This is a genomic window from Jannaschia formosa, assembly GCF_003340555.1.
GTDB classification, from domain to species: Bacteria; Pseudomonadota; Alphaproteobacteria; order Rhodobacterales; family Rhodobacteraceae; genus Jannaschia; species Jannaschia formosa.
This window is the reverse complement of the sequence record NZ_QPLJ01000016.1, coordinates 1-55,604: the sequence shown is the minus strand read 5'-3', so window position 1 is coordinate 55,604 and position 55,604 is coordinate 1. Positions and strand designations below refer to the sequence as shown.

54 protein-coding genes and 9 pseudogenes (1 of these 63 running past the window's edge) are annotated in these 55,604 nt (G+C 67.4%); 34 read left to right on the top strand and 29 right to left on the bottom strand.

Translation table 11 applies throughout. The annotated features are described in order from the left end of the window. Nucleotides 1–166, bottom strand: partial view of a hypothetical protein gene (locus tag DR046_RS24300; protein ID WP_245190970.1) — the 5' portion only. It extends 53 nt beyond the left edge of the window; only the first 166 of its 219 coding nucleotides appear in the window; the start codon lies at nt 164–166; the stop codon falls past the left edge of the window. Nucleotides 167–297: 131 nt separating this feature from the next. On the opposite strand from DR046_RS24300, the gene DR046_RS24295 reads away from it, so the two are divergent. Then, nucleotides 298–477, top strand: coding sequence for a hypothetical protein (locus tag DR046_RS24295; protein WP_245190969.1), 180 nt, complete (start codon nt 298–300; stop codon nt 475–477). 41 nt (nt 478–518) lie between these two features. Here the strand turns inward: DR046_RS24295 and DR046_RS24900 are convergent. Further along, nucleotides 519–896: pseudogene (locus DR046_RS24900) on the bottom strand (IS110 family transposase); the annotation flags it as partial. A 212-nt stretch (nt 897–1,108) separates the two neighbouring features. Continuing rightward, nucleotides 1,109–1,465: pseudogene (locus tag DR046_RS15735) on the bottom strand (helix-turn-helix domain-containing protein); the annotation flags it as partial. Nucleotides 1,466–1,836: 371 nt separating this feature from the next. Here DR046_RS15735 and DR046_RS24290 point away from each other — a divergent pair. Then, on the top strand, nt 1,837–2,091 hold the full coding sequence (locus DR046_RS24290; RefSeq protein WP_245190968.1) for a recombinase family protein: 255 nt from the start codon (nt 1,837–1,839) through the stop codon (nt 2,089–2,091). Between the two features lie 159 nt (nt 2,092–2,250). Here the strand turns inward: DR046_RS24290 and DR046_RS15725 are convergent, their stop codons facing one another. The 5 genes from DR046_RS15725 to DR046_RS15700 form a co-directional block, all read right to left on the bottom strand. Further along, complete coding sequence (locus DR046_RS15725) at nt 2,251–2,637, bottom strand: response regulator (RefSeq protein ID WP_115383348.1); 387 nt, start codon at nt 2,635–2,637, stop codon at nt 2,251–2,253. Beyond that, complete coding sequence (locus tag DR046_RS15720) at nt 2,634–3,818, bottom strand: sensor histidine kinase (protein WP_115383347.1); 1,185 nt, start codon at nt 3,816–3,818, stop codon at nt 2,634–2,636. Before DR046_RS15720 ends, DR046_RS15725 begins: the two co-directional genes overlap by 4 nt. A gap of 685 nt (nt 3,819–4,503) precedes the next feature. Beyond that, nucleotides 4,504–4,977 (bottom strand): DUF305 domain-containing protein, encoded by a 474-nt coding sequence (locus DR046_RS15710; protein ID WP_115383346.1) that lies wholly within the window; start codon nt 4,975–4,977, stop codon nt 4,504–4,506. Nucleotides 4,978–5,145: 168 nt separating this feature from the next. Continuing rightward, nucleotides 5,146–6,327, bottom strand: coding sequence for a copper-containing nitrite reductase (nirK, locus tag DR046_RS15705; protein ID WP_209313600.1), 1,182 nt, complete (start codon nt 6,325–6,327; stop codon nt 5,146–5,148). Between the two features lie 59 nt (nt 6,328–6,386). Then, nucleotides 6,387–6,860, bottom strand: a complete 474-nt coding sequence (locus DR046_RS15700) for a pseudoazurin (protein WP_115383344.1) — start codon at nt 6,858–6,860, stop codon at nt 6,387–6,389. Nucleotides 6,861–7,053: 193 nt separating this feature from the next. Here DR046_RS15700 and DR046_RS15695 point away from each other — a divergent pair, with 193 nt between their 5' ends. Beyond that, the gene (locus DR046_RS15695) at nt 7,054–7,743 is read left to right on the top strand and encodes a Crp/Fnr family transcriptional regulator (protein ID WP_167767142.1); all 690 of its coding nucleotides are present in this window, start codon (nt 7,054–7,056) and stop codon (nt 7,741–7,743) included. 10 nt (nt 7,744–7,753) lie between these two features. On the opposite strand, the gene DR046_RS15690 is transcribed toward DR046_RS15695, so the two are convergent. Then, nucleotides 7,754–7,969: a DUF1858 domain-containing protein gene (locus tag DR046_RS15690; protein ID WP_115383342.1), complete on the bottom strand. Its 216-nt coding sequence runs from the start codon at nt 7,967–7,969 to the stop codon at nt 7,754–7,756. 120 nt (nt 7,970–8,089) lie between these two features. Here DR046_RS15690 and DR046_RS15685 point away from each other — a divergent pair, with 120 nt between their 5' ends. From DR046_RS15685 to DR046_RS15650, 8 genes are read left to right on the top strand one after another with little or no spacing between them, the layout of a single operon-like run. Continuing rightward, on the top strand, nt 8,090–8,542 hold the full coding sequence (locus DR046_RS15685; protein WP_115383341.1) for a c-type cytochrome: 453 nt from the start codon (nt 8,090–8,092) through the stop codon (nt 8,540–8,542). Nucleotides 8,543–8,554: 12 nt separating this feature from the next. Then, nucleotides 8,555–9,925, top strand: coding sequence for a cbb3-type cytochrome c oxidase subunit I (locus tag DR046_RS15680; RefSeq protein WP_115383340.1), 1,371 nt, complete (start codon nt 8,555–8,557; stop codon nt 9,923–9,925). Between the two features lie 3 nt (nt 9,926–9,928). Then, complete coding sequence (locus DR046_RS15675) at nt 9,929–10,723, top strand: CbbQ/NirQ/NorQ/GpvN family protein (protein WP_115383339.1); 795 nt, start codon at nt 9,929–9,931, stop codon at nt 10,721–10,723. Between the two features lie 5 nt (nt 10,724–10,728). Next, a complete protein-coding gene (locus DR046_RS15670; RefSeq protein ID WP_115383338.1) occupies nt 10,729–12,615 on the top strand; it encodes a nitric oxide reductase activation protein NorD in 1,887 nt (628 codons plus the stop codon). Nucleotides 12,616–12,618: 3 nt separating this feature from the next. Continuing rightward, nucleotides 12,619–12,795: a protein NnrT gene (locus DR046_RS15665; protein WP_115383337.1), complete on the top strand. Its 177-nt coding sequence runs from the start codon at nt 12,619–12,621 to the stop codon at nt 12,793–12,795. After that, a complete protein-coding gene (locus DR046_RS15660; protein WP_115383336.1) occupies nt 12,792–13,025 on the top strand; it encodes an NnrT protein in 234 nt (77 codons plus the stop codon). The genes DR046_RS15665 and DR046_RS15660 overlap by 4 nt, the downstream gene beginning before the upstream one ends. A gap of 11 nt (nt 13,026–13,036) precedes the next feature. Further along, nucleotides 13,037–14,236: an NnrS family protein gene (locus tag DR046_RS15655; protein ID WP_115383363.1), complete on the top strand. Its 1,200-nt coding sequence runs from the start codon at nt 13,037–13,039 to the stop codon at nt 14,234–14,236. Further along, nucleotides 14,233–14,901, top strand: a complete 669-nt coding sequence (locus tag DR046_RS15650) for an NnrU family protein (protein ID WP_115383335.1) — start codon at nt 14,233–14,235, stop codon at nt 14,899–14,901. The genes DR046_RS15655 and DR046_RS15650 overlap by 4 nt, the downstream gene beginning before the upstream one ends. 7 nt (nt 14,902–14,908) lie before the next feature. Here the strand turns inward: DR046_RS15650 and hemN are convergent, their stop codons facing one another. Next, on the bottom strand, nt 14,909–16,282 hold the full coding sequence (gene hemN / locus DR046_RS15645; RefSeq protein WP_245190967.1) for an oxygen-independent coproporphyrinogen III oxidase: 1,374 nt from the start codon (nt 16,280–16,282) through the stop codon (nt 14,909–14,911). 14 nt (nt 16,283–16,296) lie between these two features. After that, nucleotides 16,297–16,758, bottom strand: coding sequence for a group III truncated hemoglobin (locus DR046_RS15640; RefSeq protein ID WP_115383333.1), 462 nt, complete (start codon nt 16,756–16,758; stop codon nt 16,297–16,299). A gap of 80 nt (nt 16,759–16,838) precedes the next feature. On the opposite strand from DR046_RS15640, the gene DR046_RS15635 reads away from it, so the two are divergent. The 6 genes and pseudogenes from DR046_RS15635 to DR046_RS15610 all read left to right on the top strand — a co-directional run bounded on the left by DR046_RS15635 (nt 16,839) and on the right by DR046_RS15610 (nt 19,291). Further along, nucleotides 16,839–17,258, top strand: coding sequence for an Rrf2 family transcriptional regulator (locus DR046_RS15635; RefSeq protein ID WP_115383332.1), 420 nt, complete (start codon nt 16,839–16,841; stop codon nt 17,256–17,258). Nucleotides 17,259–17,305: 47 nt separating this feature from the next. Then, nucleotides 17,306–17,581 (top strand): DUF6522 family protein, encoded by a 276-nt coding sequence (locus tag DR046_RS15630; protein WP_115383331.1) that lies wholly within the window; start codon nt 17,306–17,308, stop codon nt 17,579–17,581. A gap of 84 nt (nt 17,582–17,665) precedes the next feature. Next, complete coding sequence (locus DR046_RS15625; RefSeq protein WP_245190966.1) at nt 17,666–18,079, top strand: YbaN family protein; 414 nt, start codon at nt 17,666–17,668, stop codon at nt 18,077–18,079. Nucleotides 18,080–18,367: 288 nt separating this feature from the next. Continuing rightward, nucleotides 18,368–18,601, top strand: a pseudogene (locus DR046_RS24285) (transposase); the annotation flags it as partial. Between the two features lie 64 nt (nt 18,602–18,665). Then, nucleotides 18,666–18,956, top strand: a pseudogene (locus DR046_RS23715) (transposase); the annotation flags it as partial. A gap of 71 nt (nt 18,957–19,027) precedes the next feature. Next, nucleotides 19,028–19,291 (top strand): hypothetical protein, encoded by a 264-nt coding sequence (locus tag DR046_RS15610; protein ID WP_115383328.1) that lies wholly within the window; start codon nt 19,028–19,030, stop codon nt 19,289–19,291. Between the two features lie 150 nt (nt 19,292–19,441). Here the strand turns inward: DR046_RS15610 and DR046_RS23710 are convergent, their stop codons facing one another. Next, a complete protein-coding gene (locus DR046_RS23710; protein WP_167767139.1) occupies nt 19,442–19,588 on the bottom strand; it encodes a hypothetical protein in 147 nt (48 codons plus the stop codon). Between the two features lie 10 nt (nt 19,589–19,598). Between DR046_RS23710 and DR046_RS15605 the strand changes: the two genes are divergently transcribed. Continuing rightward, the gene (locus tag DR046_RS15605) at nt 19,599–20,378 is read left to right on the top strand and encodes a DUF3800 domain-containing protein (protein ID WP_115383327.1); all 780 of its coding nucleotides are present in this window, start codon (nt 19,599–19,601) and stop codon (nt 20,376–20,378) included. Nucleotides 20,379–20,490: 112 nt separating this feature from the next. Here the strand turns inward: DR046_RS15605 and DR046_RS15600 are convergent, their stop codons facing one another. After that, nucleotides 20,491–21,471: an IS1595 family transposase gene (locus tag DR046_RS15600; RefSeq protein WP_115383326.1), complete on the bottom strand. Its 981-nt coding sequence runs from the start codon at nt 21,469–21,471 to the stop codon at nt 20,491–20,493. A 70-nt stretch (nt 21,472–21,541) separates the two neighbouring features. Between DR046_RS15600 and DR046_RS15595 the strand changes: the two are divergent. Continuing rightward, a pseudogene (locus DR046_RS15595) lies at nt 21,542–22,438 on the top strand (IS3 family transposase); the annotation flags it as partial. Between the two features lie 28 nt (nt 22,439–22,466). On the opposite strand, the pseudogene DR046_RS24280 reads toward DR046_RS15595, so the two are convergent. From DR046_RS24280 to DR046_RS15575, 4 genes and pseudogenes are all read right to left on the bottom strand, one after another. Next, nucleotides 22,467–22,595 (bottom strand): annotated as a pseudogene (locus tag DR046_RS24280) (IS5/IS1182 family transposase); the annotation flags it as partial. Nucleotides 22,596–23,105: 510 nt separating this feature from the next. Further along, entirely contained in the window at nt 23,106–23,579 is a 474-nt protein-coding gene (locus DR046_RS15585) for a response regulator (RefSeq protein ID WP_115383362.1), read from the bottom strand. A gap of 67 nt (nt 23,580–23,646) precedes the next feature. Next, complete coding sequence (locus DR046_RS15580) at nt 23,647–24,714, bottom strand: sensor histidine kinase (RefSeq protein WP_115383324.1); 1,068 nt, start codon at nt 24,712–24,714, stop codon at nt 23,647–23,649. Further along, the gene (locus tag DR046_RS15575; RefSeq protein ID WP_115383323.1) at nt 24,711–25,253 is read right to left on the bottom strand and encodes a methanogen output domain 1-containing protein; all 543 of its coding nucleotides are present in this window, start codon (nt 25,251–25,253) and stop codon (nt 24,711–24,713) included. The genes DR046_RS15580 and DR046_RS15575 overlap by 4 nt, the downstream gene beginning before the upstream one ends. A gap of 581 nt (nt 25,254–25,834) precedes the next feature. Here DR046_RS15575 and DR046_RS15570 point away from each other — a divergent pair. From DR046_RS15570 to tnpB, 3 genes are all read left to right on the top strand, one after another. Continuing rightward, nucleotides 25,835–28,906 carry a PAS domain S-box protein gene (locus DR046_RS15570; RefSeq protein ID WP_167767138.1) on the top strand — a complete coding sequence of 1,024 codons (3,072 nt, stop codon included), beginning with the start codon at nt 25,835–25,837 and terminating at the stop codon, nt 28,904–28,906. Continuing rightward, on the top strand, nt 28,903–29,274 hold the full coding sequence (locus tag DR046_RS15565; protein WP_115383321.1) for a response regulator: 372 nt from the start codon (nt 28,903–28,905) through the stop codon (nt 29,272–29,274). Before DR046_RS15570 ends, DR046_RS15565 begins: the two co-directional genes overlap by 4 nt. Before the next feature lie 98 nt (nt 29,275–29,372). Then, nucleotides 29,373–29,693, top strand: a complete 321-nt coding sequence (gene tnpB / locus DR046_RS24895; protein ID WP_115383320.1) for an IS66 family insertion sequence element accessory protein TnpB — start codon at nt 29,373–29,375, stop codon at nt 29,691–29,693. On the opposite strand, the gene istB is transcribed toward tnpB, so the two are convergent. The 11 genes and pseudogenes from istB to DR046_RS15510 form a co-directional block, all read right to left on the bottom strand. Further along, nucleotides 29,677–30,324 (bottom strand): IS21-like element helper ATPase IstB, encoded by a 648-nt coding sequence (gene istB, locus DR046_RS15555; protein ID WP_370816281.1) that lies wholly within the window; start codon nt 30,322–30,324, stop codon nt 29,677–29,679. The genes tnpB and istB overlap by 17 nt on opposite strands. Nucleotides 30,325–30,411: 87 nt before the next feature. Next, nucleotides 30,412–32,094 (bottom strand): annotated as a pseudogene (istA, locus tag DR046_RS15550) (IS21 family transposase). A gap of 108 nt (nt 32,095–32,202) precedes the next feature. Continuing rightward, nucleotides 32,203–32,721: pseudogene (locus tag DR046_RS15545) on the bottom strand (potassium transporter TrkG); the annotation flags it as partial. Nucleotides 32,722–32,784: 63 nt separating this feature from the next. Further along, nucleotides 32,785–33,396 (bottom strand): exopolysaccharide biosynthesis protein, encoded by a 612-nt coding sequence (locus tag DR046_RS15540; protein WP_115383318.1) that lies wholly within the window; start codon nt 33,394–33,396, stop codon nt 32,785–32,787. Between the two features lie 81 nt (nt 33,397–33,477). After that, nucleotides 33,478–34,023 (bottom strand): EF-hand domain-containing protein, encoded by a 546-nt coding sequence (locus DR046_RS15535; RefSeq protein WP_115383317.1) that lies wholly within the window; start codon nt 34,021–34,023, stop codon nt 33,478–33,480. Nucleotides 34,024–34,096: 73 nt separating this feature from the next. Then, nucleotides 34,097–34,879 (bottom strand): hypothetical protein, encoded by a 783-nt coding sequence (locus DR046_RS15530; RefSeq protein ID WP_115383316.1) that lies wholly within the window; start codon nt 34,877–34,879, stop codon nt 34,097–34,099. A 101-nt stretch (nt 34,880–34,980) separates the two neighbouring features. Further along, a complete protein-coding gene (locus tag DR046_RS23705) occupies nt 34,981–35,157 on the bottom strand; it encodes a hypothetical protein (RefSeq protein ID WP_167767137.1) in 177 nt (58 codons plus the stop codon). A gap of 41 nt (nt 35,158–35,198) precedes the next feature. Further along, nucleotides 35,199–36,131, bottom strand: a complete 933-nt coding sequence (locus DR046_RS15525) for an IS5 family transposase (RefSeq protein WP_115383315.1) — start codon at nt 36,129–36,131, stop codon at nt 35,199–35,201. A gap of 186 nt (nt 36,132–36,317) precedes the next feature. Further along, on the bottom strand, nt 36,318–36,890 hold the full coding sequence (locus tag DR046_RS15520) for a PIN domain-containing protein (protein ID WP_115383314.1): 573 nt from the start codon (nt 36,888–36,890) through the stop codon (nt 36,318–36,320). Continuing rightward, the gene (locus DR046_RS15515; RefSeq protein WP_115383313.1) at nt 36,890–37,348 is read right to left on the bottom strand and encodes a helix-turn-helix domain-containing protein; all 459 of its coding nucleotides are present in this window, start codon (nt 37,346–37,348) and stop codon (nt 36,890–36,892) included. Before DR046_RS15515 ends, DR046_RS15520 begins: the two co-directional genes overlap by 1 nt. A 150-nt stretch (nt 37,349–37,498) precedes the next feature. Further along, entirely contained in the window at nt 37,499–42,385 is a 4,887-nt protein-coding gene (locus tag DR046_RS15510) for a DEAD/DEAH box helicase (RefSeq protein WP_245190965.1), read from the bottom strand. A gap of 349 nt (nt 42,386–42,734) precedes the next feature. Here DR046_RS15510 and DR046_RS24890 point away from each other — a divergent pair. From DR046_RS24890 to DR046_RS15455, 12 genes and pseudogenes are all read left to right on the top strand, one after another. Further along, a pseudogene (locus tag DR046_RS24890) lies at nt 42,735–43,105 on the top strand (ArdC-like ssDNA-binding domain-containing protein); the annotation flags it as partial. 54 nt (nt 43,106–43,159) lie between these two features. After that, a complete protein-coding gene (locus DR046_RS15505) occupies nt 43,160–43,753 on the top strand; it encodes an ArdC family protein (RefSeq protein WP_370816286.1) in 594 nt (197 codons plus the stop codon). 301 nt (nt 43,754–44,054) lie between these two features. Continuing rightward, complete coding sequence (locus tag DR046_RS23700) at nt 44,055–44,240, top strand: DUF3768 domain-containing protein (protein WP_167767136.1); 186 nt, start codon at nt 44,055–44,057, stop codon at nt 44,238–44,240. A 138-nt stretch (nt 44,241–44,378) separates the two neighbouring features. Beyond that, the gene (locus DR046_RS15495) at nt 44,379–45,236 is read left to right on the top strand and encodes a ParB/RepB/Spo0J family partition protein (RefSeq protein WP_115383310.1); all 858 of its coding nucleotides are present in this window, start codon (nt 44,379–44,381) and stop codon (nt 45,234–45,236) included. A gap of 135 nt (nt 45,237–45,371) precedes the next feature. Continuing rightward, entirely contained in the window at nt 45,372–46,478 is a 1,107-nt protein-coding gene (locus DR046_RS23695) for a hypothetical protein (protein WP_167767135.1), read from the top strand. A gap of 94 nt (nt 46,479–46,572) precedes the next feature. Further along, nucleotides 46,573–50,847: a strawberry notch-like NTP hydrolase domain-containing protein gene (locus DR046_RS15485; protein ID WP_115383309.1), complete on the top strand. Its 4,275-nt coding sequence runs from the start codon at nt 46,573–46,575 to the stop codon at nt 50,845–50,847. Nucleotides 50,848–51,287: 440 nt separating this feature from the next. Continuing rightward, nucleotides 51,288–51,545, top strand: a complete 258-nt coding sequence (locus DR046_RS15480) for a YjhX family toxin (protein ID WP_115383308.1) — start codon at nt 51,288–51,290, stop codon at nt 51,543–51,545. Further along, complete coding sequence (locus DR046_RS15475) at nt 51,545–52,060, top strand: GNAT family N-acetyltransferase (protein WP_245190962.1); 516 nt, start codon at nt 51,545–51,547, stop codon at nt 52,058–52,060. Before DR046_RS15480 ends, DR046_RS15475 begins: the two co-directional genes overlap by 1 nt. Before the next feature lie 158 nt (nt 52,061–52,218). Beyond that, nucleotides 52,219–52,926, top strand: coding sequence for a DUF736 family protein (locus DR046_RS15470; RefSeq protein WP_115383306.1), 708 nt, complete (start codon nt 52,219–52,221; stop codon nt 52,924–52,926). A gap of 93 nt (nt 52,927–53,019) precedes the next feature. After that, nucleotides 53,020–53,550: a hypothetical protein gene (locus DR046_RS15465; RefSeq protein WP_135227311.1), complete on the top strand. Its 531-nt coding sequence runs from the start codon at nt 53,020–53,022 to the stop codon at nt 53,548–53,550. Between the two features lie 207 nt (nt 53,551–53,757). Then, nucleotides 53,758–54,891, top strand: a complete 1,134-nt coding sequence (locus DR046_RS15460) for an IS256 family transposase (protein WP_167767134.1) — start codon at nt 53,758–53,760, stop codon at nt 54,889–54,891. Nucleotides 54,892–54,931: 40 nt separating this feature from the next. After that, nucleotides 54,932–55,138 carry a hypothetical protein gene (locus DR046_RS15455; RefSeq protein WP_115383304.1) on the top strand — a complete coding sequence of 69 codons (207 nt, stop codon included), beginning with the start codon at nt 54,932–54,934 and terminating at the stop codon, nt 55,136–55,138. An 11-nt stretch (nt 55,139–55,149) separates the two neighbouring features. Here the strand turns inward: DR046_RS15455 and DR046_RS15450 are convergent. Continuing rightward, nucleotides 55,150–55,604, bottom strand: a 455-nt coding sequence (locus DR046_RS15450) for a transposase (RefSeq protein ID WP_209313598.1), incomplete at its 5' end; no start/stop codon positions are given.

The following is a 55,604-nucleotide window of genomic DNA, read 5'->3' as shown; positions in this document are numbered from 1 at the left end:
AGCGATCCCGGTCGATCTGGCCGTCGGTCGCATGCTCGAGCAGCCTCCGGACCGCCCTGCCTTTCTTCTCGAGCGTCTTGGCCGTCCAGCGGCGCTTGGTCCCCTCCCGGGCGGTGAGGTAGCCATCGGACCAGACCCCCAGGAGCGGCGAGTCGGAGGGCAGCATCGCCCCGCCGCCCTCTGCGCGCAGGGCGCAGGGCGCCCAAAAGCAGGCCGCGGCACAAGCATATGACGAGGTGAACCGCGCCGAGTTTACGGCGAACGGCATGACGAGCCAAGTCCACCGCAAGAAGCCCCGTGGATGCCCGGGATGCTGACCAGGATCTCTCTGCGAGCGCAGAGGTCCGGGTCCGTGTCGATGATGGTCTGCATGGCGCGGTCGACCGACGCGACCCGCCGCTCGATCTGCGCGAGACGCTGCACGAGGAGGCGGCGCAGAAGCAGCGGAGCGGCTTGGCCGTCTTGAGCCGCGTCTGAGCCGCAGCTCGATCCCGGATGAGCCCGCGCCGGGACACCAGAAGATCCTGGAGTTCGCTCATGTATGCAGGCAGGACCGCGCTCGGCGCGAGGTCCAGCGCCCTCCCCATCCGGGCCAGGATCGCGGCGTCGATCCTGTCGGTCTTGGCCACCTGGCCGACCGCCTCCGTGAACCTGCGGGCTTGCCTCGGGTTGACCTTGGCGAAAGGCAGTTCCTGGCGCGACAGCATGCGCTCGAGGTCGCGGTGGCAGGCGCCGGACGCTTCGAACACGACGACCACGTCGCCCCGCTTGCGAGCCCGTCGGCACAGAGCCGTCAGCCCGGCCGCGTCGTTGGAGAACCGTCGATGATCCTTCGAGGCCGCATCGCAGGCGTCCAGGTGATCCTTCGAGACGTCTACGCCGATCGTGTCCTGCATGGTCATGGTCCCCCACCTCGTCTTGTCCTGCGGGCCTCACGCCCAGGTATCCGTTCAGGCCAGAAGAAAACGCGGGGGCGACCTCACTGGGGACCGGTCCATTGCGACCAAGAGGGGTGCGATCCGTCCCCCGCCACCCCGTGGAACTGCGCAGTCCATGGGGCGACCCCCATCACGCAGCAGGAGGTGACGAAACGAAAAGACAAGAGGGGCCCCTCCATGTCGGGCAGGCGGCTGATGTCGTGGCGCTGGAACAGCCGGTGCAGGGCGGACCGGTTGAGATGCGGGATGAAGGCCTGGAGGGCATAGAGGCAGTCGTCGAGCGGCAGGCGCGTGTGCCGGCGGAAGGCGACGCACATCGCTTCCTCCTCGGAGGAGAGGACGGAGGAGAGGACCTCCTTCGGCCCCATCCGCGCGTCCTCGAGGGTCGTGCGCTTGCGCCACTTCCGGACGGTCTTCTCATTGAGACCATAGCGCTCGGCTAACTCCGAGACCGAAGCCTGCGATCGCTGTATCGCAGTTCGGACAGCGTGCGTTGTCGTGGCGCTCCCATGCAGAACTGGGCCCATAGCGCGTCCCTCTCCTCTGGTGACGGCAACCTGCCACCACACTCGGGACTGAACAACTACAACATGGGCCGACTGCGATGGCTTCAGACCCAGACTCTGCCCACCTGACGGCGAAAAACGGGAAACCGGCTCCGTCAGAATGCTGAACGCCCCATAAAGCCAGCCAAAAGGCCGTCAGAGCGCGATGCGACAAGTCTGGTCGCCACCATCTCGGCAAAACAGCGCGTCCTCGGAGGTGTCCACTTTACCCGGGTGTCCACCGGACCAGGGGAAGATCACCGTCGGCATCATGGCGCTGGTGGCACAGCAGGAGCGCGAGGCGATCTCCCGACGCACCAAGGGAGGCGCTGGCGGCCGCGAAGGCCCGCGGAGTGAAGCTGGGCAATCCGAACGGCACGGCCGCGCTACGGCGCGCCGTAACGGGCGGTGCGCTGCTCCGCGCCGCCGTCACGGCCGACGCCTTCGCTTGCGGCCTGGCGCCGACCGTCCGGGCTCTGCAGGACGCTGGGCACAGGACGCTTCGGGCGCTCGCGGCGGAGCTGAACGCCCGCGGCATCCGCACTCGCCGCGGCGGCCGGTGGCAGGTCTCGAACGTCCGGAACCTATTGCAGTGGCTTGCAGACTGAGCCGCTAAGGCCCAACCGCCGCCACTCGTGCGTATCAAGGTCAGATCAGCCTTCGACTTCAGCCGCACGGCCCGATGAACGTGGCGCTCCCGGACCGGGATTTCGGAACGGCACCGCGACCGGTCCCGCGTTCTGGTGGAGCGAAGCCGTTCGCGGTACTCACGCGGCGAGCAGACGCACGAGCGTCGTCAGGAGCAGTCGGTGATCGACGGGCTTGGGGACGAGCGGGACCCGGGTGAGCTCGGGCTCGTCGATCTGAGCGCGCGCATAGCCCGAGGTCAGCACGAAGGGCACGCCGGCCTCGTGCAGCGCGGCGGCCACGGGCGTGCCGCACTCGCCGCGCAGGTTGAGGTCGAGCACCGCCAGATCAAGCGGCCCGTCGGCGAGCGCGGCGAGCGCGGCCCGCACCGTCGGGGTGGGCCCGACGGGCTCGGCGCCCTGCGCGGCAAGGAGGTCGGCGATCTCCATCGCGATCAGCGGGTCGTCCTCGACCACCAGGATGCGCCGGTCTCGCAGCGCGCTCATATCGGCACGGGTCACGTTCACGTCGTCCCCTCCCTTGGGGCCTCGAAGGTCAGGTCGTAGCAGAGCCCCTCAGGGCGGTAGTCGAGCGATGCGGTGCCCTCGAGTTCATAGCACGCAAGCCTCTCGAGAAGCCGTGTGCCGAATCCTCGGCGGCTGGGGGACGTCACGGCTGGGCCGCCCTCCTCGCTCCACCGGAGCCGCACATGCCTGTCCCCCTGGCTGGCCTCCTCGCTCTGCCACGCGAGTCGGACCCGACCCTCGGGAGACGACAGGGCGCCATGCTTGGTCGCGTTGGTGGCCAACTCGTGCAGGACGAGGCCGAGGATGCGCCCGATCCGTGCCGGCAGCCACAGCGTCGGGCCATCGACCACGATGGCTCGGGGGCCGTCGGCCGTGAAGGGCGCGAGGGCCCGCGGCGCGAGTTGGGACAGGTCGAGGCTCTGCGCGTGATCCTCGAAGACGAGCCCCTCGGCACGGGCAAGGGCGCCCAGGCGGCCGAGGAAGGCGTCACGATAGGCGATCGCGCCCGCATCCTCGGCCACGGTCTGGGAGGCGAGCGCCTGCACGAGGCCCAGCATGTTGCGCACGCGGTGCGCGAGCTCGCCCACCAGGACCTTCTGCTCGGACAGCGCCTGGCCGAGCTCGGCATGCCCGCGCAGCCGCTCGATCGCCGCCGCGAGCAGGTTGGCGTAATTCTCGAGGAAGGCCGCGTCCTCCTCGTCGAAGTCGTGTTGCCGCGGCGCGTCCACCTCCAGCACGCCGTAGGGGCCGTCTTCGCCTGCGATCACGACGTTGACCATGCTCTGGACGCCGTGGTCATGAAGCACCTCGGGGATGGCGAAGCGCCCCTCGTCCGCGAGGTCGGGTGAGATGACCGGCTCCCCCCGCTTCAGAGCGTAGCCCGCCGGCGAGGCGCTTTCGCCTCCGGCGAAGGCCTCGTGCCCCACCACGCCGGGCTTCCAGCCGACCCCCGCGCGCACCAGGAAATCCCCCTGCTCGGGGCGGTACTCCAGCACCTTGGCCAATTCGGCATCCAGGCCCTCGGCCACGAGTTCGCAGGCGCGGTTCAGCACCGCGTCGAGGTCGCCGGAGCGAAACGCGGCAAGTCCGAACTCCGCCAGCGCCCTCCGCTGCATGCGCAGGCGGTCGGCTTGGGCCTCGAGGGCGTCTGGCGGCGGGGAGGAATCAAGGTGGTCTGGCATGCAGCCTCCGTGGGTGGGCTACCAGACAACGCCATCAGACACTTGGCGTTCCCCCTCCCTTCGCAGACTGCACACAGGCGCAACGTCGTCGGGCTCGCATCCGCCAGACCCGTCATGCAGTCAAATTGAAGTCTGACCACCTGAGGAGGGCAGCCTAAGACTGATCCTGACCCGAAAAACCGGATACGGTCGGGCCGTCATGCGATCGGTTCCTGTTGGTGATCGATAGCCTACCTGGGCCGCAGACGGCCCTGTCCTACGGCGCCATCGGCAAGCTCAACCGGCTCTTACGCAGCGCCGCCTTCCTGCTGACCCTGCGCGACGATGGCGTGCGCTTCCTCGCCTGCGACATAGCCCATGCTAGCGCCCCTACCGTCAGATCATGGCGCTGGTCGCCCAGCAGGAGCGCGAGGCGATCTCCCGGCGCACGAAGGAGGCGCTGGCGGCTGCAAAGGTGCGCGGGGTCCGCCTCGGAAATCCGAACGGTGCCGCCGCTCTGCGCCGGGCCGGCCACGATGGCGCGCCGCCTGAGAGGCCGAGATCGCGGCGTTGCAGGTCGATCTCGCTGAAGCCCAGGAAGCCGGGGCGGAATGCGCCACGCCGGCCCCGATCCGGCCGAGGTCTATGCTCGATCGGTCGCCGAGCTAGGCGCATCTCGACAACCCCGGCCTAGGCCATCGACGGATCAGTCGGCGTTTTCCGCAAGCCAGACCTTCATCCGCTCGATCTCGGCCACCTGTGCGGCAATGATCTCGCCTGCAAGTTCGATCATCTGCTCGTCGTCGCCATGTTCGAGCAGAACCTGCGCCATGTCGACGGCCCCCTGATGGTGCGCGATCATCCCGCAGGCGAAAGCCACGTCGGCGTCTTCCATGATCATGCCCTGGTGCATGGCCGTCATGCTGATCATCATGCGACGCATGTTTTCCCGGGCGTGCTCGGGCATGGCTTCGAGATCCGCGCCCCTCATGTCCATCATGCCACCGGGTTGATTGCCGTGCATGTCACCATGGGCCATGGAGGAATGATCCAGCTCGCCGGTTGTGGATTTGGCGGGGCATTGTTCGGGCAGCTGGAAATCCGCATCCTGCGCCCTGACAGGCATCGAAAAGGCCGTTGCGGCGGCGGCCGCTGCAAGAATTGTCGTTGCACTGTTCATCCTGAGTTTCCCCGTAAGTGAAGTTCATGAGCATCGGACCCGCGGAGGCCGCTTCGGCGGCAGCACGATCGCCTTGTCGCTTGCCGCGCCGGGCGCGGTCGATGCCGCGCCCGCCATGACGGCGAACGCGGGAGGGTCCGCCAGACATCTGGCGGACCCTCGGAGCGATCACTCGTCGATCGGATGCGGTTCCTCCAGCGACGCGAATATCTCGGGATTCTCCTCACCTTCGACGATAAGGTAGCCGGCGAGGCCCTTCTCGACGCGCGCGAGCGCGTGGTCGACCAGGACGTAGCGCCCGGGAACCTCGCATTCGAACTCGACGATGCCGGAGCCGCCCGGTGCGACCTTGATCGTCTGGACGTTCTCGATCGGGGGGCTCGTCACCGAGCCTTCGAGGTACACCCGGTCGAATATCTCGCCGATGACGTGGAAGGACGAGATCTTGTTAGGCCCGCCGACCCCGAAGTAGATGCGAACCGTCTCACCGACATTCGCCCTGAGCGGGTAGTGCTCGGTGAGCGCCCCGACATGCCCGTTGAAGACGTAGAACTGCGGCCGCTCCTCGACGGCGTTCTCGTAGCTCTCGGTCAGAAGGCCGGTCGAGCCGAAAGGCTCCTCGGTATAGATCTCGCCCTGCATGACGTAATACTCCCGATCGACCTCGGGCAGACCCTCCTCCGGCTCGACGAGGATCATCCCGTACATGCCGTTCGCGATGTGGAGCACCACTGGCGGGACCGCGCAGTGATAGACGTAGAGCCCCGGGTTCAGCGCCTTGAAGCGGAACGTCGCCGCCTCGCCCGGCGCGACGGTGGTGACCTCGGCGCCACCGCCCGGCCCGGTCACCGCATGAAAGTCGATGTTGTGCGCGTACCAGCTGTCGGGATGGTTCTTCAGCTTCACCACCACGTCGTCGCCGACGCGAACCCGCAGCATCGGGCCTGGCACAGTGCCGTTGAACGTCCAGAAGCGGAAGGTGCTGTTCACGTCCAGATGCGCCTCAACCTCCATGGTTTCGAGCTCGATCTCGACGGTCCTCGGCTCGGAGCGGTTGAGGGGCGGGGGGACGTTGGCCGGGTTCTCGGCGATATCCGCCATGTCCGGATGGACCGGGTTCACCCGATAGACGCGCTCGCTCAGGCTGTTCCTGTAATGCGGGTGCCCCTCGGGCACGCCGCTGCCATGCGCGTGCTGCGCGAACGCGGCCGGCGCCGTCAGCATGCCGCCGACTGCCAGGCCGGCAGTCCCGGACAACAGGCTGCGCCGGCTCAGGCCGCCGCCAGTCCCGACCGCCTTCTCGTCGTGCGCATCAAGCTGCGCGTCATGGATGTTGTCGTGGTCTTTCATGACGTGTCTCCCGGTCATGTGGAAGGGTGGTGGGCCGCGGCCATGCGGCCCGCACCGTGTCAGTTGGAAGCGTCTTCTTCGGCATCGCCGCCCTCGGCCGCGTCGCCCTGAGCGACCTGGTCAAGCAAGACGGCCATTCGCGCGGCCGCCTGCCCCGGAGCCCTCACCTGCATCGCCTGGTCGAGATTGGGCAGGTCGTCGCCCACCTGGATCAGGGCGATCATGCCGAGCGCGAAATGCGGCAGGCACTTGATGCCATAGACCCCGGCTTCGTCGAAGGTGACCGAGATCTCCTGGTTGATCCGTCCTTTGAAGGCTTCGGCACCTTCCGGCATCATGCCCAGGATGCTTTCGGCGTTATGGCTCTTGTCGGTCGGAAGGAACGTGACCGTGTCGCCCGGCTCGACCTTCAGGAACGAGGGCTCGAAAACCATGCGTTCGCCGTCGGATCCCACGTTCAGCATCTTCACTTCGTATGTCTCGGCGAATGCGGCACTGCTCATCATCAGGGCGAGTGCGGCGGCGGAGGCCATGATACGTGTCATCGGTGGTGTCCCTTTCCATCTGTCGGGTTCACCCGATATCTAGCGACCGGCGACCGGCGTGATTTGCGGCAGCGCAAACTGCGGACCGGTTGACGCGACAGACACCGGGGAAAGCGCGCTGGCAGGACGCCGATGCCTGTGCGACCGTTCGGGAATGGATGACCGACCGACACGCAAGGCGCTGCCCCGGCTGGACGAGAGCCTTCTGACGCATCTGCCGCCCTTCTCGCGGCTGGATCGGCGGCAGATCCGCACGATCCTCGATCAGGCCACGTCGCGCCGCTACGAGGAGGGGGTCGCCGTCTTTCACGAGGGCGCGCCGGCCGAGCGGTTCCACCTGCTGCTCGACGGCTACATCCGCGTCGTGCGGATCACCCCGACGGGCGAGCAGGTGACCGCGCTGCACATTCCCGCGGGCCAGCTCTTCGGCATCGCGCAGGCGCTCGGGCGCAACACCTATCCGGCAACAGCGATAACCGCCGCCGAGTCGATCGCGCTGAGCTGGCCGATGCGGCTGTGGCAGGCATTCGTGACCGAGTATGACGGCTTCGCCACCGAGACCTACAGGACCGTCGGCAACCGCGTGGGCGAGATGAACAACCGCATCGTCGAGATGGCGACCCTGCGCGTCGAGCAGCGGGTGGCGACCGCGCTTCTGCGCCTGGTCAACCAGACCGGCCGAAAGGTCGAGGACGGGATCGAGATCGACTTTCCCATTACCCGGCAGGACCTATCGGAAATGACCGGAACGACCCTGCACACCGTCAGCCGACTGCTGAGCGCTTGGGAGAAGGACGGCCTGGTCAGGAGCCGCCGCAAGCGCGTCACCGTCCGCGACCCGCACGCGCTGGTGGAGCTGACCCAGGCCTGAGGGCCGGCCTTCAGACGCCCGTCTCGGCCGCCCGATGCAGTTCCGCGAGGAAGGCGGACTCGTCGAGCCCATAGGCCCGGCAGGCATCCGTGACCGTGTGGAACGGCGCGATGAGGCAGCCGACGCAGAGCATCCGGTGGCGCAGGAAGACGGGAATGGCCGCGGGCCATCGCGACATCAGGTCGGCCAGCGGCAGGTCGGGGTCGTCGATGCCAAGTCGTGCCATTCGCGGGCTCCTTTCCCCGAGAGCCTAGGTCGTCGACCGCCCGGAACCTTGCGCTGCCGCAAACTTCGCACGCGCTCCTCGATCTAGTCCTTCGGTGTCCCGAACGCACCGGAGGCCGCAATGGCAGAGATCCTGACGAAATCGCGGGCGCGCAACATCTTCTACGGAGGCTCACTGTTCTTCGTGGTCGTGTTCGTGCTGCTCACCTGGCAGTCCCACCATCACATCGTCGCCAGGTCGACGGCCGGCATGCCGCTGACCGAGGCCGTCGTGCACGGCAAGCACGTGTGGGAGCGAAACTCCTGCATCAACTGCCACACGCTGCACGGCGAAGGCGCCTATTTTGCGCCCGAGCTCGGCAACGTGATGACCCGCTGGGGCGTGCAGGACGATCCCGAGGGCGCCTTCGAGATCATGCGCGGCTGGATCGACGCCCAGCCGAGCGGCATCGAGGGCCGCCGGCAGATGCCGCATTTCGAGCTCAGCGACGAGGACGTGCGCGGCCTCGCCGAATTCCTTCGCTGGGCCGATCAGACCGACACCCAGGGCTGGCCGCCGAACGACGCCGGCTGAGGAGAAAGAGACATGAGATATCAGACACAACAGATCGCCTACTGGTACTTCCTCGCGGCCCTCGCGCTCTTTGCGGTGCAGGTGCTGGGCGGGTTGACCATCGGCTACATCTACATCCAGCCCAACTTCCTCGCCGAGGTGTTCCCCTTCCACATCGTGCGCATGGTGCACACGAACGCGCTGATCGTCTGGCTGCTGCTGGGCTTCTTCGGGGCGGCCTACTTCCTCGTGCCCGAGGAAAGCGAGACCGAGATCTTCTCCTCGAAGCTCGCCTACCTGCAACTGATCATCCTGCTCGTTGGCACGCTGGGCGCGGTGATCGGCTACGGTTTCAAGGTCCATGGTGGCCGCGAGTTCCTCGAGCAGCCGCTCTGGGTGCGTCTCGGCATCCTCGTGGCGGCGGTCATCTTCCTGTTCAACATCTCGATGACGGTGCTGCGCGGCAGGAAGACGGCGATTACCGGCGTGCTGCTGACGGGGCTGTGGCTGCTGTCGCTCCTCTGGGTCTTCGCCTTCATCAACCCGGCGAATCTGTCTCTCGACAAGATGTACTGGTGGTTCGTCGTCCATCTTTGGGTCGAGGCGACCTGGGAACTGGTGATGGCCGCCGTCCTCGCCTTCATCCTGCTGAAGCTGACGGGCGTGGACCGCGAGGTGGTCGAGAAGTGGCTGTATGTCATCGTTGCCACGGCGCTGTTCTCGGGCATCCTCGGCACCGGGCACCACTTCTACTGGATCGGCACGCCTGGCTACTGGCAGTGGATTGGCTCGATCTTCTCGACCTTCGAGGTCGTGCCCTTCTTCCTGATGATGAGCTTCGCCTTCGTCATGGTCTGGAAGGGGCGACGCAACCACCCCAACAAGGCGGCGCTGCTCTGGTCGCTCGGCTCGTCTACCGTGGCCTTCTTCGGCGCAGGCGTCTGGGGCTTCCTGCACACGCTGCACGGCGTGAACTTCTACTCGCACGGCACCCAGATCACCGCCGCGCACGGGCACCTCGCGTTCTTCGGGGCCTATGTGGCGATGAACCTTGCCATCATCACCTACGCGATGCCGATCCTGCGGAACCGCGAGCCTTTCAACCAGGTGCTCAACATGACGTCCTTCTGGCTGATGACCGGCGGCATGGCGTTCATGACCTTCACGCTGACCTTCGCGGGCACGATCCAGACGCACATGCAGCGTGTCATGGGCGAGTATTACATGACCGTCCAGGACGATCTGGTGATCTTCTACATCATGCGCTTCGGCTCCGGCGTGGCGGTGGTGCTGGGGGCGCTGCTGTTCATCTACAGCCAGCTCGTCGTCCGCAAGCAGGAGGTCATCCGGCCCGGCCGGGCCAACCCCGCCCCCGAAACCTCCGATCCAATCCCGGGAGAGTGACCGATGAACATGCAGACGACCCCGACCCTGCCGTTCTACCAGCCGACGGGCGGCGAATGCGCCCTGTTCGAGACGGCCCACGACAACGGCCTGCCCCTTCTGCTGAAGGGGCCGACCGGCTGCGGCAAGACCCGCTTCGTCGAGCACATGGCCGCGAAGCTGGGCAAGCCGCTCCACACCGTCGCCTGCCATGACGACCTGTCGGCGGCCGACCTGATCGGGCGCTACCTTCTGAAGGGCGGCGAAACGGTCTGGGTGGACGGGCCGCTGACCCGCGCCGTGCGCGAGGGCGGGATCTGCTATCTCGACGAGGTGGTGGAGGCCCGCAAGGACGTCACCGTGGTGCTGCACCCGCTGACCGACACGCGCCGCACGCTGATGATCGACCGCACGGGCGAGGAGCTGGTCGCGCCCGAGGGCTTCATGCTGGTGGCTTCCTACAACCCCGGCTACCAGAGCGTGCTCAAGCGCCTGAAGCCCTCGACCAGGCAGCGGTTCCTGGCGATCAGCTTCGACTTCCCCGATGCCGAGACCGAGATCGCCGTCGTGGCCCGAGAAAGCGGGCTGGAGCCGGGACGCGTCGCACCGCTGGTGCGGCTCGCGGGTCATATCCGGGCGCTGTCGGGCATGGACCTGGAGGAAGGCGTCTCGACCCGGCTTCTCATCTATGCCGCCACGCTGATGGCGGGCGGCATGGGCGTGGACGCTGCGCTCGAGGCGGCGGTGATCGAACCCCTGAGCGACGAGCCGGACGTGCAGCAGGCGCTGCGCGACCTCGTCGCCACGATCTACGGGTGAGGGCCATGGACCTGCACGACCTCATGGAACCGGAGGAGACCGTCGGCAAGCTGTGGCACGACATGGCCCATGCGATCGGCGTGACGGCCTCCTACCCGGAGGCGGGCGTGACGCTCGCCTCGGTCCGCCCCAGCCTCGCGATCCTCTTCCGCGCGCTCGGCGGCAAGGCCGGCGTCGAGCTCGTGGAGGCTCCAGCCACCGTCGTCCGACATCGCCGGCCTGCCCGCCGCAGGCTGGCGGCGGAGCGCGACCGGGAGCATCTCGCCCGCTTCGATGGGGAACGGCTGTCCCTGCCCCCGCTCATCGCGGCCTTCCCGGACAGGCGCCTCAACCGCGCCGCCTTTTTCTGGCTGACGGCGCTGGCCGCCGTCAGCGACGTCGCCGCGCTCGACATGCCAGAAGAGGGGCCGGCGCGCGATTGCGCCCAGATCCGCGCCAACGCCGCTGCCGCCGACCGCGCCTATGCGCTCTGTCCCGGGCTGCGGGCGGACTATGTCGAGATGGCGCGCCTTTGCGCGGCGGCGCGGCCCGATCTCAGGCGCCCCGCCTCCGAGGCCGCGATGGAGCAGGCGGTTCGCGACCAGCTCGGCGGCGGTGCTCCCCTGCCCGATCCGGTCGCACCCGACCGCGGCCACCTGCCCTTCGTCCCGGTTCCGATCTGGCAGGACTTCGTCCGGCCCGGCGCCGGCGGAGCTGCGGCCGACGACCAGGCCGACAGCGCCCCGCCCCCAACGGGAACCGCGACCACGTCCCGCAAGCTGGGCGAGCGGAAGGACAACGAGCAGAACCGCCGCACCGACAGCTTCATCATGCACCGCTTCGAGTCGATCCTGTCCTGGGTGGAGTCGATGAACATCAACCGCTCCGTGCACGACGACGATGACGAGAACGCCCAGAAGGCTGCAGAGGACCAGGACCGCATCACACTCAACAAGCACGACCGGAAGACCGCGACGCGCCTGCGGCTGCATCTCGACCTGTCCCCCGCCGACGCCGATCACGAGGCGCTGGCGGACGTGCTCACCTATCCCGAATGGAACCACCGCACGCGCAGCTACATGGAGGGCCATTGCCGCGTGCTCGACGCGCCCGCGCAGCCGGCCCCGCATGACGGGTTCCGCCCCGATCCGCGCCGGATCCGCGCGGTGCGTCGCCAGTTCGAGGCGCTGCGTCCGCGCCGCGTCCTGCAACCCCGCCAGGTCGAAGGCAGCGAGCTCGACCTCGACGCGCTGCTGACGGCGCGCGCGGACCTCGCGGCCACCGGGCGCGGCTCGGACCGGATCTGGCAGGCAGCACGCCAGACCGAGCGCGACCTGTCGGTGGCCTTCCTCGTGGACATGTCGCGCTCGACCGAGGCCGCAATCGGCGAGACCTCGGTGATTGATGTCGCACGCGAGACCGTCGCGGGCCTCGCCGAGGGAATCGACGCCGCCGGCGACCGGCTGGGCGTGTGGGGGTTCTCGTCGCTGCGTCGCGACCGGGTGTTCCTGATCCGAATCAAGCCGTTCGATGCGCCCCTCTCCTCCGAGATCCACGCCAACATCGCCGCCATGCGCCCCGGCCACTATACGCGGCTCGGCGCCGCCATCCGGCACGCCAGCGCGCAGCTCGCCGAACAGCCCTCGGCCCGCAAGCTCCTGCTGGTCCTCACGGACGGCAAGCCTAATGACCTGGACCATTACGAGGGCCGCCACGGGATCGAAGACAGCCACATGGCCGTGGCCGAGGCCCGCCGCGCGGGCCAGAGCCTGCACGGCGTCGTCATAGACGAGGACGGGCAGGACTGGTTCGCCCGGATCTTCGGACGCGGCGGCTTCACGCTCCTGCCCAATCCGGAGCGGCTGCTGCGCGCGCTGCCCGACATCTACCGCACCCTCACACAGGAGACCTGACCCATGCGCATCCTCGCCCCCCTCATCGCGGTCCTGCTGGCCGCGCCCGTCCTGGCCGAGGGATTCCAGCGTCCCATCCCGCAGGCGCAGAGCGCCACGGCCGAGTTCTGGTACGCTGTCGCCTGCCTCGCGTTCCTCGCCGCGCTCGTGGCGGTCCAGCGCCTGGTGGCGCGGCGATGACGCGTCGCGGCTGGGACGTTCCGCGCATCGCGCTCGCCCTCTACCCGTTCGGGGCGGGGGCGATGGCGGTGAACGTATTCTTCGCTTCGCTCATCGGGTCCTGGGTCGGGTTGCCGGTGCTGTCCACGTCATGGTCCATCGCCCTCGGCGCCCTGATCGGCCTGCCCGCGACCTGGGCGTTCGCCGGGCATATCCGCGCGCTGATGGACGAAGCCGAGCAAAAGGAATGAAGGGAAACGCGATGTCCGCCACCTCCGCAGAACAGATGCGCGCCTGGCGCGGCCCGGCGCTGCTGACCTACGGGTTCCGCCCGTTCTTCCTTCTGGGCGCGATCTGGGCCGCCCTTGCCATGACGCTTTGGGCGCTGGCGCTGGCCGGGGTCCTCGCGCTGCCGACGCGCCTCGATCCCGTCTCCTGGCATGCCCATGCCTTCCTGTTCGGCTATCTCGGCGCGGTCATCGCGGGCTTCCTGCTGACGGCCGTGCCGAACTGGACGGGGCGGTTGCCGGTGGTGGGCTGGCGTCTCGGCGCGCTGGTCTTGCTCTGGGCGACGGGGCGCCTGGCCATCATGGTCTCGGCCGTGCTGCCCGTCTGGGCGGCGCCGGCCATCGACCTCGCCTTCCCGATCGTGCTGGGCGCGGTGATCCTGCGCGAGATCGTGGCAGGGAGGAACTGGAAGAACCTGATCGTGCTCGCGCTGCTGGGCGTGTTTGCCATCGCCAATCTCGTCTTCCACGTCGAGGCGGCGCGAGGCGCGTTTGCCGCGCAAGGCTGCGGCCTGCGGCTGGGCCTGTCCGCCGGGATCGGGATGATCGCGCTGATCGGCGGGCGGATCGTGCCATCCTTCACGCGCAACTGGCTGGTCAAGCGCGGCGTGGCGGCCCTGCCGGTCCCCCCGATGCAGGGCTTCGACAAGGCGACCCTGCTGGCCACGCTGGCGGCGCTATTGCTTTGGACGGTCCTGCCCGCGGCCTGGGCGTCCGGCGCAGCGCTGCTGGCGATTGCCGTCCTGCACGGCCTTCGGCTGGCGCGCTGGCAGAGCCACCGCACGGGCGCCGAGCCGCTGGTCTGGGTCCTGCACGCGGCATACGCGCTGGTGCCGCTGGGCGCGCTGACGCTCGGCCTCGCCATCCTGGCGCCGGACCTCATCGGCCAGGCTGCGGCGCAGCATGTCTGGATGGGCGGGGCGGTCGGGCTGATGACGCTCGCCGTGATGACGCGGGCGACACTCGGCCATACCGGGCAGGCGCTGAGCGCCGACCGGATGACGGTGCTGATCTACGCGCTGCTGATCGGATCGGTCGCGGCGCGGCTGACGGCGGGGGTCCTGCCCGCGCACCTGGGCTACGAGATCTCGGCCGTCCTCTGGATCACGGCCTTCGCCGGGTTCGCCATCGTCTACGGTCCTGCGCTGGCCCTGCCGAAGGAGGAGGCGCGATGACGTGGCTGGGCTTCGCCGGTGTCTTCGCCGCCTTCTTTGCCACCCATTCCGTCCCGCTGCGCCCCGCGATCCGGCAGGGCCTCGTCGGCGCGATCGGTCGGCCCGCCTTCGGGATGGCCTATTCGGCCCTGTCGCTGGCGATGCTGGGCTTGCTGATCCACGCGGCTGGGGAGGCGCCCTATGTGATGCTCTGGCCGACCCAACCCTGGCAATACCGCGCCGTGCAGGGGGGGATGCTCGTCGTCTGCCTGATCCTCGCGCTCTCGGTCGGACGGCCCAACCCGTTTTCCTTCGGCGGCGCCCGCAACGACCGCTTCGATCCCGTACGGCCCGGGATCGTGCGTCACCTGCGCCATCCCGCGCTCGCGGCGCTCGCGCTCTGGGCGGGGCTGCACCTCCTGCCCAACGGCGACCTGTCGCATCTGCTGCTCTTCGGCACCCTGGGTGCCTTCGCCGCTATGGGGCGCGGGGTGATCGACAGACGCAAGAGGCGCGAAATGGGCGCCGACACATGGGAGGCGCTGTGGCGTGAGACGCGCCGCGCGCCGCGCGTGCAGGCGCCCCGGACGTGGACAGGTCTGACGGTCCGTCTTCTGGCGGCGCTGGCGGCCTACGGCGCGCTCGTCGCGCTGCACCCGGTCGTGATCGGCGTGTCGGCGGGATAGCCGCGCGTCACGACGCGCGGCTATAGCGCACCCCCTCGGAGACATGCGCGTCGAAGCCGCCGGCGACGATCCGCGTCAGCGCCCGCCAGCCCGGCCGGACCGCAAGGGTGCGCCCGGTGAAGGTGATCGCCGGGGCGAACCGGTCCCGGATGCCCGCGATGTCGGATTCCAGCGCCCGCGACGCGCCCGGATGCTCTGCGTCCAGCCGGTCGAGGTCGATGGCGAAGTCACACATCAGCATCTCGATCGCCCGCGCCCGCAGACGGTCCTCGCCCGCGAAGGCATGGCCGCGGGCTCCGGCGAGACGGCCCTCGTTCACCCGCTGCAGGTAGGCCGCCGTGGCGGCGGCGTTCTGGACGTAGCCGCCCGGAAACTTCGAGATCGAGGACGCGCCGATCCCGATCAGGGTGTCGCAGTCGTCGGCGGTGTAGCCCTGGAAGTTGCGGCGCAGCCGCCCGGCGGCCGCCGCCTGCGCAAGTTCGTCCCCCGCCCGGGCGAAATGGTCGATCCCGATGGGCGCGAGGCCCGCATCGCGGAACCGCGCCCCGGCGAGGCCGGCGAGGGCATGGCGCACCTCGTCAGCCGGCAGGGTGTCCTCGTCGATCAGCTTCTGCCGCTTCGAGACCCAGGGCACATGGGCGTAGCCAAAGAGCGCGACGCGGTCGGGCGCCAGCGACAGGACCTTCTCCACCGTGTTCAGGATGCGGGCCTCGGTCTGGTGCGGCAGGCCGTAGACGAGATCCATGTTCAGCGACTCCACGCCGGCGCGGCGCAGAGTGTCCACGCAGGCGCGGGTGGTCTCGAACGGCTGGAGCCGCCCGATGGCGGCCTGCACCTCCGGGTCGAAGTCCTGGATGCCGATGCTCGCCCGCGTCATTCCCTCGGCGGCGAGCGCCTCAATCCTGGCGACGTCGACCATCGTCGGGTCGATCTCGACGGAGAACTCGAAGCGGTCATCCGGCGGGAATGCGGCTCGGACCGCGCCAGCGAGCCGCCGGATCAGCGGCGGCGGCAGGATGGTCGGCGTCCCGCCGCCCCAGTGCAGGCGGCCCATCCGCAGGCCGGCCGGGATGAGCTCGCGCAGCCGGTCGAGTTCCCGCTCCACCGCGTCGAGATAGCCCTCGACCGGGCCGAGCGTCTGCGTTCCCTGCGTATGGCAGGCGCAGAACCAGCACAGCCGCTCGCAAAACGGGATGTGGACGTAGACCGAGACGGGCCTTGCGGGGTCGAGTGTGCGCAACTCCCGTTCCTGCATGGCTCCATCGGCCGTGGGTTGGAAGACCGCCGCCGTCGGGTAGGAGGTGTAGCGCGGGACACGGGCGTCGAAGAGGCCGAGAGCGCGCAGGTCGGAAAGCCTCGGCTGGCTCATTGTTGCGGTCATCGGCATGTCTCCTGTCAGCGCAGTTCGGGAACGGCGTGGGGACAGACGCGCTGCGCGTCCTCCACCGCCATGTGGAGCGAGCGCGCGATGCGCTCCGCGCGGGTGATGACATGCTCGGCCCCGTCGGGCGTGCAGGTCTCGCGCGCAGTCTCGCGGAACAGCGTCAGCCACCGGTCGAAATCCGCCCGCGTCACCGGAAGGCCGACATGCGCGGGAACCGGCGCGCCGTGATAGCGGCCGGTCATCAGGGCGACGGACGACCAGAAGTCGACCATGCGTCCCAGGTGAGGTTCCCAGTCGGAGATGCGCGCTGCGAAGATCGGGCCGAGGACGGGGTCCTTCCGAACCTTGCCGTAGAAGGCATGGACGAGATCGCGCAGGACCTCGTCGTCCAATCCCGTCCGCGCGCTCAGCGCCCGTGTCATCTCCGGCCGCGCCGAGGTGACGCGCGGACGGTATGCGGGGATATCGGCCATGGCAGCGCCTTTCGCTTTGCATCGAGGGGTAAGCCTGCTAATAGGTATTGTAAATACTCTTTCGTGGAGCGCCGTGCCGCATGCGTCTGACCTCCTTCACCGATTACGGCCTGCGGATGCTGATGCGCATGGCGAGCGCGCCGGACCGTGCGTTCTCGACCGCCGAACTGGCCGCCGAGTTTGGCCTGTCGCGCAACCATCTGAGCAAGATCATGCAGCGGCTGGCGCGCGCCGGCATCGTGGCGACGCGGCGCGGCGGGGGCGGCGGGGCGGTGCTGGCAAAGCCTGCGGTGGAGCTTCGGCTTGGCGAACTGGTCGCCGTCCTGGAGGAGGGGCAGCCGCTGGTCGAGTGCTTCGGTGCGGACGCGGGGCTCTGCTCGCTTGACGGGCGGTGCCGCCTCAAGGCCCGGCTGCGCGCGGCGGAGCATGCCTTCCTGCGCGACCTCGACCGTTCGACGTTGGCCGATATCGCACTTTCTGCGCCAACGGCGGCGGCCTGATCGGGCCGCCATCGGCAGGTCGCACCACTGCATTGGAGGAACGGGCCATGACCGGAATCGAGATGGGCGAAGAGGGCTTCGTCGTGGATGCGCAGATCGTGGCGGAGGCCTTCAGGATCGAGGCGCCCGACGTGCGTCGCCTTCTGCAGTCCGGAGCCATGACCTCCCGCTGCGAGAAGGGGGTGGACGAGGACGAGGGCCGGTGGCGGCTGGTCTTCTTCCATGGCGGTCGGGCGCTGCGACTGACCGTCGACGGGACGGGCGCGCTTCTGTCGCGGGCGACCTTCGCGGCACCTCGCGGCGCGGGACGAAGGGATGCGTGACCGTCCCGAAACGATCCGCGCCATGCGCCACGCCGTTAGCGGGCGCAGGCGCTTCGCCCATCTTGGCGATCGGGGCGCTCCATCGTGACCGTTCGCCCGCTTGCCGCCATCAGGGCCGACGGCGCCCGCGAAGGCCTGGTCCGGCTGGGCTGGTTTGTCCTTGGAGCCTCATCGCTCGCCCTCGGAACCGTCGGCATCATCCTGCCCCTCCTGCCGACCGTGCCCTTCGTGATCCTGGCCGCCTTCGCTTTCGCCAGAGGCGCGCCGTCCCTCCACGCGCGGCTCATGCGCAGTCGGACGTTCGGGCCGATCATCGCCGATTGGCGCGCGAACGGGGCCATTGCCTTGCGCTATAAATGCCTTGCCGGGGCGGTAATGGCCGGGACGTTTGGCATCTCCGTCGCCATGGCGCTTCCGGCGACCCTCCTTGTCATCCAGGCGGCGTGCATCGCCGCGGCGGCCGCCTTCATCCTCAGCCGCCCGAGCCAGCGGCCCTGAAACGCGCAGTTGAACGACGGCCTATGGTCGGACTCGGCAGGAGAACCCCCTCTATATGCCCAAAACCGGCATTAACCTCCGTGATCTTCCCCTAGTCCGGTGGACACCCGAGCAAGGTTCTACGGGACCGGCGAGGAGTGTCAGATGAGCGAGCGGACGCGACGTGTTTTCCCTGAGGCGTTTAAGCGCGAAGCGGTGGAGCGGAGAGGTGGCTCGGGAAATCCGCACAGGTCTGTTGAGTGGATGCTCCGCGCGAGATCGGCATGATGCCGTGAGTGAGGAGAGAGCATGACGAGACGACCGAGACGGAACCACAGCGCGGCGTTCAAGGCACGCGTGGCGCTTGAGGCGGTGAAGGGCGAGCGGACGCTGGCCGACCTGGCGCAGCAATACGACGTCCATCCTAACCAGATCACGACGTGGCGAGCGCAGCTCCTGGAGGGAGCGAGCGAGGTGTTCGAGAAGGGAACGGAAAAGGCGACCGAGCCAGCCGTGGATGTGAAAGCGCTGCACGCGAAGATTGATCTTCCCCCGGTTCGATGGAGGCTTCTGCTAGGGTTTTCGGACTTGGAAGGAGTATCTGATGATGGGGCAACGGAAGCGGCGGGAATTTCCCGAGGCGTTCAAGCGGGAAGCGGTCGAGCGGGTCCGCACGAGCGGCCTGACGATCGTCGCGGTGGCGCAGGAGCTGGACGTGCACGAGACGGTGCTGCGGCGCTGGATCGCGCGCTATGGCGAGCCGGGATTGGTGCCCGTGAAGCGCGTCGGTGGGACGGCCGCCGCCGGGGGTCTGTCGCCTGCCGATCTGGCGGCCGAGAACGCGCGCCTGAAGCGAGAGAATGCCCGCCTCCAGACGGAACGCGACATCCTAAAAAAGGGCGATTGTATATTTGACAAACCCGGCCCTCGCGAGCAAGTTTGGGCTCTCATAGTTGGGAGATTCGAGCGATGGCACTTTTCAGCGTTACGTACGATCTGATCGCCGCCAAGGACTACGACGCCCTTATTGACCGGTTGAAGGAGTTGGACACTGTGAGGGTCCAGGCTTCGCACTGGCTGCTGAGCGTCGACAACACGGCGAAGGAGGTCAAAGACCACCTGGCTCAGTACATTGACGACGATGACAAGCTGATGGTCATTGAGTTCAGCAAGAAACCCGTTTTCACGAAGGCGAACGCCGGAACGAATGCATGGCTCGGCGCGCACTTCTAGCCGCGATCGGTCGGCTCGTGCCGGGCGCCACGGCGGCCATAGGGCATCCCGTTCACGTGAACCAGAATGCCTAGGGCGCGAGCGACGAAGTTCAGGATCAAAAGTTTCATAGGTATTATAATACCTCACAAGCCGAGGTATATCAATACCTCACTCGTCCTTGACGTCGTCCTTCGGCTTCTGCTTCGCCAGCTTGCGCAGCCGCTCGTTAAAGCGGGCCTCGTCGTCGTCCGTCTCTAGCTCGCGGGCGGCTTCCTCAAAGCGTTCTCGTTGACTCTTCTCGCTGTCGGCAATCATATCGACCTCCATGTATCGACTGTACCTTGATGAACATGGAACAGATAGCATGACGCGGCTAGACTTGCCTCAGAAGCGCTATCTGAGCCTCACTGGTGTGATGATGCGAGTAGATCATGCTCGTGATTACCTCGTGCCAGCCCTTAGTCGCATTAAAGCTGATATCTTGGACGAGGATCCTGACGCGCCGATCTGTCTCCACAGAGCGGATATTCGGCAGTCGAAAGGACCATTCCAACCTCTGTCTGATGGCGCAACGCGGCTCCGCTTTGACGAGCAACTACTGCGCGTGATGCGTGATGCAGAATATATAGTCATAACGGTCTTTCTTGATAAGCTTGGGATGGATGGGATGTTTCACTGGAAGAGAACGCATCCGTATCACTTCTTGATGGAAGTCATGGTTGAGAAATATACGCTTTGCTTGCAGGCGCGAAATGCAACTGGCGACATAATGCCGGAAGCAAGGGGAAAGCATCAAGATAAAGCGCTTCAAGATGAGTTTACGCGCGTCAGAACGCATGGAACCCGTTACGTCACTCAAAGCAGAATTTCGACGTTCATTCCATCGCGCAATCTCAAGTTCAGAACCAAGAAAGATAACGTTGCTGGATTACAGCTTTGCGATCTTCTTGCCCACCCATCACATTTCACTATCCGCCAGAACTTAAAGCACCCGGTGACCTTGGGCGACTTCGCGGAGCGTGTTTCAGAGATACTTGCGAGCCAAAAATACAATCGGTCAGCATACGGGAAGGTGTGGGGTTGGGGTGCGAAAGCTCTCCCTTGAAACTAGAAAGGGGCCAAAGGCCCCTTCCGATGGATTAATGTACCATCACCTACCGACCGCTTTCGCGCCGGATTAGGCGCGATTGTAGCCCAAAAGGCCAGAAGGTCAAGTGTCACAACGCTTGCATCGTTTCGCTTTCGTCAATCCGCCGGTAAGTGAGGCGCTTCCCGACCACGCTGCGAAGCGCAATCTGACCACGTTCAGCGTCGTCTACGCCATTGGCAACTCGGTGGTTGTAGCGGAAGTCGAACTCAGCCGCGTAGCGGTGTAGGTGCTGCTTACCACAGTGCTGATAGACGCCCTTCATGCCGCGCTTGAAGATGCTGTAGAAGCCTTCGACGGTGTTGGTGTGGACGATGCCGCGGCCATACTCGCCCTGACCGTGACGCACGAAGTCATGGCCGTCGAAGTCGCGGCGCAGGTTGCGATACTGGCCCGCCTCATCGGTGTAGATGGTCGCCTCGCGGTCGATGTTGGCTTGCAGGATCGGTACGAGGGTGGATGCCTTGAGGTCGTCCACGACGATGCTCTTGGCGCGCTTCGTGTTGCGATCCACCAGCGTCAGCATCTTGTGCTTGTGGGCATAGCCACGGCCTTTCTTCTCGCCCTTCGGCTTGATGGAGCGGTCGTTGCCGATGAACGTCTCGTCCACTTCAACAGCGCCGCCGTTGCCGCCCATCGGGGCCAGATCGCCGGAACGCATGCACTCGCGGATGCGGTGGCTCAGGAACCACGCGCTCTTGTAGGTGATGCCCAGGACACGGTGCAGCTGGTGGCTGCTGATGCCCTTCTTGCTGGACACCATCAGGTGGATCGCTTGCAGCCACAGATGCAGTGCGATGTGGCTTTCCTCAAAGATCGTACCCTTGCGAACCGTGAACTGCTTGCGGCACTCGCGGCACTTCCACAGGCCGTGACGCTCAACGCCTTCCGGGTTCTTCTTGCTCGGCTTCGTGCGCACGCCTTCCAGTCGGTAAGCCTTATCGACCCCGCCACAGTGCGGGCAGACCGGACCCTCGGGCCACAGCATGGCTTCGACGTGCGCGAAAGCGGCGGCTTCGTCGTGCATGTAGGCGGCGGAAAGAACGGACATGGCGGGAACCTCTAGAGTGTTGAATTAGAGGTAGCCCATAAGCTTGGGTTTGTCAAATATACAATCGCCTAAAAAAGGCCGCGCTCATCTTCGGCGGAGCCAGCCGGTGATCTTCCGGTTCGTCGATGAGCATCGCGGCACATGGCCCGTCGCCCTCATGTGCCGCGTGATGGGCGTGTCCCAGAGCGGCTACTACGCATGGCGGTCCCGTCCCGAGAGCGAGCGGAGCAAGGCCAACCGGTCTCTACTCAGCGAGATCTGTCGCATCCACGCCGATAGCGGCGGCGCGTATGGCGCGCCGCGCGTGCATGCCGTCCTGCGCAGCATGGGACGGACCATTGGGCGCAACCGCGTAGCTCGCCTGATGCGCCGGGCCGGGCTGCGGGGGCTGGCTGCCCTTCCGCGCCGCGTGCGCACGACCGATAGCCGGCACGGATATCCGATCGCGCCCAATAGGCTTGGACGGGACTTCACGGCAGCGCGGCCCAACCAGGTCTGGCTCGGGGACCTGACCTACTTGCGCACCGGCGAAGGCTGGCTTTTCCTGGCCGCGGTCCTCGACCTGCATACCCGCCAGATCGTCGGCTGGTCGATGCGCGAGACGCTGCACGCCGAGATCGCCGTGGAAGCGCTCGAGATGGCGGTGAGGCGACAGCGGCCGGCGCCAGGGCTCATCTGCCATACGGACCGAGGCATCCAGTACGCCTGCGAGGACTACCGAAAAGTCCTTGAGAAGGCGGAGATCACGCCGTCGATGAGCCGGAAGGGTGACTGCCTGGACAACGCACCGATGGAGAGCTTCTTCGGGACGCTGAAGACCGAGCGCATCCATCACCGCGTCTACGCCACCAGGGACGAAGCGCGCCGCGATCTGTTCGCCTGGATCGAAGGATGGTACAACACCCACCGCCTCCACTCGGCGTTAGGATATCGTTCACCCGCCGCCATGGAACGCATGGCGGCCTAACCGCCTCCACCGAACCGGGGGAAGATCAGTCGACGCCGCGGCGCGCGATGCGGGGCGTGATGGATCGTGCCTGGCATTCCCGGCGGCACTGGCGAAGGTGTCGGCGTTGGCCGCGACGGCGGCGCGGAGGGGTGCTCCGCCGTTGCCCGCCCGTCCGAGCGCGGCAGCTCCATTCGGATTGCCCCGGTGCACTCCGCGGGCCTTTGCCGCCGCCAGCGCCTCCTTCGTACGCCGTGAGATCGCCTCGCGCTCCTGCTTGGCAACCAGCGCCATGATGCCGACGACTAGGTCGTTGCCCTCGGGCATGCCCGCGAACAGCTACGGTGGGTGAGGATCCTTATGAACACTGGGCAAGACAACTATTTCGTCTACAAGGGCAGCGAAGCCGCAACATACCTGCAACTCGGGCATCCTGAGAGAGAAGGCGAAAAACAGGGATGAAGAGCCGGATAGGAGCTTGTACGCATGGTCGACGCGCCGCTAGCGTTGCCAGCACTCAGGCCGCCGAAGAAGGTGCTGCCGTCGGCCGACACACCGAGGTAGTGCCTGTCCTAGCCGAATAGCCCGACCAGCGCCCCGGTGACCAAGCCGATTTGCAGTCAGCGCGAGATCGTTGCAGGACGCCAGCCTGATCTGGGTGCATCGGGACGAACCTGACGCCTTGAGATCAGTTCCCCTTCAATACTTGTCGGAGCGCCGATTTCAGGTCCTCGGCCTCGAAGGGCTTCTTGACCCAACCAATGGGATGAGCGGGAGCCGCGCGCTTCACTGTCTCCGGGTTTCCGTAGGCTGTTGCAAAGATGGATCGGACGCCCAGCAACTCGTAGATCTCTATAGCGGCGCTGATGCCGTCGCGTTCGCCCCTGATGTTGATATCCATTGTGGCGCAGTCCGGACGATGCTGTTCGACAAGCCGTATGGCTTCCGCGGCCGTCGTGGCGATCCCGAGGACCTCTACGCCGAGATCCTGAAGCATCATCTCGAGTTCCATGGCGATGATAGCATCGTCCTCGACCACGACAACGCGAAGCGGCCGCCGCGGCTCGGCAGAGTGCTGCCCCGACGCAGCTGTTCCAGCCCAAGAAGTGCTCTTCCTGTCACGCCCGGCCACGCTGACGTCAACGATTGCAGCAGCAGGCATACACCCGGCCATGGAAGCTAAAAGTCTCTGCGATCGCGTCCGGCGATGCGCAGCGAAGGCTCGGTTCTCAAGATAGTGGGCGCGCTGCATCATCGTCGTTCCCTGGTGGCAGTGCAGATCGGAATTGTACGGAGCATCTGGAGCCTAGATGGTTAGCGACCTCGAATCTGCCACCGATTTGCCGGCACAGGGCCCGCACCAGAGTCAAACCCGACGAGCGCGAACTGGTTTCCTCACTGAAGCCGGGTCCACCGTCCTGGACCTCTAGGTGAGAATCACCGGCAGAAGACCAGAACCGCACGCTTATTCGGCCACCGTCGCTCGCAATTCCGTACTTGCACGCGTTGGTTACAAGCTCGTTGGCGATCAAGGCAACGCAATGCGCCTCCTCGGAGGTCATTCGCGCATCCGCGATCGCGAGGTCGAGCCGGTCCGCGGAGCCGTAGCTCGAGGCAGCACCCGTCACCACCGCTTCCAGGAAGCTCTGTGCAGAGATCGATCCGGCGCCCTCGTTCTGGTACAGCGCTTCCTGCGCCGTCGCCATCGCCCGGAGCCGACGGGTCGCCGTCAGGACGACGTCCCCGACCGCGGAGGATCTGTTGCCCGCAGCTGACATCTTTATCAATGACAGCATCTGCTGGATGTTGTTCTTGACCCGGTGCTGGAGTTCGCGAACCAGCACCCGGTTGTCTGCCAGCGCCTCCTGGAGCAACGCGTTCTCCTTCAACCGCTGGTGCAACTGTCGGTCTATCTCTCTCAGGCGCCGATTGAGGACGCTGAACTGATCTTCCCGGACAGGCAGCAGCCGAACGATCAGCAGCGTCTCGGCGCTGCCAGCCCACTGCAGCCGTGCAGCGAGCGCGCGGAAACGCTCTCTGCCTTCTCCGCGCGCGAGCGTCAGCGAGCCGACATGTGACGAGGTCGAGCCACTGGCGCGACGGAGGAAAGACGCGATGTCGATGCCACTGTCTTCGAAGAGATCAAACAGGCTTGCTATCCTGCCCTTCTCCTCGAGAAGGCCGTGAGCCGCCGCGTTTGCCTTATGCACCTCGCCCTTGAGACCGACGACCAGTGCAGGTTCCGACAGGAACTCCAGATCGAAGGGGATGCCCTGAAGTGCGGCTCCGCGCTTCATTCCGCCGTCCGGAAATACTCTCTGGAATTCGGCTCGGCCTCTTCGGAGGGCCTCAGATGGACGACCACGCGGCAGCCGGGATGGCCCTGCGCAATGGACTCTTCGATCTCGACGCGCGCGTAGCCAAGGTTCTGTGCGGCGATAGAGCCAAAGACGTTCGAAGTCATCATGCATAGCGACGGGCGGCCAGCGACGAACTCGCCGAAGGGACAATTGCGGTTTCCGAGGATGATCCGATCCTCTCGCTCCTCGATGACATAGAAGTCGCCTTCTATTCTGCGCTTCAGGTCGACGAGGACGTCCCTCACCTGGCTCCGGCTGAGGCGGTCGACCGCCAGCGCCTTGCGATATGAGGCGTCGATGCTCTCACCTATCGCGCCCCCTACGACGCTGATGTATCCTGACGCCTCGGCAAGGCCAACCACACTCTCCAGCGTGCCAGCAAGCTCTCTCAGCAATGCACGGAGGAAGACGTCACGCTCCAGATCGACAGCGGCGTCCGAGACCGGGGGAACACGTTCTAGGGACGTCTGCGTCATGGCCGACCTCGAGTGCTTTGCTTGGCCTGCAACTTTCCCACCATTTCATGGTCAGCACAACGGGCGGTTTCGGTCTGCCCCTCGCTTGGCGCTTCAGGTCAGACGGGGGAGTTACCCGAGAAGCTGTCTCACTTTCCTGAAACGGCGCCCGGTTGGTCTGTCGTCAGTCCCTCATCTCGGCTCTCTGCAGCGACCCGAGGGCGGCCATTCGGGGCCCCGGCTGTCCCCGGGGCCACACGCGTGAGGGAAGCTGAACGCCTTCCGCACCAGACAGTCAGTTCCGTTCTGACGCCGAAGGATAACGTGAACGACGGCGGTTGCGCCGGAGAGACTAGGCTTTGCTTGAAGAGAATGCTCATCTGACTAAGGTGTCCCGGTCTGATCAAGGAAGGCCGCGAGAGTGATGTCCCCGAGAGCCCCGTCGATCGCTGGCAATGAGACGGGAGACTCTTTCCGCGGCGTCCGCGACCCGATCGATCTCTCGAAGCCAGAGCAGTGTAAGCTGGAAAAGCAGGCAGTGGGTCCGGGCGGAGCTCAACGTTGATCAGGCGCCGACCTCGCTGTCAGAATGGAGAAGATTGATGCAGCGCAAGTTCTGGTGGTCAGCGCTTGCCCTCTTCTCCGCCGGCTGCGTGTCGGCCTGGGGGTTCGGCGTCTACTGGGATCACCATTCAACGCTCAAGGAAGCACAGCATCAACTCGAGTCAAGAGCCCTCCTTCTCGAGCAGCATGCCGGCCGCGCGTTCGAGGCCGGAGACACACTCCTGCAGGGGGTCGTCGAAATCGCCGCCGGCGTCAGTCTCAGCGATCCTGCGGCCGCCGAGGCGTTGTTCTCGCAGCTCAATCGCCTGAAGGGAGACAGCCCGCAGATCAGTTCCGCCTGGGTCATGGACGCGGACGGCGTCACGATCGCCGAAAGCTGGACGCACCCGCCCGCAACGCAAGGTTCCTTCTCTCACCGACAGTATTTCCAGGCGCATCTGGCTGGGGAGCGCGGCCTGCATATCGGCCCGCTCGCGGTCGGCGGATCGAGCGGTCGTCCGCGCTTTACCCTCAGCCGCGGGCTGTTCGACCAGACTGGCGGCTTCCTCGGCGTCGCCGCCGCCGGCGTCTTCAGCGAGTATTTCTCCGAACTCTATTCTAGAGCGGGCCCCGGCAGCGGGGCCCGTCTCAGTCTGACGCGGCGCGACGGCGCGGTCCTCGCCGAATGGCCGCCCGACGCCCCAGACGAAGCCGGTGACGTTCTGATGGCGGAACGGGTGCTTCCGGAGTACCCGATCCGCATCCGCGTATCGCGGCCGCAAAGTAAGGTACTCGCACCTTGGCGCATGCGCTCCGCCCTCACCGGTTCCGTCGCCCTTGCCGCAATAGCGGCATTCGCTGCGCTGACGGCGCTCGGCCTGCGCACCGCGCACCAAGAGCGGCAGTCGAGGCGGCAACTCGTCGACGCCAATGAGAGACTTGAAGAGCGGGTCGAAGACCGGACAGCGGCACTGGGCCTTGCCCACACCCGCCTGAAAAGCCTTCTCGCGACGGCCGGGGCGGGCTCGTTCGTCTGGCAGCTGCCTGACGGCGAGGTTCACGGAGATGCCGGCATGGCCAAGCTCTTCGAGCTCCCATCGGACGAGGTCGCACGGAGCCCCTCCGAGATCTATCTTTCGCGCATCCATCCCGAAGACCGGCCAGACGTCGAGGCGAAGGTCGCCGCACTTCTCGCAGGAGAAACGCGCTATGACGACGAGTATCGCGTCATCCTGCCGGACGGACGAGTGCGATGGTGCATCGCGCGGGGCACCGTCGACCAAAACAGGCTTTTCAGCGGGGCCGTCTTCGAGGTCACGGAGCTGAAGAACGCCGAGGCGCGCGCCGCCGAAAACGAGGCGCGGCTCCAGCTCGTCGCCGATTCGGCGCCGGCGCTCATTTCATATGTCGACCGCGACGGTCGCTATGGCTTCGTCAACAGGGCCTACGAAAAATGGTTCGGGGTGCCACGCAGCGAGATCGTGGGTCGGCATATCAGCGAGGTGCTCGGGGAAAAGGCGTTTTGCACTGTAGGACCCAGGGTGGAAGCCGCGCTCCGAGGCGAGTCGGTCAACTTCGACGCCGAGGTCCCCTACGAAAGCGGCGGGATCAGGCATGTCGAAGCCGAGTTTGTCCCGAGCAGGGGAGTTGATGGCAGCACAGACGGGTTTTTCGGGTTCGTGACCGACGTGACGCAGCGCAAGCGGGACGAAGCAGCCCTTCTTGAAGCGTCAGCACGGACGCAGGCGCTTGCGGCCGAACGCATCGCCGTTCTCGGCCAGCTTTCCGAAGGCGTGATCGTGACCGACGACAGCGGCAAGATCGTCTTCGTGAACGAGGCGGCCGCCCGCATTCATGGCACCAGCATCGTCGATATCCCGCCCGAGGAATTTTCCCGCAACTACAGCCTCTTCACGCTCGACGGCTTCCCATACCCGAGCGACGAGCTTCCTCTCGCGCGCGCCGTCCTGAAGAAGGAAACCATCACCGACGACCACTGGCTGATCCGGCGGCCGGACGGGCAGGAGGTCGTGGCGATCGGCAGCGCAAGGCCGGTCTACACGGACGATGGACGCTTTATCGGCGGCGTCCTGACACTCAGGGACGACACCGCCCGCCGTGCCGCCGAGGAAGCGCTTGCGGCAAGCGAGCGGCAACTGAATGCGGTGCTGAACAACACCCGAATGGCGGTGTTCATGATGGATGAGCGCCAACATTGCAGCTACATGAACGCGGCCGCGGAGAAGCTGACAGGATACCGTTTCGAAGAAACTCAGGGCCGGCCACTGCATGATGTGGTCCATCACACCTATCCCGACGGCCGGCCATTCCCGATTGAGGAATGCGCCATCGACCGGGCCTTCCCGGAGAACCACCAGACGGAGGGCGAGGAAGTGTTCGTCCACAAGGACGGGCATTTCTATCCGGTCGCTTACACCGCCAGCCCCATCCACGACGCCGCCGCGCGCGCGATCGGTACGATCATCGAGCTTCGGGACATACGCGTCGAGAAGGAGAACGCCGAACGCCTGCAACTGCTCATCGGCGAGCTGAACCACCGGGTGAAGAACACGCTCGCCACGGTCCAGTCCATCGCACAGCAGGCCCTGCGCGGGCAGGACGTACCGGCCCGCGTCCGCGAGGCAATCGTGTCACGTCTGATTGCCTTGTCTCGCTCCCACGACCTTCTAACGCGTCAGGAATGGGGGAATGCCGACCTAAGGGACATCATCCGCCAGGCTCTCCAGCCATTCGGGATGGCGGATGCGCGGGCTGGACGTTTCGTGCTCGATGGCGGCAGCATCATGCTTCGGCCCAAGGCGGCGCTGGCCCTCGCCATGGCTTTTCACGAGCTGGCGACCAATGCCGTGAAGTACGGTGCGCTGTCCAATGATGGCGGGCGCGTCCTGCTAGGCTGGCAGCAGAACGATGGCAACCTGCACCTGACGTGGCAGGAGACGGGCGGGCCGCCCGTTAAAGAACCGTCCAACAAGGGCTTCGGCTCTCGCCTGATCGAGCGCGGCCTCGCGTATGAGCTCGATGGCGATGTGATCCTGAAGTACGAGCCGGACGGGCTCCGCTACGAGATCGTTTTTCCCCTGAAGACGACAACCGAGGAGGTATCGACATGACCGCACCGGAGAAGCTGGCCGGCCGGCGCGTCCTCGTCGTCGAAGACGAGATCATGGTCGTGATGATGGTCGAGAACATACTTGGCGACCTTGGCTGCGAGACCGTCGCAGCGAGCAACAAGGCACGCGCCTTTGCTCTTCTTGAAAAGGAGACGTTCGACGCTGCCATTCTCGACGTCAACCTTGATGGCGCGGAGAGCTACGATGTCGCCGACGTGCTCGTTCTCAAGGGCACGCCATTCATGTTCTCGACCGGATACGGCGTTGACGGGCTAAAGCCGGCGTACCGGCATTTGCCCGTCCTGCCGAAACCTTTCTGGGAACAGGAACTGTTGCGGCTGATCTCGGGGCTGGTCGGCGACGCCTGAGGGAGACTATTCCGGCCTCGTCATCTTGGCTGCCTTACGAAAGTGGTGGGGCCGGATCCGTCGACGCTGGCGCGGCTGATTGCGGTAGTCGGGGGGGCATGATTGCGATGCCGCCGGGCGCGCGGGTGCGGCTCTGCAATGCCGTCACCGACATGGGAAGGGGCATGCCGGGTCTCGCGCTGCTCGTGCAGGAGGGGCTCAAGCGCGACCCGCATGCTGACGACTTCCACGTCTTCCGGGGGCGCTTGGCGTCGATGGTAAAGCGTCGGTGTCAATCGGCGTCCAATTCTGACCCTCTATCGGCGTCGAAGAATGACCCCCTCTTTCTGGGTGCACGGATAGCTGGCCCGATGCGGTGTAGCCGTCATACAGCGCAACCGGATCGGGCCAGCGGGGGCTGTGTCAGGCCGGTGTCTTGAAGCGCCAGCTCTCGTTGCCGGTCTCGACGATGTCGCAGTGGTGGGTGAGCCGGTCGAGGAGTGCGGTGGTCATCTTGGCATCGCCGAAGACGCTCGGCCATTCGCCGAAGTCGAGGTTCGTGGTCACGAGGATCGATGTGCGCTCGTAGAGGCGGCTGATCAGGTGGAAGAGCAGCTGACCGCCGGTCCGGGCAAAGGGTAGATACCCGAGTTCATCGAGGATATCGAAGTCGAGCCGGCACAGGATGTCCGCAGTGCGACCCTGGCGATCGGCGCGTGCCTCGGCGTCGAGCTTGTTGACGAGGTCGACGACGTTGAAGAAGCGACCGCGCCTGCCGCTTCGAATGCAGGCTCGGGCGATGCCGACGGCAAGGTGGGACTTGCCCGTCCCGGTGCCGCCGATCAGCACGACGTTGCGCTGCTGCTCAAGGACGTCGCCGCCCGCCAGATCGCGGACCAGCGTCTCGTTCACCGGCGTTTCCACGAAGTCGAACTCGTCGATCTCCTTGGCCAGCGGCAGCTTGGCGATGGTCATCTGGTATTTGATCGAGCGCGCCTGCTTCTCGCTGATTTCGGCGTTCAGGAGATCCCCGACGATCCTCTGCGGCTCGTGCTGCCGCCTTACGGTCACGCCGGAGGCGTGCCTTCGGCACGACGGCGATGATCTCGTCATAGGCCGCGTTCGGGGGCGCCCTCGGACCGGTGGCGGGCTGCCCCCTCACTCCCGTAGAGCTTGAGCTGGCCCATCACGTCCAGCACCTGCGATCTTTCCATGGTCCGGTCTCCTCAGGCTGTCGTAGCGTCTGCAATCGGCGACCGGCTCGCAGCTCAGGCGCAGCGCGTCTGGCGTGGCGATCTTGAGCGGCGGAGCCGGCTCGTCGTGCCGGAGGCACGCCTGCGGCGTGACGGCGGGCGAGGATGTTGAGGACGACAGCGGAAGAGTGCACGCCCTCGCTTAGCGCCTCGGCGCAGGCTGCCTCCACCGCCTCCAGCCCGTCGGTCAGGACCGCGCTCAGGATCTCCACCATCTGGCGGTCGCCGTTCGGCATGCGGCCGAGCTTGCGCTGCACACGCCGCATCGCCGGCGGCAGCTCCCAGTCCTTGAACGGCGCGCCGTTCCGCAGCGCACCCGGCTTGCGGGCGAGCACCGGGACGTAGTGGAGCGGATCGTAGATGTCCTTGCCGCGGCCGAAGGCACGTGCGTGCTCGCCCACTATCTTGCCGTCCTGCCAGATCTCGATCCGCTCTGCAAAGGCGCGGACCTCGACGGCCCGGCCGACGGCGTGGGCATCCACGGAGTAGCGGTTCGTCGGGCAAAAGGTCCCCCGGACCTTTTGCTGATCCTCCTCACTGTCGAACCGGACGAGGCAGGTCTTCGACACGGAGGCCGGCACGGCGTGGAAGCCGTCGAACCGCCCGGCATAGGGCACGAGGCGCGGCCGCTCTTCCTCGAACACCTCCCAGGTCGTCCGGTCACGCATCTCCGGGTGGGGATCCGTCCTGGCCCAGGCGACGCAGCGGTCCTCGAGCCAGGCGTTGAGCTCGGCGTAGCTCTTGAACCGCGGCCGCGGCACGAAGAACCGCCGGCGGACCACGCCGACCTGGTTCTCGACCTGGCCCTTCTCCCAGCCGGAGGCCGGGGTGCACGCGACTGGCTCGACGAGGTAGTGCCCGCACATCTGCTGGAAGCGGCGATTGTAGGCGCGATCCCGGCCGACGAAGATCGTATCCACGGCCGTCTTCGTTCGGCGTGGCCTCGAACCGATGGCGGCTCACGCCTCACTCTCGTAGATGCCCCGCGCACAGGCGCCGCCAAGGAAGGCGAAGGCCCTGTCGTGCGCGTCGAAGACCATCTCCTGGCTCTCCCGCGGGTAGGCCCGCACGAACAGCATCCGGCTGTAGCAGAGCCGGACATGCGCGACCTTCACCGTCGTAGTCACCCCGTCGATCAGGACGAACTCATGGCTCCAGTCGAACTGGTAGGCCTCGCCGGGATCGAAGCGTCGCACCGGAGGTGCGCGTCCCGCGCAACGGCACGTAGGCCGCAGCGGAGGCCTCGCGTTCCGTCCTTGTCCATGACGAGGCATAGCGCCGGACCGCGTCGTAGCCGCCCTCGTAGCCGAGCGCCTGGAGGTCCTCGAAGATCCGGATCACCGTCAGCCGGTCGCGCTTGGGCTTGCGGGCGTTCTTCCGCAAGCATCCGGTCGAGTTCGTCCTTCCACGGCCCGATCTTCGGCTACGGCTGGACACTGCGCTCGTAGGTGCACTCCGTCGCGCCGGACCGGATCACCCGCCGCACCGTGTTCCCAGACACCCGCAGCTCCCGGCAGATCTGCTTGATCGGCTTCCTGTCCTGAAAATATGCCCGACGGATCTTCGCAATCGTCTCCACGACCAACATCCCGCATCTGCTCCCGGTTGCCTCAGGAGCATCATGACCACCGATGTCAGGGGGTCAGTTTTGGACGCCGATCACCCCGCTACGGGGTCAGTTTTCCATGCCGAGTCACAGTTGCTGACGGCGCTTGAAGAAGGCGACCGTGGCCAGCAGCAGCACGATGAAGGTCGTCACCTTGATGCCCCCAGCCGTCGAGGTGCTGCCGCCGCCGATCACCATGAGCGACATGAACATCATCGCCGTGCTGTCGTGGAGACCCCCGATATCGACCGTGTTGAACCGCGCCGTGCGCGTCGTCACGCCCTGGAACCAGCTCGCCCAGAGCTTGTCGCCGATCCCCTCGAGTGTGCCGAGCGTCCGCGGGTTGGTCCATTCCAGCGCCGCGAAGGCCAGGACAGACCAGACGATCAGCGCCAGTGTGCCGACCACCATAAGCTTTGTGTGCAGCGAGAAGGCGCGCCAGGTCCGCTTGGCGTAAAGCTCGGTCACGACGATGAACCCGAGCCCGCCAAAGATGAACAATGCGGGCACGGTGAGGTTGACAATCGGGTTGCCGACCCATCGCGACAGGCTGTCGGGGAACAGGCCGAAGCCCGCGTTGTTGAAGGCCGAGATGGTGTGGAACAGCGCCTGGCGGCGTCGCAGTCACCATTTACACCAGGCTCGACGACTGGAAACGGGCGTGGCGGCGCGTCAGGTGGACGATCCGCCGGAGGAGACCAGCGCCCAGATCCCTCCGCCAATTGCAAGGGCGGCTCCCACGAAACCGATGAGCATGAGGAGCCCGTCGCAAAACAGCAGCCCCATTCCGAAGATGGCGATGACGATCATCGGGCCAGAGGTTGCGAAAGGGATCAGTTCCAACGGCGGCACCGTCAGCAAGAGCAGGAGGATCACAACGCAGGCCACCCGCCGCCCGGCTGGGCCTGCGAAGCGCGACAAGCGCTGGTGCAACTTCGCGTCGATGCGGAGTGACACCGGCCTGAGCCATTCCATCGACTTGATCACCCGGTCGGAGTTGAGTCGCCGCCGCCGCAGCCAATCTGGTGCCGAGAAATGCTCGTACCCCATCAGAAGGCGAACGGTGATGAGGGCGAGGGTTAGCGCCAGAAGCGTGGGAAACCCCGGAATGCCGCCGAGGGGCGAAAGCTCCACCAGCGGCAGGATTGCAAGGGCGGGCCCGTAGCCACGGTGGTCAAGGGCGTCGATCAGATGGCCGACCTCGACTTCGCCACCCTCCGTGTCCCCGGCTGCCTTCTCAAGTTCCTCGACGACGTCGGTGAGCGCGCCTTCTTGCTGTCTCATTCGCTTCTGTCCACCGGGCGGGTCGACGCCGCCGCCCGGTGGGCGGCGGCGCGAGGGACGTAGGAAGATTGGTACAGGACCTTAGCCGAACCAGCCGGCTTCGTCGGCCACGATGCCCGTGTCGTCGTCGGCATCGAACCAGTCGAAGAGGCCGGCGAAGAAGTCGTTCTCGCGCACGCCCACTGCATCGCCGCCCTCGATCTCGACCGTCTCGATCCCGGCATCGGTGGTGAAGTCGTCGAAAAGGCCCGCGGTGGTAAATTCGTCGTTGAACTCCTCCTCGGTGATGGTGCCGTCGCCGTCATCGTCCCAAGCGGAGACCTCGAAATCGGCCCTCGCCTCTCCGTACCAACTGTCTACGCCCTCGTCCCATTCCGCGATGGAGAGCGCGCCGTTGTCGTCATCATCAAACAAGTCGAACAGACCGTCTTCGTATTCCACAGCCGAGACGGTGCCGTCGTCGTTGGCGTCCCAGTTGCCGAAGAGGTCGGAGTCGGTGACGCCGGTGTCCCATTCGGAACGCGTCAAGGTGCCGTCCCCGTCCGCGTCCCAGTCCGTGAAGGTCTGTGCGAAAACAGGCTGCCCGACGATAAGGACGGCGGCGCCGATGAATTTTGCTAGTCGCATGACTCATAGTCCTTTTTATCTGGTTTGAGGAGAACGGTCGCTTGCTCGCCGCAAGCGACCATCTCGCGTCGGATCAGTTTCCTTGGGTGGTGCCTGATGCGTCCGAATTCGAACCCGAGCCGGTCGCGGAGCCGTCGGTGGCTTGGCCGCTTCCGGACGTGCCCGAGCCGCTCTTTCCGCCGCCATTCTGGGGGCGCTCGACCGGCTGGCCGGCGGCGTCGTAGAGGATGATCTCGGCATCCTGCTGAAGCCGCATCGCGATCTCCTGCATGCTCTGCTGGCGCAGATATTGCTCGATCTGCGGACGGACTTGTTCGAGCGGAGGAACCTCCTGCTGCGCGTTCGCCTGAAGATCCGAATAAGCCTGCTGCACGGCCTCGTCGGTGACCGCGTTCTGCATTTCCCGGTCGATCCAAACCTGTACCAGGGCATCGTCCTCGGCAGCCTGCATCGAGCCTTCGACGAGGGAGATAACCTCCGGATCGTCCGCAAGGTTCTGGGCGCGGGCTTCGGCAAGAATCAACTGGCGCAGGATGAGCTGCTCCATCGCCATCGGGATGAGCATCTCGGGCGGCTGTGCCGCAAGCTCCGGGGAGAGCATGCCGAGCACCGTCATGATGTCGGTGCTGCGGATCTCCTCTCCGCCGACGGTGGCGACAAGAACATCCTGCTGGGCGCCAGCGCCCTGGCCGGACTGATCCGCGCCGGACGCCTGCGCACCGCCTTGGGTGCCGGTGTCCTGGGTTTCGTTCGACTGCGTGCCGCTCTGCTGAGCCATGGCACTGCCGACTGCGAGCGGCACGCTCAGAAGCGCGGCGGCTGCCGTGCTGAGCATGTAACGATTGATGAAGGTCATTCGATTTCCTCCTCCGACTGAAACTTCAAGAGGGCGCGTTTGACGCACACGCCTGTGGCTCGACGGGGCCGGATCGGCCCGACCCCGCGGGCTCAGGCCGATCAGACGTCCCAGAAGCCGCCATCGCCAATGTCGTCGCCGACATCGCCGAATTCAGGCTCCTCGATGACGCCGCTGTCGTCTGCATCATAGGAGTCATAGACACCGGTATTGTATTCATCTTCGCTGAGGAGGCCGTCCTCGTCTTCGTCGTACTGGTTGAACCGGCGCTGTTGCATGAAGCGTTCGAAGGTCAGACTTCCCCTTTCCCCGTCTGACGTCAGCCGACGGGCTGCGTGACGGGGATGCCGAGGGCGGTGAAGCGGTTGAGGATGGCGATGCGGACTTGGAGTTCGGCGGTCTGACGGTCGAAATCGCGGGCCATGAGCTTCTGGCCGAGCAGCTTCATGCAGTTCATCTTGGTCTCGACGCGGCTGCGTCGATGGTAGCCAGACCACCTCCGCCAGAGCGTCCGCCCGAAGCGCTTCATTGCGCGCAGGGCCTCGTTGCGGCTGCGGGCGCCTGGGCTGTCCTTCTTCCAAGGTTTGGCGTTCCTGCGCGGCGGGATGATCGCTTCCGCACCCCGCAGGGCGACGGCGTCGCGACAGGCGCGGCCGTCATAGGCGCCGTCGGCGGTGACGGACCCGATCGGCTCGCCGTCGGGGATCTGCGACAGCAGGCCGGGCAGCATGGGCGCGTCGCCGACGCTGCTGTCGGTGATCTCGACGGCCCGAACCTCGAGCGTCGCCTCGTCAATGGCCAGATGCACTTTGCGCCAGACGCGTCGCTTCGCTCCTCCGTGCTTGCGCGCATGCCACTCGCCTTCGCCCTGGACCTTGATGCCCGTGCTGTCGATCAGCAGGTGGAGCGGCCCGCCCGAGCCCCGGTAGGGGAGTTGCACGGCCAGCGTCTTCTGGCGCCGGCACAGCGTCGAGTAGTCCGGCACCGGCCAGTCTAGGCCCGCGAGCTTGAGCAGGCTGGCCACGAAGCCGGTCGTCTGGCGCAGCGGCAGGCCGAACAGGACCTTCACCGTCAGGCAGGCCTGGATGGCGGCATCGCTGTAGACCGGCTGCGCGCCACGCTTGCCCGAGGGCACCGCATGCCACGGCGTCAAAGGGTCGAACCAGACCGTCAGCGAGCCGCGCTCACGCAACGCGGCGTTGTAGGCGGACCAGTTCAGAGTGCGGTAGCGGGTGGGCGCAGGCTTGGACATGCCGCCCAGCTATGTCGCTGGAGTCCCGATGTGAATCCCGGGCAGGCTTCATGCAACAACGCCCTCTCCGTGTCTTTCTCGCGACAGCAGCGGATGACCGGAACCCGCCCTGCGTGCCGGGCGGCTCGCGGCCGCAGCGAACGACCGCTTCCCGCCCTACGTTCGCTCCTTCGTTGTTCCTCATCGTCAAATGAAGCCTCTGTATGGACTCAGGGCTGCCGCCGCGTGGACTAGGCCCTGCCCTTCCATCTTGCGTAGCAGCCCATCCGCTTCGAGCTCGGGGCGCCGCAGGCGCTCGCGCATCCGGCGTATCGCCGTGACACCTGCTGCCCCGTCCAGGTCAAGACAGTCGGCGATGAACGCGTCGGCCGTCACGGCCTCGATCCCCCAGGCCTGCAGGACCTCCACAGGGAAGTCCTTCACGTTGTCGGTGACGATCACGTCTGCCTTCGCGCCGATCGCTGCTGCGAGGACGTGCACGTCGCCCGGATCCGGCAAGACGAGGTGTTCTTCGATTGCGCGGTCGTGGAGCACCATTGCCTCCGGGAACGCTGTGACCATCGCCACGCGCTGTCGAGACGTGTCAGCCGCGCCTTCGGTGATCTTCGCGATCGTGCGCTCGGTCTCGTCGAGGATGGCGTCGCTCCAGCGGAGCCGGAAGAGTCCGGCTTCGGCCAAGCTGAGGATCAGGTTCCTACGCAGCGCGCCGCCGAGGACGCAGGCGTCGATCAGCGCCGTGAACCGATCCCCGCGCCGCATCAGATGAGGTCGGCGTCCAGACCTGCGAGCTCATCCAGGGCCTTGCTCCGTTCGGCATCCCGCCTGGCCCGGTAGGCGAAAAGGTCCTCGGCCCGGACACGGCGGTGCCGCCCGACCTTGTGATGCGGGATCCGGCCCTCCTCCAGCAGCTTGATCAGGAATGGCCGCGAGACGTTCAGATGGTCGGCCGCCTGCTTCGTCGTCAGCTCGGCCTCAAGCGGCACCAGCGTGAAGCCCCGTCCGTCCGCGACGAGGCGCAGGAGTTCAAGCAGCGAGGCCGACAGCGCAGGCGCGAGGGTGATCGGTGTCCGCTGGCCCTTCGCATCGGTGAACTCGAGTTCGACCTCACCGTCCTCCTTGGCTTGCGAGGCAAGGATGGTGAGCAGTTGCTCGGCGCCCTGCACCTCGATCTGGTCGGGCAGGCGGTCGTCGAGCCGGTCTTGGCGCAATGCAGACATGGCGGAAGCCTCCTTCGGAAGGTGACAAGGATATAGTCGCCCACCGCCATAAACGCAATAAGTTAAATAAGTGAAACGATCGCATCGGATGCGGTCACCACCTTCGTTGCGAGGCGTAGATCTCTCCCGCACCTCAGAGCATCGCTTGGATCATTCCGCGGCTTCCGCCCGGGCTGCTGCCTTGAGCCGCAGCGGCGGCAGGGCGTCGACGATCTTCATCGTCTCGAGGCTTACCGTGATCACCCGCCGCAGCAGGGTCAGGGGGTATTCGGGGTCGCCCATGGTCTCGATGGCGAAGCGGTTGGCGTCGTTGATGATGTCGCTGCCCTTCTTGGTCTTCGGGTTGTAGGTGTCCTTGGTGACCGACTGGCGTTCCATGACGTGCTCGATCGCGCTCTTGCCGTTGACGACGTAGCGGTAGGCCGCCTCGGGGACGTCCGTCAGGGTGATGCGGTCGTTGTAGTGGATCGCGGTGCGGTCCCGGTTCGGGCGCTTGCCGCCGAAGCGCATCTTCTCCACGCGGTAGAAGGCCTCCGGGTCGTCCACGACCCAGGTTCTTGGGTCGCCTTCGCGATAGGTGACGGCGTAGGGCTCTTGCTCCTCATAGCCGACATGCAGATTTGCGAGCGTCCGGCCGGCGTCTCGGAAAGCGCGGTAATCCTCCACCGAGGCGACGGCGGGGATGCGCGGGAGGGCCTTCTTGAGGTTATCAGCGTAGCGCGTCCGGTAGTCGGGCGAATGGAGCAGGCCGTAGACGTAGTGGAACAGGTCCTCTTTGGTGATCGCCTCGCCGGGCCAGGCGGCCTGGAAGTGGGTGAGCCCCTCGTCGGTGATCCCGTCGCGGCGCACGAGGCCGGGGCCGTCCGAGGCGGCGAAGAGGTCGGGGGTGTCCGCGTCCTTCTCCGGGGCCTCGTAGTAGTAAAGCGGGAAGCATTGGGAGCCGGCCATATCGGCGACGTGAAGCGCGGGCGGCCGGTTTACCATGAGCGCTGAGAACGCGCCGCGATGTCCTGTTGTCGATAGGCAGATGATGGGCGTCTGCGTATCTGCACCGGGGAGCATGCGAGGAATCTGGAGCCTCGTTTCGTTGAGGTCTGGGTCGAAATAGAGCCAGCGTGGCGTGAACGGTCGGTAGGTCGCCAAGCGTGGGGCCGACGGATCGAACTCGATATGACGGTTGGCATCGGCTTTCTTCTTCAGACCGCGCGACCAGGCAATCTTTCGTGGGTCGCGCTGGATCTCGGTGGCCGACCTGCTGGTTCCATCAGCTACGGACAGGCTGCTGATGTAGCTGTCGATTAGCTTGCGCGTGTTCGCCTCCAGCGCAGAGCGCGAGCTGTTGAAGGCCCACGGGTCACGACCAGACAGGACGCCCATGGAGTACGTCGCAAAGACTGCGGGGTCAGCATCACGGGCATTGTCCCCAATCTTCATGAACTCGTCAAAAGCCGTGTCCCGCTGATTGATCCAATCACCATGCTCGTCCGGCACGATTTGGGTCCAGCCGTCCGCCTCTTCCACGCCGCCCGCGCTGCCGAACTCACGCACGATCCGCAGCTTGTCCTCTCGGCTGAGGTAGTCGCCGATATCGTGGTAATGAATGGCTCCCGCTGCTACGGACCCGGGACGCTTCGTGAGAACGAAAACCGCGATCGGCGCCTTGGTCCCTTCACCAAAGACGTTGCCACTTTCCATCCGTCTTCGGTCGCCGGAGGTGTTTGCATTGCCTCGCGCGTTGAAGATGCGGAGGTCGCTAAACTCTTCAACAAGGCACCGCCGCACTCCCGCACTGGCATTCCCATCGAGGAACCCACCGTTCGTAACAAAGGCCACGACGCCCCCATCCTCACCCAAGCGATCCGAGGCCCAGCGGATCGCGCGGATGTAGGAATTATAGGTGTCGCTCACGTATCGGGCGTTACTGCGCGCCGCGTAAGTTTCGCGAATACGCCCATCGAGCTTCGGATAGTCCACCTTCGCGTCGCCGCTGTTCGCGTCCTCCTCGCCCACGACGTAGGGCGGGTTCCCCACGATCACCCGGATGTCGAGGTTGCGCTGGCGGGTCCGGCGCTCGGCGTTGTCGGGCAACAGGTCGTCGAGCATGTCCCGGTGCTCATGCAGCGCGAAGGTGTCGGTCAGCAGGATGCCGCAGAAGGGCTCGTAGGCGGCCTCTCCGTCCTCCTCACCCATGAGGTCGGCATAGACCGTCTCGATGTTGATCGCCGCGATGTAGTAGGCGAGCAAAATGATCTCGTTGGCATGCAGCTCCTCGCGATACTTCCGCGCGAGGTCCTCGGGCGCGATCAGTCCCGATTGCAGCAGGCGCGTGATGAACGTCCCGGTGCCCGTGAACGGGTCGATGACGTGCACGCCCTCCGCCCCGATGCCCACGCCGAAGTCGCGGCGCAGCGCCTCGTCGACGGAGCGGAGGATGAAGTCCACGATCTCGACCGGCGTGTAGACCACGCCCATGCGCTTCGTCGTGCGGGGGAAGGCCGACTTGAAGAAGTCGTCGTAGAGCTGGACGATCAGCTTCTGCTTGGCGGCCGGGTCGGTGAGGCCTTCGGCGCGGCGGCGGACGGAGGCGTAGAACTCCTCCAGGCTCTCGGCTTCCTTGTCGATCCGCGCCTCGTCCAGCCGGGCGACGATGCCCTGCATGGCCCGGCTGATCGGGTTCTCGTCGGTGAAGCGGTTGCCTTGGAACAGGCTCTCGAAGACGGGGCGCGTTATGACGTGCTGGGCCAGCATCTCGATGGCGTCGGCCTCGGAGATCGCCTCGTTCAGGTCGTCGTGCAACTCCTTGAGGAAGGCGTCGAAGGTGGCACGGGCGTCCGGATCCTCCAGCAAGGCCTCGATGCGGGTGATATGGTTCTGGGCAATCTTCGCGATGTCCGCGGCCCAGCGGTCCCAGTATTCCTTGGTGCCGCACTTCTTCACGATTTGCGCGCGGATGGCGGCCGAGAACTCGTCAACGAAGAGCTCGCCCTGGGATGTCGTGCGGCCCCCCCCGTCTCCCTCGTCGTCGCCCGGCGCGCTGCCCTGGCCGATGCCTGCGCCGCCGCCGGGGGACTTGCCGCCGGGCAGGTCCGGGGCGACCGCGACGATCTCGATCCGGCTTCCCTCGGTCTGGCCAAGGTGGATCTTGTTGATGTCGCCGTCGAGCCGCTCGTCGTGCGAGCGCAGCGCGTTCAGGATCTGCCAGACCACGCGGTAGCGCTCGTTGTCGTTCAGCGCCTCCTCGGGGGAGGTGCCGGCCGGGATGGCGACGGGCAGGATCACGTAGCCCATCTTCTTGCCCGGCGCGCGGCGCATCACGCGCCCCACGGACTGGACCACGTCGATCTGACTCTTGCGCGGGTGCAGGAACATGATCCCGTCCAGCGCGGGCACGTCGACGCCCTCGGACAGGCAGCGGGCGTTCGTGAGGATGCGGCAGTTGTCGTCGCCCGGGTCGGCCTTCAGCCAGTCCAGCAGGCGGCCGCGGCTGTCGGCGTTGAACGTGCCGTCGACGTGGCGGACCTCACAATCGAGGGTCAGCTCGTCCTCGGGGTTCTGAGTGCGGAACTCCTCGGCAACGGCGGCGAACTCGCCCTCGATGATCTTCGAGGACTTGATGTCCCGGCAGAAGATCAGCGCGCGTTGCATGGCGCCCGTGTCGGTGCCGACGTCGACCGTCAGGTCGGTCTTGGTCAAAGCCTTGTAGCAGCCGACGATCTTGGTCGCGTCGTCGAGCATCAGGTCGTTGTCCGCGCTCTCCAGCCGGCGCTGGACGCAGCGGGCCACCTTCCCCTCGTCCACCGCGAGGACGATCACCTTGTAGTCGGTGAGCAGCTCGTTCTCGACGGCCCAGGAGAACCCGCGCTCGAACAGGGTCTCCCCGTAGGTTTCCGGGTCGTCCATCTGTGCGAGCGTCAGCGACTGTTCCTTCGCGCGCTGCCGCGCCGCCTCGCCGTATATGCGGGGCGTGGCGGTCATGTAGAGGCGCTTGGCGGCAAGGACGTGCTCGTTACTATGGATACGGACGAAATTCGACTCGTCCTCCTCGCCGGTCGTCACGCCCGTCGTGCGGTGTGCCTCGTCGCAGACGATCAGGTCGAAGGCCCCGAGCCCGGCCTCCTGCGCGGCGGAGATCACCTGGATCGACTGGTAGGTGGCGAAGACCACCGTCATCGCATCCGGAGCCGCATCGGCCATCTTCGCGGCCAGCGCCTTGCCGTTCGTCGTGGCCGGGTAGGCGAGGTCGTGGATCGCGATGTCGGCGGTGTCCTGACGGCCCTGCCGCTTGCCGACCTTGGCGTCCGAGCAGACCGCGAACGACCGCAGCGGCAGCGTTGCATCGTTCGTCCACTCCCGCACGGCCTGCGACATGAGCGCGAGGGAGGGGACCATGAAGAGAACCGTTCCGCCCACGCCGACCAGATCCTCGGCGATGCGCAGGCTCGTGAAGGTCTTGCCGGTGCCGCAGGCGAGGATGAGCTTGCCGCGATCGGCCTCGGTTAGGCCTGCGCGGACCGCGTCGAGGGCTTCCTGCTGGTGCGGGCGCAGGGTCTTCGACTCGGAAACCTTCACCTCGCCGGTCCGCACGAAATCGGACCAGAGGATCGGACTGGCCTCAAGGTCGCTGAGGCCGATCCGGTTCGTCGGGATTGCCTGACCCTCAAGGGCCTTCTCGGCTCGATCGGTCCAGTTGCCGTCGCTCGTGTCGACGATCAGCCGCCAGACGAAGCCCTCTTTGCCGGACGCGGTGAAGAAACTGTCGATGTCGGCTTTATCGACCTTCTTCGACGCGTCGTAGAACTTGCACTGGACCGCACAGAAGCCCGAGCCGTCCGCCAGGGTCGCGACCAGGTCGATCCCGCTGTCGGTGGCATCCTCGCCACGCGCCTTGGCCCATTCCTCGTAGGTCTCAACCTTAGAGAAGAGAGCGCATTGCAGAGGGTCGTGGCGCAAGTACACCGCGGCGATGTTCTCGAAGTACGTCCCCTTCTCGCGCTCCGTCCGGGCGGTCTCGCGGAACCGCGCGAGGAGGGCCCTCAAGTCTTCGCTCATTCCGGAAACCTGCTCTCTTCGAATTGTTTGGCTGAACCGACAATCGACGTTCGAGCGAAGCATGCGCAATGGCCCTTCGACATGCCATTGTGTTTCGGATGCACCGGTGTCCGTGATCGTGACGATCCTGCACATGCATGGAACGACCGCCGCCCTCCCACGGTATCTGGAGCCCCAGAATGCCCTCCGGCCTCCTCCGACGTCGTCTCCATTAGGCTCGTAGCCCCAGGGTCCGGGTTTTAGCTCGACCGGGCGTATGCGTCCCCATCGTACAGACAGGAAAGGGTAAAGGCTGCCGCCTTCCCGGGTGTTCACCCACCCGGAGGAGGAGAGGCCGATGGCCCGGACCCCGCGCAAGACCCATAGCCGTAGCACTGGGCACAAGCCCGACGCGGCGCACCTCATCACCGACGAGATCGTCACCCTGCTCGAGAAGGGCACCCTGCCCTGGCGGAGGCCCTGGCGCATGGCGGGGGCGGCGTGCCTTTGCGCCACGGGGGCGAGGGCTACCGGGGGATCAACGCGTTCCTGCTCGGCATGCGCGCGGCGCTGATGGGCTACACGAGCCCCTACTGGATGACCTTTCAGCAGGCCCGGTCGATGGATGCCTGCGTCCGCAAGGGCGAGCGCTCGAGCGTGGTCGTCTACTACGGGACGGCGAAGGCGAGGGCAGCCGAAGACGGGGGTGACGTAGGCCGTCCGGGCTCCGACGAGGGTGGCGACGGAGACGGCGGCGCCTACCGCTTCCTCAAGTCCTACCGGGTGTTCAACACGGCGCAGATCGACGGGCTCGACGCGCGGTTCCACCCGGAGCCGGAGGGCGACCCGGCGGACGGGCCGCGGCCGATCCCCGCCTGCGAGGCGTTCTTCGACGCGATCGGCGCGGACGTGGCCGTGGGCGGCGACCGGGCCTGCTACGTCCCCGCCCTGGATCGCATCCACATGCCGCCGCTCGAGCGGTTCGAAGGGGCGGAGCGCTACTACGCCACGCTCGGTCACGAGCATGTCCATAGAACGAAGACAAAGGACCGGCTCGACCGTTCGTTCGGCGCCTCGACCTTCGGCAACGAGGCCTACGCGAAGGAGGAGCTGGTGGCGGAGCTCGGCGCCGCCTTGCTCGGGCAGTGGCTCGGCTTCATGGCGGACCATCTGGAGGACCACCCGGCCTATCTCGGGTCGTGGCTGACGGTGCTCCGGGGCGACAGGCGGTTCCTGTTCCGCGCGGGGGCGCATGCGCAGCGGGCGGTGGACTGGATGGTCGAGGCGGCGGCGCAAGGCGGGGTGACGCTCGACGCGCCGGGGGCGGAGCTTGCCGTGGGAGAGGACCCGGAGCCGGACGCCGACGTCGCGGCCTGACCAGTCCCTCCCGTTCCCTATCCCGGGCCGTCTCCGCAGAGCCGGAGGCGGCCCTTTCCGGCGTGGTCCCCAGCACGAGGAGAGAGACCATGCCGAACGACACTTCACCCACAATGGACGAGCGCGTCCCCGACGCGGCCCGCATCGCCGCGCAGAACGACGCCTTCCGCGCCCATGCCTGCGGGGGCGTGCCCTACCGGCCGGGTGGCGATCTGCGCGGCTGCCTGCTCTGCACCGCCGCCGTGGCCGCCGAGGGGATGCCTTCGCCGCCGCCTGCCGCGCGGCCGTGGCGGCGCAAACGGTGTTCCCTGAGGAAGACGACCCAGACGGGCTGCACGACTTCGGCGCGGTCGAGGTCGCGGGCCGCCGGGTCTGGTGGAAGATCGACCTCTACGCCGACGAGACTCTGGCCTGGGGCAGCGAACGGCCGGACGATCCCGCCCGCACCGTCGGGGTGCTGACGATCCTCTTCCCCGAGGACTGGTAGGGCCGCCGGCGGGGCGTCGGACGCGGCGCGCCGCCCCGGCCGTCCCGCCCGCCCCGAGCCTCCGCCCCCGAAAGGGATCGGGGGCTTCCTTCGGGGTGTGGCCGATCCGGCCACGAGAGAGAACCCGGAGACGAACCGATGCCGATCGCCAAGACCGCCACGCCCGAGCTGACCGACGCCCATGTCGCGCTGAGGGACCTGCACCTCCACCCGCTGAACGCCCGCGCGGCCTCGCCCGAGGCCTACGACGCGCCCGACATCCCCGTCCTCGCCGCCTCCATCGCGACGCTGGGGCTCCTGCACCCGCTCATCGTCCAGAAGGTGGAGATCGACGGCAGGCCCGTCTTGGGCGTGCTAGCCGGCGGCCGACGCCTCGCCGCGCTGCGGCTGCTGGCCGAGGACAAGGCCGCCAAGGGCTGGACCGTCACGACGAAGATCGCCTGCCGCGCGCTCGGCGAGGACATCGCCGCGGCCATCGCGATCACCGTGGCAGAGAACGTCACGCAGGCCCCGATGGACCCGCTCGACGAGTACGAGGCCTTCGCCCGCATGATGGAGAGCGGCGGGCACGACGTCGACGGCATCGCCGCGCTCTTCGGCGTCGAGCGCCGCCGGGTGACCGAGCGCCTGCGCTACGGCCGCGTCCACCCGGACATCCGCGCGGCCGCCCGCGCCAAGCGCATCTCGCTCGACGTGATGAAGGCCTTCGCCGCGCATCCCAATCCCGGCACGCAGTGGGCGGTCTTCGAGGCGACCGAGGGCCAGTATCGGCAGGCCTGGACCATCCGCGACCGGCTGGAGAAGGCGGGCGTGAAGCTCGGCTCCGAGCTCGGGCGCTTCGTCGAGGCCGAGTACCGCGCGGCCGACGGGCCGGTCGTGGCCGACCTGATCGAGGAGGACTCGGTCCTCGGCGACGGGGCGCTGGTCGAGCGGCTGCTCATCGAGAAGCTCGGCCGGGTCGCCGAGGCCGAGCGGGCCCGCATGGGCTTCGCCTGAGCCGAGGGGCGGCGGACGGCCGACTACCAGGCGCTGCGCGACCACGGCCGGACCTATCCGGGCGCGATCGAGCCCGAGGGCGAGGCGGCCGAGCGGGCCGCGGCCATCGCCGACCGTCTGGTAGCCCTCGACGCGGTGCGGGACTCGGCCGAGGCCGAGGACGACGGCACGGACTTCGACGCGCTGGAGGACGAGTACGCCGCCCTCATGCAGGAGTACGAGGAGCTGACGACGGGCTACGCGCCCGAGCAGTTGGCCCGGGCCGGGGTCATCGCGCATTGGGCGCATGACGGGGTGCAGTTGATCCATGGGCTGATCCGCCCCGCCGACAGCGCCGCGCCCAAGGGGAATATCGCGTCCGGGGGCCCGGCCGGGAGCGCCGATGCGGGCGGCGGGACCGCCGCCGCGGGCGCGGGCGAGGTGGACGAGGGCACCGCCGCCCTGGAGGTCGCCGCCTCGCTCGCGACCGACCTGCGCACCGAGCGGGCCATCGTGATCGGCGCGGGTCTTGCCGCCGACGCGGCGCTCGCCGTCGACCTCGCACTCTTCAAGATCGCCGCGGACCTCCTCCACGCGCCGATGCCCGCCCTGTCCTGGGCGCTCGGGGTGAAGGCGAGCAGGGGCGAGCGTCCGCATGGGCGCCTGGGCGGCATGGACCAGCGCCCGGCCGAGGCCGTCGCCGTGCTGCGGGAAGCGCTGGACCTGACATGGTGGGACGGCGCCACGTCGGTCGCCGACCGGTTCGAGGCGTTCCGCCTGCTCGACGCGGACATGAAGGCCCGCATCGTGGCCGTCGCCATGGCGGAGGCCATCGCACCCTCGGAGATGGCGCACGGCGAGCCGCTGCTCTCCCACGTCGCCCGGCAGGTGGTTCCCGACCTGCGCGCCGCGTGGCGGCCCACCGGCGAGGCGTTCTTCGCGCGGATCAGGAAGGCACAGCTCCTGCACCTCCTCGCCACTAAGCTGAAGCCGCCGGAGGAGGCCGTGCGGCTCGCCACGGCGAAGAAGGTGGACATCGTCGACTACCTCGACCGGCTCTTCGCCGCGCCCTTCGCGACGCTCACGCCCGAGCAGCGCGCGACGGTGGAGACCTGGTGCCCGCCGGGGATGGAGATCCCCGCGCCCCGCGGCGGCGAGGCGGACCTCTCTGGGGACGGCGATCCCGAGGTCGATATGGACGAGGAGTTCGGCGCGGAGGACGAGGACCCCGCGCAGGACGGCCCCGCGACCCAGGCCGCCTGACGCTTAGCCGTCGCGCGCGACCGGAGCCGCCCCGCCCGCAGAGGGAAGGGCGGCTCCTTTCCGGCGTGATCCCTCAGCCCCACGGAGAGCCCCGGTGAAGCGCCGCCACATCCCGATCCTGCTCGACCGGCTCCGAGCCGCCCTCGCCGTGGGCGATCTCACGAACGCCGCGCTGGCTGCACACCTGTCCGACGTGACCGGCGGCAGCGACGCCGCGGGCGCCTGGTCCTGGCGGCAAGCCTACGACCTCGTGCAGGCCGCCGCGATCCTGGCGGACGGGGAAGACGGCGCGGGCGACGACTGCCCCGCCGCCCGCCTCGCGCGGCTCACCGACGCTGCCGACGCCCGCGCGACCGAGACCCGCCGCTCGGAGACGCAGGTCAGGCTGCAGCAGTTCTCCACCCCCCTGCCCTACGCGCATGTCGCGGCCGTGGCCGCCGCGATCCGCCCGGGCGACGTCGTGCTGGAGCCCTCCGCCGGGACCGGCGCGCTCGCGCACATGGCGCGGCGCGCGGGCGGGCATGTGGTGCTGAACGAGCTCGACCCCTTCCGCGCCGCGATCCTGGAGGCGGTGTTCCGGACCCGCGCCACCCGGCACGACGCCGAGCGCATCGACGACCTGCTCCCCCGCGACCTGTGCGCGGACGTGGTGCTGATGAACCCGCCCTTCTCGTCCTCGGCCGTCCGGGTGGGCGATCCCACGATCGCCCTGCGGCACGCCCTGTCGGCCGCGAGGCGCCTCGTCCCCGGCGGGCGGCTCGTGGCGATCCTGCCGCGCGCCGCCTGCGACGCGCGCCAGCCGGTGCTGTGGTCGCGGCTGACGCGACTCGTCGCGCCGCGGCTGCACCTCGTACTGCCGGGGAGCGTCTACCGGAAGATGGGGACGAGCGTGGAAACCGCGCTCCTCGTCGCGGACCGCGTTGGAGAAACGGCCGTTCCGACCGCCGACGTCTTCCCGGAGCCCGTCGCGGATCTGGCCGCCGCGCTCCAGGCCGTCCGAACCCGCCTTCCGGAGCGCCCCGCCCGTACGCCGCGCGCCGCATCGGCGGCGGCCCGGCCTGCCCGACTGGCGGGGCGAAACCCCGGCACACCACCGCGCCCGACGGGACGTGCGGCGCCGTCGCCCCGCCCGGCTCCGGCACCGCGCACCTCGGCGCCTGCGCCGATCCCGTTCACCGTCCATGCCACGCCCCGTGCGAACGAGGCCGTCTCGGACGTCTACGCGCGCTACGCCCCGCAGCGGATCGCGATCGAGGGTGCCGCCCCGCACCCCTCCCCGCTCGTCGAGAGCGTCGCAATGGCCGCCGTCGCGCCGCCGGTCCCCGTCTTCGCGGAAGGCGCCGGCCCCGTCCTGCCCCCGTCGATCATCGCGGAGGGCACGCTCTCCGCCGCCCAGCTCGAGACCGTCGTCATGGCCGAGGCCGCGCACGGCACCGACCTGCCCGGCCGCTTCGCAGTGTCCGACGACTGGACGGAGATCGCGCCCGCCGCTCAGGCCCCCGGGGACGCCGAGCGCGGCGTCGCCTACCGCCAGGGCTACTTCCTCGGCGACGGCACCGGCGCCGGGAAGGGTCGGCAGGTCGCCGGCGTGATCCTCGCGGGCTGGCTCGCTGACCGGACCCGCGCGGTCTGGATCAGCAAGTCGAAGACCCTGATCGAGGACGCCGTGCGCGACTGGTCCGACCTCGGCGGCGCGCCGACCGACATCGTGCCGCTGGAGCGCTGGAAGCCCGACGAGCCGATCACGCTCGGCCGCGGCATCCTCTTCGTGACCTACGCCACCCTGCGCAGCATCGGGCGGACGGGCCGGTCGCGCCTGGAGCAGCTGGTCGAGTGGTGCGGGCCGGACTTCGAGGGCGTGATCGCCTTCGACGAGGCGCATGCCATGGCCAACGCCGCCGGGTCGTCGGACGGGGAGCGCGGCGGTACCGCCCCGTCGCAGCAGGGCATCGCCGGACTGCGCCTGCAGCTGGCCCTGCCGCGGGCGCGCGTCCTCTACGTCTCCGCCACCGGGGCGACGAACGTGTCGAACCTCGCCTACGCCACGCGGCTCGGGCTCTGGGGTCCGGGTCAGGCCTATCCCTTCGCCACGCGCGAGGACTTCGTCGCCGCGATGGTCGCGGGCGGGGTCGCGGCGATGGAGGTGGTGGCGCGGGACCTGAAGGCGCTCGGGCTCTACACCGCGCGGGCGCTGTCGTTCGACGGCGTCGAGTACGACATCCTCGAGCACCGACTGACCGAGGGTGAGCGTGCGGCCTACGACCGCTTCGCTCGGGCCTTCAAGGTGATCCACCAGAACCTGCACGCCGCGCTGGAGGCGACCGGCATCGTCGACGAGGAGAGTGGCGTCTCTGCGGGTGCGGCCAAGGCGTCGGCGCTCTCGCGCTTCGAGAGCATGAAGCAGCGTTTCTTCGGTCACGTGCTCAACGGCTTCAAGGCGGGCACGCTCATCCGCGCCATTGAGGCCGACCTCGCCGAGGGCTGGGCGCCGGTCGTGCAGATCGTCTCGACGGGCGAGAGCCACCTCGACAGGGCGATCGCGGGGGCCGACGGCGACGACCTCACCGAGGCGCACCTGACGCCGAAGGAAGTCGTGATTCACTGGCTGCTTGAGGCCTTCCCCGTCCACGCGCACCAGCTCGTCGAGGTCGACGGCGTGACGGTGGCCGAGCGGCTCTTCCACGAGGACGGCACGCCGGTCGTCTCGCGCGAGGCGGAAGGACTGCGCGACGCCGCCCTGTTGGAGCTCTACACCACGGCACCCATCCCCTCGGTTCTCGACCGGCTGGTCTGGCACTTCGGGGAGGAGCGGCTGGCCGAGGTCACGGGTCGTTTGAAGCGCTCGGTCCGCCTGCCTGGCGGCGGGCTGAAGGTCGTCACTCGCTCGGCCACGGCGAACTCCGCCGAGGCCGCCGCCTTCATGGCCGGCACCAAGGACGTGCTGCTCTTCACCGACGCAGGCGGGACGGGGCGGTCCTACCACGCCGCGCTCGGCACGGGGGCCGCGGATCGCCGCCGTCGCCACTACCTCGTCGAGCCCGGCTGGCGCGCGGCCGAGGCGATCCAGGGGCTGGGGCGCACGCACCGCTCGGCGCAGGTCACGCCGCCCTGGTTCCGCGTCATGACCACGGACGTGCACGGCGAGAAGCGCTTCACCTCCACCATCGCGCGTCGGCTCGACACGCTCGGCGCGCTCACCCGCGGCCAGCGGCAGACGGGCAGCCAGAACCTCTTCCGCGCCTCCGACAACCTGGAGAGCGTCATCGCCCGAAGGGCGCTCGTCGCGCACTACCGGGAACTCGCCACGAACCGCTGCGAGGCGATGCCCTACGAAACCTTCCTCGCCTGGACCGCTCTCAGGCTGACCGACGCCGAAGGCGTGGTTCTCGACGACCTCCCGCCGATCCAGCGCTACCTGAACCGGCTGCTCGCGCTGCCGATCGACATGCAGAACGCGCTCTTCGGCGAGCTTACCGCCAAGATCGAGCAGCAGACCGAGCGCGCCCGCGCCAACGGCACGCTCGATGTGGGGATCGAGACTTTGCGCGCCGACCGCATCGCCGTGGTCGAGGAGGCCGACCTCTGGACCTGCCCCAAGTCCGGCTCGGTCACGCGCACCGTCACGCTGGAGACCGAGACCGCCGTCCACGTTCCCTCGGCCGAGGCCGCGCTGTCGGACCACGCGGGCGGCGGACGGATGGTCCCCATGCGCAACGCCGCCTCCGGCAAGGTCGCGCTCGTCTCCGCCCGGCCCTACCAGGTCTTCGAGGACGACGCCTTCGCCGAGATGCGCGACCTGCGGCGGCCGACGGGCCGGTCCTCGGTCACGGAGGACGCATTCGACTCGTCCCACTGGGAACCGGTGGACCGGGAGACCTTCGTCCGTCTTTGGGACGCCGAGGCCGACACCCTCCCCCGCGTGGCGACCGGGCGGCTCGTGCTGCTCACCGGCCTGCTCCTGCCGCTCTGGCGCGACGTCCCCTCCGACAGCGAGCGCATCTGGCGCGTCACGCCCGAGGACGGGGTCGCCCGCATCGGCCGGGCGATCTCGCCGGAGCAGGCGGTCGTGCTGCGCGCTCGGTTCCAGGGCGGGGGCGGCACACCCGCCGAGCTGGTCGCCGCCGCCATGGCCGGGGACGGTGCGGTCGAGCTCGGCCGCGGGCTGACGCTACGCGCGCGCCGGGTCGCGGGGGCGAAGCGCCTGGAGGTCGAGGGCTGGCGGCCGGAGCAGGTCGACGACCTGAAGGCCGCGGGCTGTTTCACGGAGATCGTCGCCTTCCAGCTCCGCGCCTTCGTCCCGGTGGGCGAACGCGCCGAGGCGGTGATCGAGGCGATCCGTGCGGGTGGTGCCATGAAGGCCGTGGCGTAAAGCCCTGATCCGTCATGCATGATCGGGGACCGGATCGGTTGCGCGCTCTTCGAAGACCGACGAACGACCTTCCGCGAGTTCGGTGGCTCGATCATGGAGCTGACCAAGGAAGCGGGGATCTGCGTTTCCGTCGACGACGAGCGGACCACACGGACCACGGCCGACCGGTATGGTAACCGGGCGCGCCGGGCGATTGCCGGAATCAGATCTGTCAGGTACTGCACGGTCAGCCGGGCCGTCGCCCGGCACAGGAGCCTTGATGTTCGAGACTGCGGGCAATCGCTGAGTCCACGACCCGCCTGACGAGGTCCAACCCGTTCATCGGCACACCGCCGGTGGCGCCTCGAGCCCTGCGGGATCGCTGGACGAACTGAGACGACCTCCCGCCCGCGCGTGATGCCGGGGGGCGGTTCCGTTCATCCGAACTCGAGCCCAAGCCAATGAACATCTCCAAATGCGAGCAGCGCGTGCTGCACGTGCTCGCGCTCGGCGGCGCGATCCACTTCGAACGCCTGCCTTCCGGCAAGGTGGTGCAGGTCGCGTGCCATACCCGCGAAGGTCACGTCCTCGACGACTGCACGCTGTCGGTCTTCGACCGGCTCAAGAAGCGCCGCCTCATCCGATCCACGAACGGCAAGCCCTACCGCGCCACGCGAGCCGGCATCGCCGCCGTGCGCTCGGAACTCGACCAACGCTGATGGAAAGGACCATTCTCATGGCCGCCAAGATCGACACCTCCCGCATCCACATCCGGCCATTGAAGAAGGTGGACTTGCCTGTCGTCGCCGAGATCGTCGATGCGAACGAAATGTTCTCGTCCGAGATGCTGGACGACATGAGCTCGGGCTTCCTCGCGGCGCCCGACCCCGACGCCGCCGAGAGTTTATGGCTGATCGCCACGCTCGACGGCATGCTCGCAGGGTTCGTGTTCGCCGCACCCGAGCAGCTTGCGGACGGCGTTTGGAACATGCTCGCCCTTGCCGTCTCCCCTGCCCACCAGGGCGCGGGGATCGGAGCGGCGATCACCGACGCGCTCGAAGCGCGCCTTCGGGCGCGGGGCGACGCGCGGATGATGATCGTCGATACCTCCGGGGCGGAGCGCTTCGCGCTGACGCGGGAGTTCTACGAGAAGCGCGGCTACGAGCCCGAAGCCCGCATCCGCGACTACTGGGCGGAGGGCGACGACAAGGCCACCTTCCGCAAGACCCTGTAACGGCCTGCGGCGGGGCGTCCGTGCGGTGCCCCGTCCGTCTCGCGGCGCTCCGGACGGGCAGACAGCTCTCATGCCAGGCGCCGGACCGGAAAGGAGGGAGGCGGCTTCGCCTTCGGGCGATCCATCCCGGATCGGAAGAGACCCCAGGAGACAGACCCATGATCGCAGGAACCCTGACCCGGAACGCCGACGCCGAGACCTTCACGTTGAGCGTCGGCACGATGCTCTTCGACCTCGCGCGCCTGAGCGTCGTGCCGAACGCCTACAAGACCGCCGACATCCACCCCAACCATCACATCGAGGTCCGCACGCCGCGCGGCCGGACGATGCGCGTCGGCAGCATGTGGTCCGCCGTCTCAGAGCGCACGAAGCGCGCCTACTACTCGCTCGCCCTGACCGACCGGATGGGCCGCACTTGGCGCATGAACGCCGTGCGCGACGAGGAGATGCCCAAGGACGACTGGCGCATCGTGCCGCTCGCCGGCGGGACGGCGCAGCCCATCGCGCTGACGGGGCGGATCGAGACGCTGGACGACGGCAACCTCGCGGGCTCCATCGGCGGCTACGACTTCGACATGGATTTCGTGGCCGTCGAGAACGCGCATAAGGGGTCCGACGACCACCTGGACTGGCACATCGAGGCGCGCTCGCCCGCCGGGCGGATCGTGCGGATGGGGTCGATCTGGAAGGCCACCTCCCAGCGGGGCAACGCCTACCTGTCGATCGCTTTCCACGCCCCGATGGGCAGCCAGCACCGCGCCAACGCGCTCGCGCGCGAGGAAGACGGGTCGGGCATGTACGAGGTCGTCGACCTCGCCCCGCTCGCGCCCGCCGGGTCCGGCAACCCGTCCGGCCTCGCCGCCTGACCGCTCGCGCCGACCGGTCCGACCCGGGGCCGTCCCTCCCGCGCACTGGGAGAGACGGCCCCGGCCTCCGTTACGCTCACCACGGAGGAAGAGATGACACCCCGATCGAAGCCCGTCCCGAGCCGCGCCGCGCCGCGCGGCGACACCCTCGGACCCGACACGACAGCGACCCGCGCCGCTCCCTGCGCACGGGAGGGCGGACCGATGGGTGAAGGGCTCTACCGTCATCCCGACGGCCGCACAGTCTACGTCGAGCCGTTCGAGGACATCGACCCGGGCGACGATCCTCTCGCCCGGGAAGCGTGGCGCGACCTCGGCGAGGCGATCGCGTCTCGCCTGTCGGATGCCTGGGAGCGCGTGCCGCGGGCCTGGAAGCGCTCCGGCGAGCGGATCGCGATGCGAAACGGCCTCCACGAGGTCTGGCTCCACGAGGACAGCTGCGCGCGCGTCCACGTCACCTTCGGCATCCGGGGCGACCTTCCCGACACCGACGCGCTCGCCCGCGCGACGATGTTCGTCCGTGCGGAGGCGTTCTTCGACCGCCTCGCCTGCCATTACGACCTCCGCGTCCGGACGAGCGCCTGGACCAGCGCCAGGCGCGTCTCGCGGAAGCGACCGACTTGAGCCGGATCGAGATGGTGCCCATGAAGGTCTGCGGGCGTCGCGAGGAGTCCAGCGTTAGCGCTCGAGGTGTAAGGCGCGGTACTGTACCGTGAGGTCTGAAAATTGGGTTCTGCCCGGTCGCGCTGAGCCATTGCCGGGGCATGCCCCGGCAATGGCTGCCCATTCTGGTGTTCCATGGAGTTGCAACACACCCATGGGAGACAGAGCATGGACGAGCGGAAGGGTACGGCGGTCGAGGCCCTCTTGGAACAGCTGATCGAGCAAGGCCCGAACGACATCGCAGGCGTCTTCGCCCGCGCCTTCGAGCTGGCGATGGAGCTCGAGCGCGAGCGGTTCCTGCGCGCGGGGCGCTACGAGCGCACGCCCGAGCGCCAAGGCTATGCCAACGGCTACAAGCCCAAGCGGGTCGACACGCCCGCCGGCAGCGTGACGGTGCAGGTTCCCAAGACGGCCGGGCATGGCGACACGCCGTTCTACCCGCAATCCCTGGAGCGCGGGCGGCGCTCGGTTCGCGCCGTGATGCTCGCTGCGGCCGAGATGTACATCAAGGGCGTCTCTACCCGGGACGTCGAAGCCGTCATGGCCGAGTTCGGCATCGAGAGCCTGTCCTCCTCGCAGGTGAGCCGGGCGACCAAGCTGCTGGACGAGGACTTGCAAGCCTGGCGCGACCGCCCGCTCGGCGAGACGAGCTACCTCTTCCTCGATGCACGCTACGAGAAGATGCGCCATGCGGGCGTCGTGCGCGATGTCGCCGTGCTGTCCGCGATCGGCATCGGCCCCGATGAACGCAGGCGCGTCCTCGGCGTCTCCGTGGCCCTGTCGGAGGCCGAGATCCACTGGCGCGGGTTCCTCGAAAGCCTCATGGCCCGCGGGCTGCGTGGCGTGACCTACGTCGTCTCGGACGACCACGCCGGCCTGCGGGCCGCCCGCCGAGCGGTCCTCGGGGGCGCGACCTGGCAGCGCTGCCAGTTCCACCTGGCCCGCAACGCCATCCACCACGCCCCCAACACCGAGATCCGCAAGCGCATCGGGCGCCAGCTCAAGACCATCTGGGCCGCCGACGACCTGGCCCGGGCCGAGACCGCGCTCGCCGACCTCGTGACCGGCTACCGCGACAGCGCGCCGAAGTTGGCCGACTGGCTGGAAGAGAACGTCCCCGAGGGGCTCGCCGTCTTCACGCTGCCCGAGCACCACCGCAAGCGCCTGCGCACGTCCAACCCGATCGAGCGCACGGTCCAGCAGGAGCTCAAGCGCAGGAACGTCAAGATCCGCGTCTTCCCAAGCGACGACGCCCTGCTACGGCTCGTCAGCGCCGTCCTCGTCGAGATCGACGAGAAATAGGCCTCCGATACGAAGGCCTACATCAAGTGGGAACGCCAGGATGCGTGAGCCGGCAAAGCCCGAATTTCCAGACCTGGGGTTGCTCTATCTCATCGTCGTGACCGTCTGCCCACCCGTTTTCGAGTATAGCCGCGAGTTCCAGGCGCGCGCAGCCGACGAGCTCGATATGCTGCCGGAGGGGTCGGCAATCGCCAAAATGCTATCCGACTACAGCGTAATGCGGGAGCAAGCGCGGGCATGTCATTGATACCAACGGCCCTACCTTCTGACCGCTTTGGCGTATTCGCGGTTGGTGATGGATCGGACGCGGTCGGGATCGCCTGCGAAGAAGTTCCAGGCTTCGCAGCATCGGGTGAGGATGTCGTCCCGGGTGTCCATGGTGGAGATGGCGAGGCGGTTGGCGCGCAGGTAGGCCCGGACGGTCTCGATCGGGTTGAGCTCGGGAGCATAGGGCGGGAGCGGCACGAGCGTGAGGTTCTCCGGGACGACGAGCGCTTTGGCGGCGTGCCAGCCCGCGCCGTCGAGGACGACGACGGCATGGGCCTCGGGGGCGACGGTGCGGGCGATCTCGGCGAGGTGGGCGGACATGCCATGCGTGTCGGCGCGCGGCATGACCAGCGCGGCGGTGGCGCCCCGGGCGGGACAGGCGGCGCCGAAGAGGTAGGCCCATTGGTAGCGGGTATCGCGAGGCGCGGGCGGTCTGCTTCCCCTGG

Bases quoted from the DNA above. Each gene is read 5' to 3' on its own strand.
- DR046_RS15720 (WP_115383347.1), bottom strand. From the start codon at position 3,818: ATGCCAGACCACCTTGATTCCTCCCCGCCGCCAGACGCCCTCGAGGCC.
- DR046_RS15710 (WP_115383346.1), bottom strand. From the start codon at position 4,977: ATGAACAGTGCAACGACAATTCTTGCAGCGGCCGCCGCCGCAACGGCC.
- nirK (WP_209313600.1), bottom strand. From the start codon at position 6,327: ATGAAAGACCACGACAACATCCATGACGCGCAGCTTGATGCGCACGAC.
- DR046_RS15700 (WP_115383344.1), bottom strand. From the start codon at position 6,860: ATGGCCTCCGCCGCCGCACTCGCCCTGATGATGAGCAGTGCCGCATTC.
- DR046_RS15690 (WP_115383342.1), bottom strand. From the start codon at position 7,969: ATGGCACGACTTGGCATCGACGACCCCGACCTGCCGCTGGCCGACCTG.
- DR046_RS15685 (WP_115383341.1), top strand. From the start codon at position 8,090: ATGGCAGAGATCCTGACGAAATCGCGGGCGCGCAACATCTTCTACGGA.
- DR046_RS15680 (WP_115383340.1), top strand. From the start codon at position 8,555: ATGAGATATCAGACACAACAGATCGCCTACTGGTACTTCCTCGCGGCC.
- DR046_RS15675 (WP_115383339.1), top strand. From the start codon at position 9,929: ATGAACATGCAGACGACCCCGACCCTGCCGTTCTACCAGCCGACGGGC.
- DR046_RS15670 (WP_115383338.1), top strand. From the start codon at position 10,729: ATGGACCTGCACGACCTCATGGAACCGGAGGAGACCGTCGGCAAGCTG.
- DR046_RS15665 (WP_115383337.1), top strand. From the start codon at position 12,619: ATGCGCATCCTCGCCCCCCTCATCGCGGTCCTGCTGGCCGCGCCCGTC.
- DR046_RS15660 (WP_115383336.1), top strand. From the start codon at position 12,792: ATGACGCGTCGCGGCTGGGACGTTCCGCGCATCGCGCTCGCCCTCTAC.
- DR046_RS15655 (WP_115383363.1), top strand. From the start codon at position 13,037: ATGTCCGCCACCTCCGCAGAACAGATGCGCGCCTGGCGCGGCCCGGCG.
- DR046_RS15650 (WP_115383335.1), top strand. From the start codon at position 14,233: ATGACGTGGCTGGGCTTCGCCGGTGTCTTCGCCGCCTTCTTTGCCACC.
- hemN (WP_245190967.1), bottom strand. From the start codon at position 16,282: ATGACCGCAACAATGAGCCAGCCGAGGCTTTCCGACCTGCGCGCTCTC.
- DR046_RS15640 (WP_115383333.1), bottom strand. From the start codon at position 16,758: ATGGCCGATATCCCCGCATACCGTCCGCGCGTCACCTCGGCGCGGCCG.
- DR046_RS15635 (WP_115383332.1), top strand. From the start codon at position 16,839: ATGCGTCTGACCTCCTTCACCGATTACGGCCTGCGGATGCTGATGCGC.
- DR046_RS15630 (WP_115383331.1), top strand. From the start codon at position 17,306: ATGACCGGAATCGAGATGGGCGAAGAGGGCTTCGTCGTGGATGCGCAG.
- DR046_RS15610 (WP_115383328.1), top strand. From the start codon at position 19,028: ATGGCACTTTTCAGCGTTACGTACGATCTGATCGCCGCCAAGGACTAC.
- DR046_RS23710 (WP_167767139.1), bottom strand. From the start codon at position 19,588: ATGATTGCCGACAGCGAGAAGAGTCAACGAGAACGCTTTGAGGAAGCC.
- DR046_RS15605 (WP_115383327.1), top strand. From the start codon at position 19,599: ATGTATCGACTGTACCTTGATGAACATGGAACAGATAGCATGACGCGG.
- DR046_RS15600 (WP_115383326.1), bottom strand. From the start codon at position 21,471: ATGTCCGTTCTTTCCGCCGCCTACATGCACGACGAAGCCGCCGCTTTC.
- DR046_RS15585 (WP_115383362.1), bottom strand. From the start codon at position 23,579: ATGCCTGCTGCTGCAATCGTTGACGTCAGCGTGGCCGGGCGTGACAGG.
- DR046_RS15580 (WP_115383324.1), bottom strand. From the start codon at position 24,714: ATGAAGCGCGGAGCCGCACTTCAGGGCATCCCCTTCGATCTGGAGTTC.
- DR046_RS15575 (WP_115383323.1), bottom strand. From the start codon at position 25,253: ATGACGCAGACGTCCCTAGAACGTGTTCCCCCGGTCTCGGACGCCGCT.
- DR046_RS15570 (WP_167767138.1), top strand. From the start codon at position 25,835: ATGCAGCGCAAGTTCTGGTGGTCAGCGCTTGCCCTCTTCTCCGCCGGC.
- DR046_RS15565 (WP_115383321.1), top strand. From the start codon at position 28,903: ATGACCGCACCGGAGAAGCTGGCCGGCCGGCGCGTCCTCGTCGTCGAA.
- tnpB (WP_115383320.1), top strand. From the start codon at position 29,373: ATGATTGCGATGCCGCCGGGCGCGCGGGTGCGGCTCTGCAATGCCGTC.
- DR046_RS15540 (WP_115383318.1), bottom strand. From the start codon at position 33,396: ATGAGACAGCAAGAAGGCGCGCTCACCGACGTCGTCGAGGAACTTGAG.
- DR046_RS15535 (WP_115383317.1), bottom strand. From the start codon at position 34,023: ATGCGACTAGCAAAATTCATCGGCGCCGCCGTCCTTATCGTCGGGCAG.
- DR046_RS15530 (WP_115383316.1), bottom strand. From the start codon at position 34,879: ATGACCTTCATCAATCGTTACATGCTCAGCACGGCAGCCGCCGCGCTT.
- DR046_RS23705 (WP_167767137.1), bottom strand. From the start codon at position 35,157: ATGCAACAGCGCCGGTTCAACCAGTACGACGAAGACGAGGACGGCCTC.
- DR046_RS15525 (WP_115383315.1), bottom strand. From the start codon at position 36,131: ATGTCCAAGCCTGCGCCCACCCGCTACCGCACTCTGAACTGGTCCGCC.
- DR046_RS15520 (WP_115383314.1), bottom strand. From the start codon at position 36,890: ATGCGGCGCGGGGATCGGTTCACGGCGCTGATCGACGCCTGCGTCCTC.
- DR046_RS15515 (WP_115383313.1), bottom strand. From the start codon at position 37,348: ATGTCTGCATTGCGCCAAGACCGGCTCGACGACCGCCTGCCCGACCAG.
- DR046_RS15495 (WP_115383310.1), top strand. From the start codon at position 44,379: ATGCCGATCGCCAAGACCGCCACGCCCGAGCTGACCGACGCCCATGTC.
- DR046_RS15480 (WP_115383308.1), top strand. From the start codon at position 51,288: ATGAACATCTCCAAATGCGAGCAGCGCGTGCTGCACGTGCTCGCGCTC.
- DR046_RS15475 (WP_245190962.1), top strand. From the start codon at position 51,545: ATGGAAAGGACCATTCTCATGGCCGCCAAGATCGACACCTCCCGCATC.
- DR046_RS15470 (WP_115383306.1), top strand. From the start codon at position 52,219: ATGATCGCAGGAACCCTGACCCGGAACGCCGACGCCGAGACCTTCACG.
- DR046_RS15465 (WP_135227311.1), top strand. From the start codon at position 53,020: ATGACACCCCGATCGAAGCCCGTCCCGAGCCGCGCCGCGCCGCGCGGC.
- DR046_RS15460 (WP_167767134.1), top strand. From the start codon at position 53,758: ATGGACGAGCGGAAGGGTACGGCGGTCGAGGCCCTCTTGGAACAGCTG.
- DR046_RS15455 (WP_115383304.1), top strand. From the start codon at position 54,932: ATGCGTGAGCCGGCAAAGCCCGAATTTCCAGACCTGGGGTTGCTCTAT.